The sequence below is a fragment of the Epilithonimonas xixisoli genome, from assembly GCF_004365655.1.
Classification (GTDB): Bacteria; Bacteroidota; Bacteroidia; order Flavobacteriales; family Weeksellaceae; genus Epilithonimonas; species Epilithonimonas xixisoli.
The window spans coordinates 57,672-115,342 of record NZ_SOEO01000001.1; the positions used below are offsets into that span (position 1 = coordinate 57,672).

The 57,671-nt window shown below is 36.5% G+C and carries 48 protein-coding genes and 2 tRNA genes (2 of these 50 cut by a window edge); 37 read left to right on the forward strand and 13 right to left on the reverse strand.

Annotation, left to right across the window (positions count from 1 at the left end; genetic code table 11):
* Together B0I22_RS00285 and B0I22_RS00290 are read right to left on the reverse strand one after the other, a co-directional pair.
* Nucleotides 1-494 carry the 5' portion of a hypothetical protein gene (locus B0I22_RS00285; protein WP_133942618.1) on the reverse strand. 265 nt of this gene lie to the left of the window's left edge, so the window shows 494 of its 759 coding nt (coding positions 1-494); it begins with the start codon at nt 492-494; its stop codon lies beyond the left edge, outside the window.
* A 9-nt stretch (nt 495-503) separates the two neighbouring features.
* Complete coding sequence (locus B0I22_RS00290) at nt 504-1,064, reverse strand: DUF6759 domain-containing protein (protein WP_133942619.1); 561 nt, start codon at nt 1,062-1,064, stop codon at nt 504-506.
* 243 nt (nt 1,065-1,307) lie between these two features.
* Between B0I22_RS00290 and tsf the strand changes: the two genes are divergently transcribed.
* From tsf to B0I22_RS00320, 6 genes are all read left to right on the forward strand, one after another.
* Complete coding sequence (gene tsf / locus B0I22_RS00295; RefSeq protein ID WP_133942620.1) at nt 1,308-2,135, forward strand: translation elongation factor Ts; 828 nt, start codon at nt 1,308-1,310, stop codon at nt 2,133-2,135.
* A gap of 96 nt (nt 2,136-2,231) precedes the next feature.
* Nucleotides 2,232-4,583: a choice-of-anchor L domain-containing protein gene (locus B0I22_RS00300; RefSeq protein ID WP_133942621.1), complete on the forward strand. Its 2,352-nt coding sequence runs from the start codon at nt 2,232-2,234 to the stop codon at nt 4,581-4,583.
* Between the two features lie 62 nt (nt 4,584-4,645).
* Entirely contained in the window at nt 4,646-8,935 is a 4,290-nt protein-coding gene (locus B0I22_RS00305; protein ID WP_133942622.1) for a T9SS type B sorting domain-containing protein, read from the forward strand.
* A gap of 150 nt (nt 8,936-9,085) precedes the next feature.
* Nucleotides 9,086-9,883: a hypothetical protein gene (locus tag B0I22_RS00310; RefSeq protein WP_185145329.1), complete on the forward strand. Its 798-nt coding sequence runs from the start codon at nt 9,086-9,088 to the stop codon at nt 9,881-9,883.
* A 109-nt stretch (nt 9,884-9,992) separates the two neighbouring features.
* On the forward strand, nt 9,993-10,673 hold the full coding sequence (gene trmB / locus B0I22_RS00315; RefSeq protein WP_133942623.1) for a tRNA (guanosine(46)-N7)-methyltransferase TrmB: 681 nt from the start codon (nt 9,993-9,995) through the stop codon (nt 10,671-10,673).
* Nucleotides 10,666-11,127 (forward strand): DUF6759 domain-containing protein, encoded by a 462-nt coding sequence (locus tag B0I22_RS00320; RefSeq protein WP_133942624.1) that lies wholly within the window; start codon nt 10,666-10,668, stop codon nt 11,125-11,127. Before trmB ends, B0I22_RS00320 begins: the two co-directional genes overlap by 8 nt.
* A 61-nt stretch (nt 11,128-11,188) precedes the next feature.
* Here the strand turns inward: B0I22_RS00320 and B0I22_RS00325 are convergent, their stop codons facing one another.
* Nucleotides 11,189-12,211, reverse strand: coding sequence for a glutaminyl-peptide cyclotransferase (locus B0I22_RS00325; RefSeq protein WP_133942625.1), 1,023 nt, complete (start codon nt 12,209-12,211; stop codon nt 11,189-11,191).
* Nucleotides 12,212-12,397: 186 nt separating this feature from the next.
* Here B0I22_RS00325 and B0I22_RS00330 point away from each other — a divergent pair, with 186 nt between their 5' ends.
* From B0I22_RS00330 to B0I22_RS00340, 3 genes are read left to right on the forward strand one after another with little or no spacing between them, the layout of a single operon-like run.
* Nucleotides 12,398-12,892, forward strand: coding sequence for a dihydrofolate reductase (locus tag B0I22_RS00330; RefSeq protein WP_133942626.1), 495 nt, complete (start codon nt 12,398-12,400; stop codon nt 12,890-12,892).
* A 40-nt stretch (nt 12,893-12,932) separates the two neighbouring features.
* On the forward strand, nt 12,933-13,544 hold the full coding sequence (recR, locus tag B0I22_RS00335) for a recombination mediator RecR (protein ID WP_133942627.1): 612 nt from the start codon (nt 12,933-12,935) through the stop codon (nt 13,542-13,544).
* The gene (locus tag B0I22_RS00340; RefSeq protein ID WP_133942628.1) at nt 13,544-14,377 is read left to right on the forward strand and encodes a glycosyltransferase family 2 protein; all 834 of its coding nucleotides are present in this window, start codon (nt 13,544-13,546) and stop codon (nt 14,375-14,377) included. Before recR ends, B0I22_RS00340 begins: the two co-directional genes overlap by 1 nt.
* Here the strand turns inward: B0I22_RS00340 and B0I22_RS00345 are convergent.
* Together B0I22_RS00345 and B0I22_RS00350 are read right to left on the reverse strand one after the other, a co-directional pair.
* The gene (locus tag B0I22_RS00345; RefSeq protein ID WP_133942629.1) at nt 14,374-14,889 is read right to left on the reverse strand and encodes a hypothetical protein; all 516 of its coding nucleotides are present in this window, start codon (nt 14,887-14,889) and stop codon (nt 14,374-14,376) included. The genes B0I22_RS00340 and B0I22_RS00345 overlap by 4 nt on opposite strands.
* Nucleotides 14,890-14,946: 57 nt before the next feature.
* Nucleotides 14,947-16,281, reverse strand: a complete 1,335-nt coding sequence (locus B0I22_RS00350; protein ID WP_133942630.1) for a PDZ domain-containing protein — start codon at nt 16,279-16,281, stop codon at nt 14,947-14,949.
* A gap of 178 nt (nt 16,282-16,459) precedes the next feature.
* Between B0I22_RS00350 and B0I22_RS00355 the strand changes: the two genes are divergently transcribed.
* The 20 genes from B0I22_RS00355 to B0I22_RS00450 all read left to right on the forward strand — a co-directional run bounded on the left by B0I22_RS00355 (nt 16,460) and on the right by B0I22_RS00450 (nt 32,771).
* On the forward strand, nt 16,460-17,287 hold the full coding sequence (locus tag B0I22_RS00355; RefSeq protein WP_133942631.1) for an energy transducer TonB: 828 nt from the start codon (nt 16,460-16,462) through the stop codon (nt 17,285-17,287).
* A 187-nt stretch (nt 17,288-17,474) separates the two neighbouring features.
* Complete coding sequence (locus B0I22_RS00360) at nt 17,475-18,248, forward strand: ParA family protein (RefSeq protein WP_133942632.1); 774 nt, start codon at nt 17,475-17,477, stop codon at nt 18,246-18,248.
* Nucleotides 18,249-18,308: 60 nt separating this feature from the next.
* On the forward strand, nt 18,309-19,199 hold the full coding sequence (locus B0I22_RS00365; RefSeq protein ID WP_133942633.1) for a ParB/RepB/Spo0J family partition protein: 891 nt from the start codon (nt 18,309-18,311) through the stop codon (nt 19,197-19,199).
* Nucleotides 19,200-19,829 (forward strand): DUF5683 domain-containing protein, encoded by a 630-nt coding sequence (locus tag B0I22_RS00370; RefSeq protein WP_133942634.1) that lies wholly within the window; start codon nt 19,200-19,202, stop codon nt 19,827-19,829.
* A gap of 14 nt (nt 19,830-19,843) precedes the next feature.
* Nucleotides 19,844-20,542, forward strand: coding sequence for a 4-hydroxy-tetrahydrodipicolinate reductase (dapB, locus tag B0I22_RS00375; RefSeq protein ID WP_133942635.1), 699 nt, complete (start codon nt 19,844-19,846; stop codon nt 20,540-20,542).
* 86 nt (nt 20,543-20,628) lie between these two features.
* The gene (gene lepB / locus B0I22_RS00380) at nt 20,629-22,293 is read left to right on the forward strand and encodes a signal peptidase I (RefSeq protein ID WP_133942636.1); all 1,665 of its coding nucleotides are present in this window, start codon (nt 20,629-20,631) and stop codon (nt 22,291-22,293) included.
* Between the two features lie 285 nt (nt 22,294-22,578).
* A complete protein-coding gene (locus B0I22_RS00385) occupies nt 22,579-23,196 on the forward strand; it encodes a WbqC family protein (RefSeq protein WP_133942637.1) in 618 nt (205 codons plus the stop codon).
* A gap of 58 nt (nt 23,197-23,254) precedes the next feature.
* Nucleotides 23,255-24,943 carry a S8 family serine peptidase gene (locus B0I22_RS00390; protein WP_133942638.1) on the forward strand — a complete coding sequence of 563 codons (1,689 nt, stop codon included), beginning with the start codon at nt 23,255-23,257 and terminating at the stop codon, nt 24,941-24,943.
* Between the two features lie 101 nt (nt 24,944-25,044).
* Nucleotides 25,045-25,542, forward strand: a complete 498-nt coding sequence (locus B0I22_RS00395; RefSeq protein ID WP_133942639.1) for a lipocalin family protein — start codon at nt 25,045-25,047, stop codon at nt 25,540-25,542.
* 13 nt (nt 25,543-25,555) lie between these two features.
* Nucleotides 25,556-26,248, forward strand: a complete 693-nt coding sequence (locus B0I22_RS00400) for a YiaD family glycine zipper/OmpA-like lipoprotein (RefSeq protein WP_133942640.1) — start codon at nt 25,556-25,558, stop codon at nt 26,246-26,248.
* Nucleotides 26,249-26,339: 91 nt separating this feature from the next.
* Nucleotides 26,340-27,230: a decaprenyl-phosphate phosphoribosyltransferase gene (locus B0I22_RS00405; RefSeq protein ID WP_133942641.1), complete on the forward strand. Its 891-nt coding sequence runs from the start codon at nt 26,340-26,342 to the stop codon at nt 27,228-27,230.
* 78 nt (nt 27,231-27,308) lie between these two features.
* Nucleotides 27,309-28,628 (forward strand): FAD-binding oxidoreductase, encoded by a 1,320-nt coding sequence (locus B0I22_RS00410; RefSeq protein WP_133942642.1) that lies wholly within the window; start codon nt 27,309-27,311, stop codon nt 28,626-28,628.
* Nucleotides 28,629-28,710: 82 nt separating this feature from the next.
* Entirely contained in the window at nt 28,711-29,091 is a 381-nt protein-coding gene (locus B0I22_RS00415) for a GxxExxY protein (RefSeq protein WP_133942643.1), read from the forward strand.
* Nucleotides 29,092-29,206: 115 nt separating this feature from the next.
* Nucleotides 29,207-29,932, forward strand: a complete 726-nt coding sequence (locus B0I22_RS00420) for an SDR family NAD(P)-dependent oxidoreductase (protein WP_133942644.1) — start codon at nt 29,207-29,209, stop codon at nt 29,930-29,932.
* Between the two features lie 2 nt (nt 29,933-29,934).
* Nucleotides 29,935-30,234 carry a hypothetical protein gene (locus B0I22_RS00425; RefSeq protein WP_133942645.1) on the forward strand — a complete coding sequence of 100 codons (300 nt, stop codon included), beginning with the start codon at nt 29,935-29,937 and terminating at the stop codon, nt 30,232-30,234.
* 21 nt (nt 30,235-30,255) lie between these two features.
* A complete protein-coding gene (locus tag B0I22_RS00430; protein WP_133942646.1) occupies nt 30,256-30,843 on the forward strand; it encodes an HAD family hydrolase in 588 nt (195 codons plus the stop codon).
* A gap of 52 nt (nt 30,844-30,895) precedes the next feature.
* Complete coding sequence (locus tag B0I22_RS00435) at nt 30,896-32,068, forward strand: cysteine desulfurase family protein (protein WP_133942647.1); 1,173 nt, start codon at nt 30,896-30,898, stop codon at nt 32,066-32,068.
* Between the two features lie 66 nt (nt 32,069-32,134).
* Nucleotides 32,135-32,452, forward strand: a complete 318-nt coding sequence (trxA, locus tag B0I22_RS00440) for a thioredoxin (RefSeq protein ID WP_133942648.1) — start codon at nt 32,135-32,137, stop codon at nt 32,450-32,452.
* Nucleotides 32,453-32,590: 138 nt separating this feature from the next.
* Nucleotides 32,591-32,664, forward strand: a tRNA-Asp gene (locus tag B0I22_RS00445).
* Nucleotides 32,665-32,697: 33 nt separating this feature from the next.
* Nucleotides 32,698-32,771: transfer RNA gene (locus tag B0I22_RS00450), tRNA-Asp, on the forward strand.
* A gap of 111 nt (nt 32,772-32,882) precedes the next feature.
* Here the strand turns inward: B0I22_RS00450 and B0I22_RS00455 are convergent.
* On the reverse strand, nt 32,883-34,490 hold the full coding sequence (locus B0I22_RS00455) for a Na+/H+ antiporter (protein ID WP_133942649.1): 1,608 nt from the start codon (nt 34,488-34,490) through the stop codon (nt 32,883-32,885).
* A 208-nt stretch (nt 34,491-34,698) separates the two neighbouring features.
* On the opposite strand from B0I22_RS00455, the gene B0I22_RS00460 reads away from it, so the two are divergent.
* Nucleotides 34,699-36,723: a M13 family metallopeptidase gene (locus B0I22_RS00460; RefSeq protein ID WP_133942650.1), complete on the forward strand. Its 2,025-nt coding sequence runs from the start codon at nt 34,699-34,701 to the stop codon at nt 36,721-36,723.
* Between the two features lie 420 nt (nt 36,724-37,143).
* On the opposite strand, the gene B0I22_RS00465 is transcribed toward B0I22_RS00460, so the two are convergent.
* Nucleotides 37,144-38,706: a T9SS type A sorting domain-containing protein gene (locus B0I22_RS00465; RefSeq protein ID WP_133942651.1), complete on the reverse strand. Its 1,563-nt coding sequence runs from the start codon at nt 38,704-38,706 to the stop codon at nt 37,144-37,146.
* Nucleotides 38,707-39,043: 337 nt separating this feature from the next.
* On the reverse strand, nt 39,044-43,693 hold the full coding sequence (gene dnaE / locus B0I22_RS00470) for a DNA polymerase III subunit alpha (protein WP_133942652.1): 4,650 nt from the start codon (nt 43,691-43,693) through the stop codon (nt 39,044-39,046).
* A 167-nt stretch (nt 43,694-43,860) separates the two neighbouring features.
* Here dnaE and B0I22_RS00475 point away from each other — a divergent pair, with 167 nt between their 5' ends.
* Complete coding sequence (locus B0I22_RS00475; RefSeq protein WP_166668146.1) at nt 43,861-45,933, forward strand: S8/S53 family peptidase; 2,073 nt, start codon at nt 43,861-43,863, stop codon at nt 45,931-45,933.
* A gap of 76 nt (nt 45,934-46,009) precedes the next feature.
* Here B0I22_RS00475 and pyk read toward each other — a convergent pair whose 3' ends face one another.
* The 5 genes from pyk to B0I22_RS00500 are packed head-to-tail and all read right to left on the reverse strand — an operon-like array spanning nt 46,010 to nt 50,187.
* Nucleotides 46,010-47,455: a pyruvate kinase gene (gene pyk, locus B0I22_RS00480; protein ID WP_133942654.1), complete on the reverse strand. Its 1,446-nt coding sequence runs from the start codon at nt 47,453-47,455 to the stop codon at nt 46,010-46,012.
* Nucleotides 47,448-47,921 carry an IPExxxVDY family protein gene (locus tag B0I22_RS00485; protein ID WP_133942655.1) on the reverse strand — a complete coding sequence of 158 codons (474 nt, stop codon included), beginning with the start codon at nt 47,919-47,921 and terminating at the stop codon, nt 47,448-47,450. The genes pyk and B0I22_RS00485 overlap by 8 nt, the downstream gene beginning before the upstream one ends.
* Nucleotides 47,896-48,666, reverse strand: a complete 771-nt coding sequence (rnc, locus tag B0I22_RS00490; RefSeq protein WP_133942656.1) for a ribonuclease III — start codon at nt 48,664-48,666, stop codon at nt 47,896-47,898. The genes B0I22_RS00485 and rnc overlap by 26 nt, the downstream gene beginning before the upstream one ends.
* Before the next feature lie 9 nt (nt 48,667-48,675).
* Nucleotides 48,676-49,923, reverse strand: a complete 1,248-nt coding sequence (gene fabF / locus B0I22_RS00495) for a beta-ketoacyl-ACP synthase II (RefSeq protein WP_133942657.1) — start codon at nt 49,921-49,923, stop codon at nt 48,676-48,678.
* A gap of 24 nt (nt 49,924-49,947) precedes the next feature.
* Nucleotides 49,948-50,187: an acyl carrier protein gene (locus B0I22_RS00500; RefSeq protein WP_002976354.1), complete on the reverse strand. Its 240-nt coding sequence runs from the start codon at nt 50,185-50,187 to the stop codon at nt 49,948-49,950.
* A gap of 181 nt (nt 50,188-50,368) precedes the next feature.
* On the opposite strand from B0I22_RS00500, the gene folE reads away from it, so the two are divergent.
* The 6 genes from folE to B0I22_RS00530 form a co-directional block, all read left to right on the forward strand.
* Complete coding sequence (gene folE, locus B0I22_RS00505) at nt 50,369-51,034, forward strand: GTP cyclohydrolase I FolE (protein WP_133942658.1); 666 nt, start codon at nt 50,369-50,371, stop codon at nt 51,032-51,034.
* A gap of 2 nt (nt 51,035-51,036) precedes the next feature.
* On the forward strand, nt 51,037-51,441 hold the full coding sequence (locus B0I22_RS00510) for a hypothetical protein (protein WP_133942659.1): 405 nt from the start codon (nt 51,037-51,039) through the stop codon (nt 51,439-51,441).
* A gap of 103 nt (nt 51,442-51,544) precedes the next feature.
* On the forward strand, nt 51,545-53,026 hold the full coding sequence (gene cysS, locus B0I22_RS00515) for a cysteine--tRNA ligase (protein WP_133942660.1): 1,482 nt from the start codon (nt 51,545-51,547) through the stop codon (nt 53,024-53,026).
* A 118-nt stretch (nt 53,027-53,144) separates the two neighbouring features.
* The gene (locus B0I22_RS00520; RefSeq protein ID WP_133942661.1) at nt 53,145-54,296 is read left to right on the forward strand and encodes a T9SS type A sorting domain-containing protein; all 1,152 of its coding nucleotides are present in this window, start codon (nt 53,145-53,147) and stop codon (nt 54,294-54,296) included.
* A 100-nt stretch (nt 54,297-54,396) separates the two neighbouring features.
* Nucleotides 54,397-55,128, forward strand: coding sequence for a carboxypeptidase regulatory-like domain-containing protein (locus B0I22_RS00525; protein WP_133942662.1), 732 nt, complete (start codon nt 54,397-54,399; stop codon nt 55,126-55,128).
* Nucleotides 55,129-55,199: 71 nt separating this feature from the next.
* Nucleotides 55,200-57,671, forward strand: the 5' portion of a protein-coding gene (locus B0I22_RS00530) for a 4-alpha-glucanotransferase (RefSeq protein WP_133942663.1). The gene runs 183 nt beyond the window's last position; only the first 2,472 of its 2,655 coding nucleotides appear in the window; it begins with the start codon at nt 55,200-55,202; its stop codon lies beyond the right edge, outside the window.

A 57,671-nucleotide genomic window follows, 5' to 3' on the forward strand; every position in this document is an offset into this window, starting at 1 on the left:
TTATATACAAGAAAATCTTTGAGCGAAGTCAGATTAATATTAAAAGGAAAAGAACTGATTTTAGAAGTGCTTCGGAAGTTGTATTGGATCAATGTTTTGTTGCTCTCATCTATCATCCACGCAAACTGAAGATCCTCAGCATAAACAGCTTTTATAAATCCAAAATGAGAACTGAGATTGATTTTTTGGATTTCATTCATATTTTGATCTATGAATTTGATTTCCTGAGCGTTTTCCGAAAACATGACTATATTCAACGGATTGTTCACGCTTTGGATTTTGTAGGGAAAAGTCAACATCAATTTCCCAAGCTGATTGCCGACAGAATCGTACTTTGTAAAACTGAGATCTTTGTTTTTATATAAATATAGATTTCCATAATCGTCTCCCAGCAATTCTTTGGCATCTTTCAACTGCAAAGAATCTACATCAATTTTCTTTTGAGAAAAAATATTTAAATAACCAAAAAGTAATATTAATGAGAGAAGTTTCAATCCGGATTTTTATTTTGCTCCCTTGAGAGTGATGATGACATCTTTTGTAAAAGCTTTGTTTTGATTGTAAACAGCATCGCAAATAGACGTTGTCACATTATAGCTTCCTTTATCTACCAAAATATAGTTTTGACCATTGGCTGGAACGGTGAGATTGTAGAATTTTTTCCCACTTATTTTAATTATAAGATTACATTTGGATTTGTTCACAAACTGTACAATTGCTTCTTTTTTATTTGGGTTGTTGCTGAAAAGGCTGGTTAATACAGCTGCTGTATTTTTCGCTTGCTCAGATGGTTCGCCTTTTGCGGCAGTAGTCCCCACGGTGGATGTTTTTTCAATTTTGTTCTCCGTCATTGTGGTGACAGTTGGTTTTGCGATTTGCGAACTTCCACCATATTTTAGGGAGAGCGCTTTTTTCTTCAATTCAGAAACTGCAGGATGTGTGGGATTGTTGCGGATGAATTTTTCGACCACAGCTCTGTCTGTAGTGGATTTTGCTTCGAAAACGCTTTGCGAAAATATGGAAATGGAAACTAGGATAAATGAAAGTAAAAATATCTTCTTCATTATAAATTAAATATCTGTTATCGAATAAGAACGTAAAAATAAATTAATTCTTGTAAAATCATGAGAAATTATGTGATAAATAATTAATAATTCTATACAACTCAAATTACAAAAGGCTTTGCGGAATTTTTGATAAATTAAGAATATGAAGTTGTTTTATTTTTTTATAAAAATCACTATATTTGCACGCTGAAAAACATGAAGGCGGAAAATCAATATTAAAATTAAAAAATAATCAATATTATGTCTTATACACCAGTAGCTGCAGATGTGGCAAAACTAAGAAACACCACAGGTGCAGGAATGATGGACTGCAAAAAAGCTTTAGTAGAAGCTGAAGGAGATTTCGAAAAAGCAATCGACATCCTTAGAAAAAAAGGACAAAAAGTGGCTGCAAACAGAGCAGACAGAGATTCTTCTGAAGGTGCAGTGATCGCAAGAGTAAACGAGGACAACACACTAGGTGTGGTAATCTCTTTGAACTGCGAGACTGATTTCGTTGCGAAAAACGAAGCGTTCATCGAGTTGGCTTACGAGATTGCTGAAATGGCAATTTTTGCCGCTACGAAAGAAGAATTGTTGGCTACAGATTTCCACGGATTGACTGTTGCTGAGAAATTGATCGAGCAAACTGGCGTTATCGGTGAGAAAATTGAAATCGGAGCTTTCGAAAGAATCGAAGGTCCTTTCTTGGGAGCTTACATCCACGCTGGAAACAAAATCGCTTCTATCACTTCCCTTTCTGCAAAAGTAGATGGTGCGGATGAAGCTGCAAAATCCGTTTCTATGCAAGTTGCTGCGATGAACCCAATCGCTCTAGATGAGACTGCTGTTTCTCAAGAGACTATCGATAAAGAATTGGAAATCGAAAGACACAAATTGACAGAAGAAGGAAAACCTGCAAACATCATCGATAATATCTTGAAAGGAAAAATGCAGAGATTCTACAAAGACAACACTTTGGTACACCAAGATTTCATCAAGGATTCTAGCGTATCTGTTGCTGACTATGTAAAGTCTGTAAACGGAGATCTAAAAGTTACAGGATTTGTAAGAGTTGCTCTTGCTTAATCTTAAGACTTAAAAATAAATTAAATCCTGCTATATTTTATAGCAGGATTTTTTGTTAACATAATATGGAGTAAATTTGCAGTCCATATTATTTAAATGAACTATTCCAAATTTTTCCAATTTCTTCTGTGCTGTCTTAGTTTGATTTTTATGAATCTGGCTAAAGCGCAATATATTTCCGTTGACAAAAGTTTGACGGCTCAGCAATTGGTAGAAAAATTCATTGGTGCTCAAAATTCCAGTTGTATCACAATCTCAAATGTTTCTGTTAAAGGTGCTGATTTCGGACGGACAGATTTAAGCTATGGTTATTTTTACAAAAACGGAAGTACATTTGATATAGATGAAGGGATTATACTTTCTACCGGAAAAGTTTCATTAGCTCCCGGACCCAATGACAATCTTCAAAGTGAGTTTGATTCGAATTGGGGTGGAGATCCGGATTTGATAAATGCCCTCGCACTTGCTGGTTTGCCAACAGATAATATACTAAATGCGACTTATCTTGAATTTGATTTTCAATCTTTGCAAAGTGACCAGATTAGTTTTGATTATATGTTCCTGTCCGAAGAGTACAGGCTGAGTAATTGCCGATATTCTGATGCGTTTGCATTCTTGATTAAAAAAGGGGATAATAGCGAACCGTATAGGAATATTGCACTTGTACCAGGAACCAATATTCCAGTAACTTCATTGTCGATAAATGGTGCAGACAACTGTGAAAAAAACTTGGATTATTTTGGTGGTTTTAATGGGACTCAATCGCCGACCAATTTCAATGGACAAACCAAAATTCTAAGAGCTATTACAACAGTAGAAATAGGTGTCAAATACCATATCAAATTAGTGATTGCGGATCACGGTGATGCAAGAGGATTGTACGATTCTGCGGTATTTCTAAAGGCAGGAAGTTTCACAGGAAATATAGATCTCGGTTCCGATTTAACCTTGGAGAATGCAGATCCACTTTGTGCAGGCAGTTTTCACGATATTACAACAGTTTCTGGAGCAAGTTCTTACAGGTGGTTTAGAAATGGAACGCCCATTCCCGGCACAGATGATATTGATACCTACAGAGCAACTCAGGAAGGCGATTATCGAGTAGATATTGTTCTCAGTAGCGGATGCAAATTGGAAGGCAACTTAAGAATAGAAGATGCGCCCGTGGCACAAATTGCTACAACTCCAATTATGATTTGTGACGATGATTTTGATGGAAAGTTTTCTGCTAAATTGTCTGATTTTGATAGTCAACTTATTAGAGATTACGATCCTGCGGTTTTTACCCGTTCTTATTCTCTCACGCCTAGTGGAGCATCCATCAACCCAGATTCGGACTTTGTTTTTACCGGCAGTCCTCAGACTTTGTATTTGAGAGTGGGTGCGTTTTCCTGTAATCCGGATCCTTATCCAATTCAGTTTTATTTTGGGACACAACTGTCTTTCAATACCGTTCAGGAGATTGATATTTGTGATAGTGATATTAGTGGGAATCAGACTTTTGATTTAGCAGATTATATTTCATTGATTACAAATGAAACCGGCGTTACGCCAACCTACTTTTCCACAGAAGCTCAAGCAAAAGTAGGTGGTAGTTCTACAGTTTCAAGTTCTCCAACCATTGGTGCGGACAGGTCGATTTTCATTCGAATAGAAAAAGATAAATTTTGTCCAAACTATAAAGAAGTCAAATTCAAATTCAAACAACCAAAAAAATCCACCTTATTGCCCGATGATCCAATCATTATTTGTAAAGGAAAAACAATTGAGTTGGATGCCGGAACGGGTTATGATCCAAGTACCAACATGTCTTTTTCTACTTATCAATGGTATAAAGTGACTGAACCATTAATAATCCTTAGTAGAAATCGTAAATCAGGAAATCTTTCTCCGGGTGATTATATTGTAGAATTGGGCTATAATGGATGTGTTTACAAACAATCTGTAAAAATTTCAGAAGCAGAGGAGCCAATGATTGATAATGTTTTGATAGAAGGAACTACCATTACTGTTTTGGTCTCTGGTGGAACTTTGCCTTATCAGTTTGCTTTGGATAATGGTGCTTATCAAAATTCAAATATTTTCACTAATGTTGAGTTGGGAACCCATACGATTTACGTTCAGGGAGCAGATGGATGTGCTGTGATTTCGAAAGATTTTACATTGATCAATTCTCAAAATGTCATTACGCCCAATAATGATGGCGTGAATGATGTCATCAATTATTCTTCCCTTTTGCAAAAATTGGAGCCCAAGTTTGAAATCTACGACCGTTTTGGTGTTCAGGTTTTCAAAGGTGACGTCAATAACCAATTCATCTGGAACGGAACTTCCAATGGCAGACCTTTGCCAACGTCATCCTATTGGTACATCTTGGAATGGAACGAAACGGGAAATTCGAAAAGAACGCAACTCTCTGGCTGGATATTGCTGAAAAACCGAAATTAAAACACCAAAAGGCAATAAAATCCTTTTTTCTACATTTGTAATATATTGAACAGGCTATTACAATGAAGAAAATTTTACTATTCCTTTTACTATCTATCTTTTCCAATAATATTTTTGCCCAGCTGGATACAGAGCATTGGTTTGCTCCGATGTTTGATGGACAGAGCAATTCTAGTCCATATCAGTATTTATACTTGTCGACTGACGAAACCACTCCTTTTACTGTAAATGTTTATAACAATAATACGGTTGTTTATAAAGCTACAATAAGCAAAGGTTCTCCACAAAGCATTAATGTAACCAACAGAAATTATATTATAACTAAGAATGAAGCAGATTTGCATCAAGTTGGGACAAAAGGGTTTTACTTAAAAGGTGATTATCCATTCTTTGCGAGTTTGCGCTTTGGAATGCAAAACCATGCTGAAATCATCACTTCCAAAGGAGATGATGGGCTTGGAATGGAATTTTATACAGCAACTGTTCCTAATTCATTAAAGAATGGGAGTGGTTTTTCTGATTTGCCTACTTTAGGATTTGGTGCTAGTTTTTTAGCAACTCAGGATAATACAAAAGTTACAGTCGGGAATTTTAAAAAGCCCTTAAGCTTTACGGGATTTGGAACTGCAACAAGTTTTACATTTACCTTAAACAAAGGACAATCCTATATCATAGATGGACGTTCTGATAGTGAAGACAATCAAGACGGATTTATTGGAGCTACGGTAACTGCAGACAAACCTATATCAATGTCAAACGGAAGTTTTAATGGTCAGTTTTCAACCATTGCTACCAGCGGGAGCGGATCAGATATTTATATGGATCAGTCGGTTCCTGTGAATAAATTAGGAGATGAGTTTGTCATTGTTAAAGGATACGGGTATTTGGGAACTCCACTTATGAATAATGGTAACAAAATGGAAGGCGCAATAATTATTGCGACTAAAAATAATACCCAAATTTATCTGAATGATTCAACTACTCCAATTGCTACTTTAGCCAGTGCAGGAGACTATTATTCTGTATCGGAAACCAATTATATCGATCGAGGGAATTCTCATTACAACTTGCATATTAAAACTACTGAAAATGTTTATGTGTATCAAATGATGGGAGGGGTAGAGTCGTCATCAGAAGGTAATCCTCTTGCAACTGGAGGAATGAATTATATACCTCCATTGAATTGTTACTTGCCTAGAAAAATAGAGGAGATTGGTAGTATAAATATGATAGGAAATCAATCTTTTACAACCAAATTAAATATTATTACAGAAAAAGGTGCTAACGTAACGGTAAATGGGGTTGTTCCCAATCCACAATATGGACCCTATGATACTTCTGGAATCTCGGCAAATCAAAAATGGGTAACTTATTCCATCCCCAATCAAACAGGTAACATAACTGTTGTGTCTGATAAAGCAGTAACTGCAGGATTGTCTGGGGGGAATATGTCAGCTGGTTACGGCGGTTACTTTGCTGGTTTTTCTGTTATTCCAGCAATTCCGCAAATGGAAGGATGTTTGCCAGGAGGTGTTGTTTTAAAATTATCAGAAGGTTTTAATAGTTACAAATGGATGTTCAGAGACAAAGATGGAAATGTCTCGGTTGTGAAAGATGTTGCAGGGAGTGTTCCAGGTGCTAATATCATTAATCCTACAGAAATTGGCTATTATTGGGCGGTTGTACAACAGGGTTCTTGTGATCCTGTCACAACTCCAGAAATGAAAGTGCTGGTCTGTTTTGGTCATACAGCTGTTACTTACAATATCTGTGATCAGTTGCCGCCAACTCCGGTCAAGTTCAGCCTGGGAAATCAAGGTATAAAATCTATTGAGCCTGTTACGGATCCAGCGAATTCTACAAATCCGTCAAAAGGACAGTTGGTAATTGACAACGCTGCAAAAACAATCAGTTATATTCCAAATCCGGGAGCAACAGGAACAGATTCTTTTTGGTACAAAATTACCGGGGATGATCCAACGACTCCAGATACAGAAGAAGTGCGTGTGACGATCAATCTGAAAAATATTATCGCCAATGACACCATTATAAAAGGTTGTAAAATTGATAATGTAAAAGGTGTGTTTGATCTCAGCAAAGTAAATATCGAAGCAACTTTGACCAAGGTGTTCTATAAAGATCCAACCAATGCAGATGCCGATACGGGGGTTAATACAATTCCTGTGGCTGATTTGCCAAATTATCAATCAGCAGAAGGATTTGTCTATCTCAGATTGGATAATGGAACTTGTAAGAAAACGGTGAAAATAGAACTAAAATTCTATCCAAAAGCTGAAACTTTAAAAACAATTTACGAAGGATGTAATCTGGATTTCAAAGGTGTTAAAATCAATGATTTCGATTTAGTGAAAGCAGATTTGCTAAGGGATCATGCATTCTTTACAAATGTTGATTTTTATCTTGGCAGTCTCAAGCTGAGTAATGGCTGGACTTATTCCACGGACACAGTCGTTCGTATGGAGGTCATTTCACCAGATGGCTGTGCAACCGAAAATTTTAATATCACATTCAAAGTTGGAGCAAAATTACCATTGATTACAAACAATGCAAGCGACAAATTCTGTGATCCAGAGTTGAATGACTCCCACACGATTGATCTTAATAATTTTAAACATCTTTTCTTAAATCCTGCTGATATATCAATTCAGCCTAAATTTTATAATTCGTTATTAGAAGCTCAGGAAGATCGAAATGCTTTGGGGAGTGGAAATGTAGATTTAGTGGGATTAGGATCTAAGACTTTTTATTATCGTTTCGAAGATGGCGTGAGTTGCCCAAATGTGAGTACATTAACTTTAAATTACGACAAAGGTTTTGCTTCTACTGAGTTGCCAGCATCGCCAAAGATTATTTGCGAAGGTTCTACAATTTCTATTGATGCCGGAGACAAGCATACTGCGTTTGAATGGTTTGATGAAAGTGACTTGACCAAGGTTTTTCCTAAAACAAGAAAGCAAATATTAGGCGCCGGAAAATACCATGTAATTCTTACCTCGCCAAACGGTTGCGAATACAAACAAAATTTTGAAATCTTAGAGTCACCAAAAGCTCAATTAGACGTTGCAAAATTCAATGCAACCATTTGTGATGATAATCTGGATGGAAAAGTTGAGGTGAAATTCTCCACAGATGTTACACCTTTGATTTTGCTCAATCCACACGCAGATTTAAAAGTTGAATATTACTTAGGGTCTACATTATTGAGCGACAATTTCTTCTACAGTAATACTACACGAGTGAATGTAAAAGTCGTTTCCAAATATTGTGCTGATGTGACAGGTTTCATCGATTTCAAAATTGGTAACCAAGTGACGCTCTTGGCAGATAAAGCTTCTGATGAAGTTTGTGATGACGATCTGGATGGGAAATTTACCGTCAAAAATCTGGATCAGTACAAATCATTATTTACAAATGATGCTTCTGCAACGGTTAAATTTTTTGTTGCTAAAGCCGACGCCCAGAATCCATTAGCAACCAATAATGTCAATGAGTTTGAAGTTACGAATCAGAAATTATTCTACGTTCGGATTTCAAATGCTACAGATTGTCCAACTCTCGCAGAGTTGACCATCAAAATAAAACTTCCTAAAAAATCCGATTCGTTGACAGATAAAACCATCTGCCCAGATGCGACTACAGATTTGGATGCAGATCCAAGCGGTGCTCTAGGTTCTGATTTTACTTACGAATGGTTTAACGAAGAAAATCCAACATCAAGCATTGGTCAAGGTCATTACATTGATGATTTGAAAGTTGGAAAATATTTTGTCATTATCACCGCTCCAAACGCTTGTCCATACAAGCAAAATGTAGAAATAAAAGCCGCCGAATTACCAACCATAGAAGGCATTGAGATCAATGGAAGCACCGTGAAAATTACTGCAAAAGGCGGGAAATCGCCTTACCAATATGCAATTTCTACCAATGGAATTATTTCAAATTATCAGGAATCCAGCACATTTACCAACGTGTTACCGGGACTTCATAAGGTTTATGTGATTTCTGCGGACAATTGTAAACCGGTAGAAAAAGAGTTCTCTGTAATAGAAATTTATAATTTATTGACGCCAAATGGTGATGGACAGAATGATGTGCTTGATATGTCGCTCTTGAAATATAAAGTGAATGTCAAATTCCAAATCGTGGACAGAATGGGCAAAAAGCTGTTCGAAGGAAACACCAACAACAATTATATTTGGGATGGAAAAGAAGGCGGAAAAACGCTTCCAACCTCCAGCTATTGGTACATTATGGAATGGCAGGATTTTGAAAACTCACCGCCGGTAAAATACTCAGGTTGGATTCTCCTCAAAAATAGAAATTCCAATTAATCATATCAATTTTAACATTAATTTTCTAAAAGAGATTATAATTAAAATTGCTTAACAGAAAGCCGATAAAGTTTAATATAATTTTAACCTTATCGGCTTTTTTTTCTGATGATATTATATTTAATTCTGTATAAATTTGCCGGAATTATTATGGGGAAGATTTTTACTATTGTGCTTTTGTTTTGTTTTGCATCCGTTTTTGGACAGGAGTTGCAGGGCGAAATATTCATCAGAGATAAGTCCAGTCTTTATCTCAACCAGGTTTACGTTACCAATATCAATGCACACAAAAGTGTTCTTGCAAACTACAATGGCGAGTTCAAAATTGCGGTGAAGGAAGGGGACGTTATCCGATTTACATCCATCGCCACAGAGCGAAAAGATGTGACCATTACAAAGCAAATGCTGGAAATGCGAAAAAACTTCATCGAGTTGCAGATTGCATATTACGAGATTCAGGAAGTTATCATCAGTTCCTTCAAACCAACTGGCAATCTAAGGAGAGATGTGGCGATGCTGAAAGGTTCGGAAAAAGCATTTGAACTCAGAAAAATGATTGGACTTCCCGAACCAAAAGGTGACGGAACTTCTCCAGAACTTCCTGTGATGTCTTTCAACCAAGGGCTTAGCTTCAGTATCGACAGTATTTTTGATTTGATTTCCGGCGAGAAGAAAAAGAAAGAACGCTATTATCATTACGAAAGAATGTCGAAAAACATTAAAAATCTTCAGGATTATTACGGGGACGATTATTTCATAAAACTTAAAATACCAAAGGAATTAATTCCTAATTTCCTTCAATTCATCTACAGTTCGGATAATATTACAGATTATTTGGAGAATAATAATTACGAAGCGGCAAAAATTTATATAGAAAAATATCTTCCCATTTATTTGCGACGTTTGCAAAACTCTCATTTGATGCAAGTTACGGCGGACAATTCTTAGATAGTATTTTATTTTTGTTAATTTTCAAATAATTATTAATTATTTTTTGTGATTTGAATATTAATATTTACTTTTATTGCGGTTTTAGAATAAAAACAAAACCACTTCAATGGGCAAGAACAAAGCAGCAAGATTCCGAGAGAATACAATTTTACCAAACGTAGTACAACCTACACGAGAAGAAGCCATCCAAAATTTTCCCCACAAAGGAAAGTGGAATGCGTTTTTCGGAAACGATAATCCCATAGTTTTGGAATTAGGATGCGGAAAAGGAGAGTATTCTGTAGGACTTGCAAAAGCATTTCCGGATAAGAATTTCATTGGCGTGGATATCAAAGGCGCAAGATTCTGGTTCGGAGCCAAAGAAGCCATTCAGGACGATTTGAAAAACGTAGCTTTCCTCAGAACTCAGATTGAATTGATAGACAACCTGTTTGCAGAGCAAGAAGTTTCCGAAATCTGGATTACTTTTCCAGATCCGCAAATCAAATACCGAAGAACCAAGCACAGACTCACCAATCCGGAATTTCTGGAAAAGTACAGACACATTTTGAAACCAGACGGAATCATCCATTTGAAAACAGATTCAGAATATCTGCACGGCTATACTTTGGGACTGTTGCAAGGTTTGGGACACGAGATTTTGACTGCCCATCACGACATCTACGGCGCAGCGGAATATCAGCCAGATACACCATTGTTGAAAGATATTAGAACTTATTACGAGGAGCTGTTCTCTTCCAAAGGAAAAACGATTACTTACATCAAATTCAGATTAAAAAATGAATAGAATTTTCTCATTTCTGATATTTTCTTTTTCTGTTTGCAGTCTTTCTGCACAGACTTTTTTGCCAAGATCTACTGCAGGTCTTGCGGGTTCGTCTTCGGATGTGAGCCAGCCTCAAGCAGATCTGCCAAAAGAACCAAAAGATAATCTCGCAATCCGAACGCTCAATCAATTGTTCAATTCGGATGAGTCTAATAAGAATAAAATTCTGATTATTAATAACGATTCTGATTGTGATTTTACAATGAATATATCTGGACACGAGAATTATATTATCCCTGTCGCAGCCGGAAAAACAGAAAGCATCATCCTCAAAGAAGGGGAATATGTTTTAAGATCCGAGATTTGCCAAAGTGCCTATCTTTCAAAAAAAATAATTTCGGAGAATATGCAAGTCAATATCAGACACAAAATTGTGACAACACCCGAAACGCCTGCGTTATCAGCGATAAAATAAAATAAAAAAAGCTTCAGAAATGAAGCTTTTTTTATTTTTACATTAAGAAGTGTGAAGAGATTTATTTAATAGAAAGTTCATAAATTCTGCTCCAGTTTTTCCCGGTGATTATCATATTTTCACCTTTGAATGCAATTCCGTTTAGAACATCTTCACCACCAGAAGAATTTTGTTTTACGATGTTTGTTAAATCTAAAATTCCTATCACTTCACCATTTGCAGGATCGATTTGCAGGATGATTGGTTTGTGCCAAACGTTGGCATAGATAGATCCATTATGATATTCCAGCTCATTTAATTGGTCGTAACCTTCTTTGTTGCTGGCAACGGCAATTGTTCTTAAAATCTTTGATGGATTTTCTGGATTGATGAAATAAAGATTTTTAGTTCCATCAGACAAGATCAATTCTTTTCCATCATAAGTCAGTCCCCAGCCTTCACCAATCATATTGTCGTATGGAAATTCGCTTAGCAATTTTAGAGAGTTTTTATCATAAATAAAACCTTTTTTGTTCTGCCAAGTCAGTTGATAAACTTTGTCGCCAACAATTGTGCTTCCTTCGGAAAAATATTCCTCAGCTTGCGGAACACTAATAATAGGTTGTGTTGAACCAAGATTATATTTTATGATTCTTGACTGGCCCTTTTGTCCATCAGATTCATAAACAGTATTTCCTTCCAATTGGAAACCTTGAACAAAATTTTTCGGGTCGTGCGGGTATTGATTCACAACTTCATAAGCTATCGATCGGGCTTTTCTTTTCGCAAAAACATTAATGGTTGCATCTTGTTGCAGAACTTCGCCACCTTTTGTTTTGATGTTGAAAGTGACATCGTTTTCTCCTAGTGTGAAAAAGTTTGGATCAATCGTGAGATTGCTGCTTTCTTTATCTCCAAAGCTGATGGTAATGGCCTCTGCGTAATCCAAAACATCTTGCGGAAGTTGAAGTTTGTCGCCGAAGTTGTAGCCTTTGTTTTGTGCACTCAGGTTATAATCATTCAAAGAGTTAAGAACATCCTTGTCTTTGTTACAACTTGCTAAGACCAATAATGCAAAAGCAGATGCTAAAAAAATCTTTTTCATAGATAGATTTTATTCAGATTTTATTTAAAATTAATTTTTTATGTTTCAATTTGTCACAATCAAAAGCTAAACTTCAAAGCCATTTGTTGTACAAACTCAAAAAACTTTGCCAAAAGTACAAAATATGAAAACTAACATATCATAATTTTTTCTTAATTAAACATAAAAATGTAGTTTTGTAAATATATGATTACGATAATTGCAGCCATCGGAAAAAACAACGCATTGGGAAAAGACAACCAACTGCTTTGGAAACTTCCCAAAGATCTGAAACATTTCAAATCGCTTACAGAAAATCATCCCATCGTGATGGGAAGGAAAACTTACGAGAGCATTGGGAAACCCTTGCCAAACCGTACCAACATTGTGGTAAGCAGAAAAGAAAACTGGTTTGCAGAAGATATTCTAATTGTCTCAAAACTGAAAGAAGCCATCAAATTTGCTAAAAAAATTGATGAAGACGTTTTCATCATCGGTGGTGGCGAGATCTATAAACAAACTATGGAATTGGCAGATAAGTTGGAAATCACTTTGGTGGATGAGGATTTTGAAGCGGACACTTTTTTTCCTAAAATCGATTTGAAGATTTGGCAAAAAACAAATGAAGAATTCCACGAAAAAGACGAAAGAAACAATCATAATTTCTATTTCCAAACCTACGAGAAAATCAACAAAGACTAATTTTTCTGAATCTTTTGCCTTGATTCTTGTATCTTAAATTATGGATTACCCAAGTAAAGTTTTATCGAAAGCTGTAGAAGAAATATCTGGTTTGCCCGGCATTGGAAAAAAATCGGCGCTTCGTTTGGCGCTGCACTTGTTGCGTCAGCCGGCTTCACAAGGGATTTCTTTGGGAAACTCAATCCAAAATCTTGTGACGGAAATCAAATATTGTAAAGAATGCCACAACTTTTCAGACTCGGAGGTTTGTGATATTTGTAATGACCACAAGCGGAATGACGAGTTGCTTTGCATTGTAGAAGATGTACGAGATGTGATGGCGATTGAAAATACGGGAAAATTCCGTGGGAAATATCTGGTTCTTGGCGGGAAAATTTCACCAATGGAAGGCATCGGACCAAGCCAACTGAGAATTGGAAGTATAGAAAAAAAGTTAAACGACGGCGTGGTGAAGGAACTCATTTTTGCACTCAGCGCAACGATGGAGGGCGACACGACGGCATATTATATTTATAAAAAATTCAAAACTTTTCAGGTGGTGTTTTCCAGTATTGCCAGAGGAATTTCGGTTGGCGATGAGCTGGAATATGCAGACGAAATATCACTCGGAAGATCCATAACCAACAGAACTGTTTATAACGAAGCTGGCTGATGAAAGTAAGTGTGATTATTGTCCATTATCAAGTGAAGGATCTGTTGCGTAACTGCATTCTTTCCATTCAAAAATATTTTCAAGGATTTGATTATGAGATTATTGTCGTGGATAATCATTCGCCGAATCCCGATTGGAAAGTTTTGATTGATGAATTTGATAAGGTCAATTTTATCGAATTAAAAGAAAATCTTGGTTTCTCAAAAGCGAACAACATCGGTGTCAAATCTGCAAAAGGCGAATATGTTTACATCTTAAATCCGGATACAGAAATCGAAGGAAATTACTTCCAAGAAATCCTTGATTTTGCGGATAATCAAGATAAATTTGGAGCTTTGGGATTGAGAATGCATGATGCAGATGGCAAGTTTTTACCCGAAAGTAAAAGGTCTGTCCCTGCGCTTGTAAATTCTTTCGAAAAATTGTTTACAAAACTAAACAACGATTCCAAAACCTACTACAGAAACGACGTTTCAGAAACCGAAATTGCGGAGGTAGAAGTGATGACTGGCGCAAATCTTCTGATGAAAAAAGCGGTCTATGAAGAAGTTGGTGGCTTTGACGAACGTTATTTTATGTACGGCGAAGACATTGATCTTTGCTACACGATTCTGAGAAAAGGTTACAAAAATTTCTACTACGGGAAATATTCTATTCTGCATTACAAAGGCGAAAGTACGGTGAGAGATAAGATTTACCTGGAAAGATTCTTTGGTGCGATGGATATTTTTATTGACAAATACTACAAAAAACAAAAACCGTTTCAATACATTTTAATGAAAATCGGTTTGAAATTAAAACACTTTTCCGAAGAGTTAAAACTGAAAAATTAATCTTCCTTTTCCACATGAAGTGTAGATTCTTCCGCAAATTTCCTTAATAATAACATTTCGTCTTTGGCTTTCAACTGTCCAAATCTCGCAGCAGCATAAGTGAGCGCAATCAAAACTAAAACGCCAAAAGAACAAGGCAAACTCCAAGGGTAATTGTCTGTATTGATTTGTTTTTCAACATAGTACAATGTAAAAAAAGTCATCCACGAAACGGTAAGCAAGAAATACATAAACATAAAAAATGTCCAGACAGAAGTGCTGGGTCCAAAAATACCCCGGATGACAGTTGTTTCTTCCTCCTTTTCAATTCTCAGCGCCAGATTCGGTTTCCAGTAGCTTTCCTCAGTTGTTCGCACAAAGATTGTGGCAACTTCTCTGTTGATATTTCCATAAAATTGATCGTGGTTTTTATCAAGATAATTTCTGAGATTGGTTTCATATTCCTCCGGCGAAAGATCTGTATAAAGTTTGAATCTCGGACGGTTTCGGATGCTGTTCAAAGTTTCTTTCATATTAAAAATCAAATATCATTTATCAATTATCAACTCTCATTTATTTTGAATCAATTCTCATTCCTCAATATAAGGAATCGGATCTTCCAAGGTGAAATCAAACTTCATCGGAATTCCGTTTCTTTGGATTTCAAGATTTATTTGTCGGCTGACATCGGTTTTCAGAATTTGATGGATTTTGTTCAACGTCAAATCTTTGGCTACTTTTTTATCGATGCTGATGAGTTTATCATTTTTAAGAATGCCAACGTTCTGCGCTGGGGAATCTTTCCGTGTTCCTGAGACAATGAAGATCGGCTTCAAAGTGAATTTGTATTGAAATTTATCCGGGCTATTATTAATCACATTTGTTTCGTTGGAAGAAGAGTTCATTTTTGCGGTTTTTACTTGTACTTCTTCTTTTTCCCAAAGCAATCCATCTTGTCGGATTTCCAGTCCACTGCCGTCAATTAGGAAAGGATCGTTTATGTTTTTGTTGGATTGCAGGTAAAGTTTATTTTCTGGATAATCAAGAATGAATGTAAATCGGCGCAAAACCTCAGAGCCGATCGAGCCTTTTCTGTCTTTCACCAGATTCAAATGTTGGATGGAAAACTCATCAGGCATCGATGCAATTGGTTTATTAAGCTTAAATTTTCCAATCGATAAAGAATTAATTCTGCTTCGTTTTCCAAAAATATCACCACTGAAACCGCGACCCAGAAAATCATCAATGTTTGGTCTGTTGTAGATGAAATCTTTGATTAATGAAGGAAAAAGCCACACAGAATCTGTATTGCCAAGATCCAAAAGTAATTTTGAATTTTGTTTCTCGTGCTTCATTTCTACATCGGCGTTTAGATAAGGTTTGTTCATTTCCACGCTGATTGGGAACTCGGAAAAACGTTTTATTTTTTTCGGAAACTTGGTTTTGTTTTGGTAAACTATGATTGTTTTTTTGATGTAATTAATTTCAATCGGGTGATTTTTGAAGAAATAATAACCAATAATCCCATTGATCGGAATCCCAACATCCTGCGAAATATTGAAATCCTGATCCAAAACCAGATAAATCGTGTGAGAATGATCCGCAAAATGTTTCCCGATTGCAATATTGTTTTTGATGGATTTCAAAGCTTCAATACTTACAGATTCTCCCAAACCTTTGAATCTTATTTTTTCGATATTCTTAAAATCAACATTCTTGTTTTCCAAACTGAAGAGCAAAGTTTCCGCAACACCAGAATCCAGCAGGAAGTTGAGTTCCACGCCGTTTACCGTCATCGGAATGAAGATGAGGTTGTTGATTAGTTTAAATTTAATTACCGTTTTCTCCGCATTTTCCAAAACGAATCCGTTCTGAGCTTTGGCGCAAAAACTGAAAATCAAACTGATGATGACGAGGAATTTCATAAGATTAAATTACATCAATTTTCGATATCCGCAATTTAAAAATTAAAATAATTTATAAAATATGTATGTTATTCATAATTTCTTTGAATAATAGTTTAAAAAATGGAATGTTGTTTGATGTGTTTTTAAATATTATTAAAAAACCTTGTTAATTGTTTAATTCAATATTTTATTTATCATGAAAAATTTATCATCTCTTTTTGGAAAAGATAACTTAGACGAGATTGTATTCTCAAACCGAAATAAAGCTTATGGCGCTTATGTTCTTAGAAACGAATATTCTAATCAGCTTACGAAAGCGGTCTTCATTGGTGTCACTTTTTTTGCTTCACTGTCCATTATTCCATTAGTTATTTCAGCATTTTCAACAGAAACCATTATTAATGATACTGTTATTAATGATCCAAGGATTTTGGTTACGGTTGATGTTCCCGATCCACCAAAACCACAACCTGCAGCTACTATTCCACCAGATATCAAAACAGTGGCAAGCCCAATTTTCAAACCAGTAAGAGAGGTGAAAAAGGATACGCCAATTCCAACCAAAAAAGATTTTGAAGGCGCTGCTATTGGTTCTGAAACTAAAGATGGGAAAGAAACAGATATTCCTAGTGTTCCGCCAGTTATCAAAGCAGGTCCACCAGCATTTGTTCCAACTGCGCCTCCAGCAAAACCAGTTGATGATCCAAACAAATTAATAAATCAGAATGAGGCAGATGTTGCAGCAGATTTCAAAGGTGGAATCAATGCGTTCCGTCAAAAAGTCGCTAACGGTTTTGATACAGAATCAGTAAGTCAGGAAGGAATGGTTTCCGGAGTTATTACTTTTGTGGTAGAGATTGATGGTAGCATTTCTGATATCAAAATCACGGGTCCAAGTGCCGAATTTAATAAAGAAGCACAACGCACGGTGAAGTCTATCAAAACAAAATGGACGCCTGCACAACTCAAAGGCAAAGCGGTAAGATCATCTTTCAGAATGCCGATTTCTATGAAAATTGAATAGTCTGAAAATCAAGACTTTGTAAATATTAAACTTGTTACTTTTTATAATTATCCACATTTTGTAATGAAATGTGGATAATTTTTTTTTAGTTCAATCGTTTAATATTCAGGATTTTAACAAGTTTGGTTTTTTTAGAAATCTTTCGACGTACTAAAAAATCGTATTTTTGAAGATTAAATTTATGTTTATGGCAAAAATTATAGGTGTTGCAAATCAGAAAGGTGGTGTTGGGAAAACTACCACTGCCGTTAATCTCGCATCCGCTTTGGGCGTTTTGGAAAAGAGAGTTCTCTTGATAGATGCAGATCCACAGGCAAATGCAAGTTCTGGTTTGGGTGTGGAAGAAGTCAATTTTTCTACCTATCATTTGTTGGAGCACAGCGCAGAAGCGGCCAAGTGTATTTTGCCGACAACTTCGCCAAACGTGAACATCATTCCGTCTCACATCGATTTGGTGGCGGCAGAAATAGAATTGGTAGATCGTGAAAACCGAGAATATATGATGCGCGAAGCTTTGAAATCTGTCAGAGACGATTACGATTACATCATCATCGATTGTGCGCCGAGTTTGGGTTTGATTACCATTAATGCCTTAACTGCTGCAGATTCTGTGATTATCCCGATCCAGTGCGAATATTTTGCTTTGGAAGGTTTGGGAAAATTGTTGAACACCATCAAGAATGTTCAGAAAATCCACAACCCAGATTTGGATATCGAAGGTTTGCTTTTGACAATGTACGACAGCCGATTGAGATTGTCCAACCAAGTTGTAGAAGAAGTTAATTCTCACTTCCCGGAAATGGTTTTCGAAACCATCATCAGCAGAAATGTAAGATTGAGTGAAGCACCAAGTTTCGGAGAAAGTATCTTGAGCTATGATGCAGAAAGCAAAGGTGCCATCCAATACATCCAATTGGCTGAAGAAGTTTTGCTGAGAAACGAGAAATTAGTTAAAAATTAAAATGGTTCTTTAGAATAATAATTAATCAATTATCATTTATCAACCATCATTTATATTAAAATGAAAGACAAAACAAGAGCAATGGGTCGCGGTCTCGGCGCAATTTTGAATGCCGAAAGCAAGTCCAATATCAACTCCGCTTCGGATGAAGGTGCAAAATCTTTGGTCGGGAATATCGTAGAAATTTCCATCGATGATATCTATCCCAATCCAAATCAGCCAAGAACTTACTTCGACGAAAAAGCATTGAATGACCTTGCTGAATCAATCAAAAGTTTAGGCATTATTCAGCCAATTACACTACGAAAAGACGGTCCGAAATTCGAAATTATTTCCGGAGAAAGACGTTACAGAGCTTCTAAGATTGCAGGTTTGGAAACCATTCCAGCTTACATTCGTTTGGTTAATGACCAAGAATTGCTGGAAATGGCTTTGGTAGAAAATATCCAAAGAGAAGATCTTGATCCGATTGAAGTTGCTTTGACTTATCAAAGATTATTAGACGAGGTTGGGATGACTCAGGAAAATCTTAGCCAACGTGTTGGAAAAGAAAGAAGTACAATCACAAATAGTGTTCGTCTTTTGAAGTTGTCACCGGATATTCAGAAAGGTGTGAGAAGTGGTCAGATTTCTGCTGGTCACGGTCGTGCAATTATGGGATTAGATTCTGAAGATAAGCGTCAGATTTTATTTGATAGAATCATCAAGGAACAATTGAATGTAAGACAATCCGAACAATTGGCAAGTCTGATGAAGAATGCTCAAGACACAGAAAAAGTTGCCAAGCAATCCATTATCCCAAACCATTTCAAAAAAGCTCAGAAAAGTTTGTCTGATATTCTGAATGTGAATGTTGAAATCAAAACTTCGGCAAACGGGAAAAAAGGGAAGATTGTTCTCGATTTTAAAAATGAAGAAGAGCTGGAAAATATTCTGGCACACATTAGATAAATGCAAAAATTACTCACACTTTTTTTGTTCTTTTCTTTCAGTTTTGCTTTTTCTCAGGTGAATCCCAACGATACAATCCGTGTGGAAAATCATCCGAAAGACAGCATTCCTGCAGCAAAACCATTATCGGAAGCTCAGGTTTTGAAAGATATTGATCAAAAAAATGCCCCCTTAAAAATCACCAAACTGAGTCCGGCAAAAGCAGGTTTGTATTCTGCTGTTCTGCCTGGATTGGGACAGTTTTACAATAAAAAATACTGGAAAATCCCGATTGTTTGGGGCGCTGTAGGAACCGGAATTGGAGTAGCGATTTGGAATGATAACCAATACAAACGTTACAGAAATGCATTTGTTTCGGAGCTCAACGGGCTTCCACACGAGTTTTCCGGAATCAAAGGGATTGATAAGACCGTTCTTGGAAACGCACAAGACAGATCCAAAAGACAACGTGATTATGCCATCGGAATTTCTGCGTTGATCTATGTTCTCAATATTGTAGATGCCGTTGTAGATGCGCATTTGTACGAGGGTCGCAACGATCCGGATTTTGCCATTACGCCAACAGTTATCAACGATCAATCTGGTAATTCTTACGCAAAAGCGGGATTTAGCCTCAATTTTAGATTTTAAAAGAAGAAAGAAAAATGAAAATAGCATTAGTAGGTTATGGGAAAATGGGGAGAATCATTGACGAAATTTCTCAAAATCGTGGTCACGAGATTGTTGCAAGACTCAGAGAAACACCAACAGCAGAAAACCTCAATAATGCAGATGTTGCAATAGAATTTTCTAATCCCGAAGTTGCTTTTGAAAACATCAAGACTTGTTTGGAAAATAAAATTCCTGTGATCTGCGGAACAACAGGTTGGCTGGACAAAAAACCGGAGATTGAAAAAATTGCGTTGGAAAATAATACACCATTTTTATATGGCTCCAATTTCAGTTTAGGCGTGAATCTTTTTTTTGCACTCAATGAAAATTTGGCTAAGATGATGAACAAATTCTCTGAATATAATTGTCAGTTGGAGGAGATTCACCACATTCACAAGTTGGATGCGCCGAGTGGAACAGCTATTTCTTTGGCAGAAGGAATCATTCAAAATTCAAACTTCGAAGCTTGGAAATTAGAAGAAACCAAAGAAAAAGAATTAGGGATTTTTGCCATCCGCGAAAATGAAGTTCCTGGAACACACAGCGTTTTTTACAGATCGGAAGTAGATGAAATAGAAATCAAACACACCGCTTACAACAGAAACGGATTTGCATTGGGCGCTGTGATTGCCTCAGAATGGATTGTCGATAAGAAAGGTGTTTTCACAATGAAAGATGTTTTGGGATTGTAAAAATTCTGTAACAAAAACGACACATCAAAAACTAATATTAAAAAAAACAGCTAAAAAGCTAACTCCTAATTGCCAAAAGCAAACCTATGAATTATATCATTACTTATACCATTTATGTCCTTATCATCAGCGTTTTGATGGGACTTACAACTTGGAAGTTGTTCAAAAAAATGGGTTACAATCCATTGCTTTCTTTCGTTCCATTTTACAATTACATTATTGTACTAAAGGAAACCAATCACTCAAAATGGTGGGCTATCTTATCTTACTTACCGATTGTCGGACCGATTATGATGTCGGTTTTTCATATTTTCTTAATGAAGAAATTCGGGAAAAGAGGCTTTGTAAATGGTTTGTTGACGGTCGTTTTACCATTTATTTTTATGGCAACTGTCAATTATGGGAAAGATCCACAGATAGAAACGGAAGAAGAAGAGGAGGAAGCGGCGAAAAAAGAAACGTTCTTAGGATCAGTCACTTTTGCGGTAGTTTTTGCGACGATTATTCACGCATTTATCACACAACCTTTCGGAATTCCTACAGGCTCAATGGAAAGAACTTTGCTAGTTGGAGATTTTCTTTTTGTTAACAAATGGGCTTATGGTTACAGAATGCCAATGAGACCGGTGGCGTTACCGTTTTTACAAGGAACAATTTTCGATACAGGACAAAAGGGAAATCCAAAAGACGATATGAAATCTTATGTGGATGCGGTAAAATTACCTTACCTAAGATTGCCGGGTTACGATGAGGTTAAAAGATACGACATTGTAGTTTTCAACTATCCGCAAGATTCCGTCCACACAGCGATCGACAGAAAAGATCCTTATGTGAAAAGATGTGTCGGGATTCCTGGAGATGTGATCGAGTTCAGAGATGGGAGACTGTTCGTCAACAATGCGCCAGAAAAAATTCTTGGCGATGAGTACCAGCAGCATAAATATATTGTAAAAGCATCTAGCCAGCTCAACATTTCACAACTTTACAAAGCATATGGCTTTATGCCAGTTCAGGAATATCAAACCAATGCTGGATTTATCTATGAATTTCAAGGACTAACCGATCAGGTGCAAAAAGACTTCAAAAATCTTCCTGAAGTTATAGAAGTCAAAGAAGACATTATGGAAAAGGGTTTTAGCAATATTGCCTATTATCCAGTGAAAGAAGGTGGGCAAGTTTTAAGAGACCAATTAGGAAATGCTATTTTTTCTAAAAAAATTGACACTTCAAATTGTATTTATCCAATCAATAAAAAATGGAACCAAGATCAATATGGTCCGCTAAGAATTCCGAAAAAAGGAGATGTTGTGAAGTTGGATCAAGAAACACTTCCTCAATACCAATGGATTATTTCCGAGTACGAGCACAACAAACTCGAAAACAAAAACGGAAAAATCTATGTCAATGGTCAAGAAACCAACCAATACACGATCAAACAAAATTACTATATGATGATTGGGGACAACCGCGATGCTTCTTTGGATGCGAGATTTTTCGGAGTCGTGCCAGAAGAAAATATCGTAGGACGTCCAATGTTTACTTGGATGAGTGTAGAAGGACTTTTCTCAGATGCAGGTTCCACCTATCAAGCGCCAGGCAAAAAAATCCGTTGGGACAGAATGTTCAAAGCAACCAACACGGGCGAGGCCAACAAAACCTCCTATTGGTGGGTAGCTGTGATTATTTTGGTGTTGTTTTTCGGATGGGATTATTTCGTAAAACTCTTCAGTAAGAAAAAAGAAGAAGAATAATTTTCACTTCGTCAAAGTTTCAAATCTTTGACGAAGTTTTATAATAAGGAGCTAATCCCGCTATCCGCTATATCTTTTTTGCTTTCATAACATTTGTTTATCCAAAGCAAGATTTGTAAAGAAAGCAAAAAAGGATGCCGCTACTATCGGGGCTAGGGGTTTGGTCATCCAAATTAATATAACAATAATTGATTTGACGTTTCTTAAACATCAATCAAAATTTAAAATCACCACTTTGTCAAAGTATCAAATCTTTGACAAAGTTTTTTAGTTTTAATATAAGATATGAACAACAAGATTCTTTTACCAATATTTTATTTGCCACCAGTTTCGTGGTTCTCTGTCTTCCTGAATCCGGAAAATCAAATCACCTTCGAGCAATTCGAAAACTTTCCCAAACAGACATACAGGAATCGTGCGGCCATCTATGGAGCCAACGGAAAACTTCCGCTCATAATTCCTATAAAACACACCGGGAAAAGAGAAATCAAAGACATCGAGATTTCTTTTGCAGAAGATTGGCAAAAACTCCACTGGAAATCCATCAAAACCGCGTATCAAAGCACACCATATTTCGAATTTTATGAAGATAAGTTGAAAAGTATCTTCAGTGAGAAGATTATATCATTAAAAGATTTTAATATCAAAGCTTTAGGTATCATTCTTGCTATTCTGAAAACCGAAAAAAACTACGACTTCACATCCGAGTATTTCAAAAACCCAGAATCAGAAGATTACAGAGAGAGATTCTCTGCAAAATCTGAATCAGAATTTGATACTCCGGAATATTATCAAAGCTTTTCCGACAAGTATGGATTCCTAAAAGATCTATCGATTTTGGATCTCATTTGTAACATCGGCCCGGAAAGTTTGACATATTGTAAGAATATTAAAATCAAATAATTTTGGGAAACTTCTGTTATCAAGAGATTTTCCATTGTTTGAAATAAATAATTTATCTATGAAAAAAATATTGATAGCAGCTGCATTTTACGGCGGATTTGCATTGTTAGCAGCACAAACAGTTGCTCCAGAAAACGACAAAGACCTGAAAACTTGGTATCACAAAGATCATTCGAGCACCAAAGTGTATGGTGTAAATACTGAAAATGCTTACAAATTTTTCGAATCCAAAGGCTTGAAACCAAAGTCTGTGGTCGTAGCCGTTTTGGATAGTGGCGTAGAAGTAGATCATCCAGGATTGGTGAAAAATATGTGGAAAAATCCCAACGAAATTCCAAACAACGGAAAAGATGATGACGGAAATGGATACATAGACGATGTTTACGGATGGAACTTCATAGGAGGCAAAAATGGCGACATCGATGTTGATAATATGGAAGTGACGAGAGTCGTAAAAAAGTATAAACCAATTTTCGAAGGTGATGATTCTGCAAAAAACAAAGAGAATCAAGCTAAAATGCCCGAAGATTTTGAAATGTACATGAAGTCTAAACAGCTTTTTACAACAAAAAGTGAAGAAGCTAAGCAGAATTTTCAGCTCTACACAATGATTGAAAAAGCTATCCCGGATATGGTAAGATTGTTGAACGGAAAAAATCTTACCAAGGAAAATCTGGCAGCTATAAAACCTACCACACAGCAGGAAGCTATGGCGATGAATGTTCTTGGGCAAGTTTCCAAAGATCCAGAAATTGCAGGAAAGTCAGCTTCCGAAGTAGAACAATATCTTAAAAATCAAATGAAAGAAGGTTTGGATCACTTCAGACCTCAAGCAGAAAAGAGTTACAATTTAGATTTCGATCCTAGAAAAGAAATTGTGGGAGATAATTATGACGATTACTCCGAGAAAAAATACGGAAACAACCATTACGAAGGTCCAGATGCAAAACACGGAACACACGTTGCGGGAATCATTGCAGGATTGGTAAATGGTTCGGAAAACCAATACGGTGTAGCGTCCAGAGTTGCAAAAATTATGACCGTAAGAGCCGTTCCAGATGGCGATGAAAGAGACAAAGATGTTGCAAATGCCGTAAGATATGCGGTTGATAACGGAGCGAAAATCCTTAATATGAGTTTCGGAAAGCCTGTTTCTCCAGGTAAAAATGTAGTTTGGGATGCGTTCAAATATGCAGAAAGCAAAGGTGTTCTTTTGGTGAAAGCTGCTGGTAACGAGAACGAAAACATTGCAGAACACCAATACTTTCCAACAAACTTTAAATCGCAAGCAGATGAAAAGCCTTTCATCAACAATATGATTGTTGTGGGAGCTAATACCAATGATGCAGACGCATTGAAAGCAAGTTTTTCCAACTTCGATCAAAAGATGGTAGATGTTTTTGCGCCGGGAGATAAAATATATTCTACAGTTCCAGACGGAAAATATGAATATCTACAAGGAACTTCTATGGCTTCTCCAGTAGTAGCGGGTGCGGCGGCTATTATGCTGGCTTACATGCCAAATCTAAAACCAGAACAAATTATTGAATCTTTGGTAAAATCATCCAACACGACCGCAACCAATGGTTTTGATAAATTATCCAGATCGAATGGAGTAATAGATGTAGCCAAAGCGTCTGAATATGCCTACAAGAATTTTTATAAAGCTGATGCTCCTTCAAAATCTACCAAGAAACCAATGAAAAAGCAAAAGACAAATAAAGCAATTGACAGAAGCAAATTATAAGCTTAACTTCACACTTAAAATAAAAATCTGAGAGTTCTCAGATTTTTATTTTTTATCTTTGGCACAGTTTTTTATAATAAACATTCTATAAATATAAAACTATGAGAAAATTAATTTTTTTAGGACTTGTAGGTAGTGCCTTGGTTGCGACTTCTTGCTCCTCAAACAAAAGTGGCGTAAGTGCTGGTGAAGCTCAAACATTACGTTCAGATGTTATGAAACTAAAAGGTCAATGGGATATTTCCAACATTGATTATGATAAAAATTATTCTGTAAAACCTTTTGACGAAGGTGCAAGTATCAGTTGTTTTGTAGGTAGTTCTTGGACTTTGATTCCAAATAACTATTCGGGAACATATACTTTGCATGGTGCGAATGGTTGTCCGGCAAAAATTCAGAACATTACTTTCAGCGTTGATAAAAACAGCGTTGTCTCTTTGAAAAAAGTAGGCGAAGGAGAGAAAGCGAAAAAAGTGCTTTCTGGTTACAAATTGATGCTGGAGAATCCTATGGATAACAGTTTCACACTTGTACAATCAGTGAATGCTGATGGGAAACCAATGGACATCCGTTATAATTTTGTAAGAAAAGGTAAATAATAAAACACTTAAAATGAGAATTAACAAATTAAATATCGCCGCATTTTTTATTTCAACATCATTATTGTTGACAAGTTGTGAAACTGTTCAAAATGCGAATAACACACAGAAAGGTGCCGCTATTGGTACTGCAGCAGGAGCTGTATTGGGAGGGATCCTAGGAAACAACCTTGGCAAAGGTGGTAATGCGCCTCTAGGTGCGGTTTTAGGAGGTGTAGTTGGTGGAGTTGCTGGTGGAGTTATCGGTAATAAAATGGATAAGCAAGCCAAAGAGATTAAAGATACATTGCCAGGTGCAGAAGTAGAAAGAGTAGGGGAAGGAATTAAAGTTACACTTAATGAAAATACAGTAAATTTTGATTTCAATTCTTCCAACTTGACGTCTTTAGCTAAAACAAATTTGGATAAATTGGTAACAGTTCTTAGAAACAATCCGGATACAAATATCAACATCTATGGTCACACAGACAGCGTTGGTAGTGATGCGGTGAACTTAAGAATATCAGCTCAAAGAGCCGCCGCTGTTAAGAGTTATTTCTCCGCGCAAGGGATTTCCTCTTCCAGATTATTCACAGAAGGTTTGGGTAAATCTAGCCCTGTAGCTTCTAATGATACAGATGCTGGTAGAGCTAAAAACAGAAGAGTTGAGTTCGCAATTACTGCTAACGAAAAGATGATTCAAGAGGCTGCGCAATCTGGAAATTAATAATATTTCTTAGATTTAATTAATAATAATAAACCGCAATTTGCGGTTTTTTTATTTTAATAGTACTTTTGTAGGATTATTAAAACTATTGATGAAAAACTATTTAAAATTAATACGGGTAGAACAGTGGGTTAAGAATTTATTTGTTTTTGCACCATTATTTTTCTCTGGCTATATTGCTGTCCCCACTTTATTTTATAAGAGTGTTTTTGCATTTATCATATTTTCCATCACGGCCAGTTCGATTTACATCATCAATGATTATTTTGATATAGAATCCGACAAAAAACATCCAGAGAAAAAGAACCGACCTCTGGCAAGTGGCGCCATTTCCAAAACCAGTGCTAAAGTTTTATTTGGATTTTTGGTTGCGCTTTCAATCGGGTTGATTTTTTTAGGCAGTTATATTTTCGAGACTAATTATTGGAAATTCGGGATCATCATCGCGGCATATTTTGTTATGAACATTTTCTACACATTCAAACTGAAGCACGTTGCGATTGTAGATATTTGTATCATCGCGTCGGGGTTTGTTTTGAGGATTTTAGCAGGTGGTTATGCCGCAGATATCCAAACCACACAATGGGCGATTTTGTTGACTTTTGTTCTAGCATTGGTATTAGCAATCGGGAAAAGAAGAGGCGAATTGATCAACGCACAAATCTCAGGAAAAACCAGAAAATCTTTGGATGGTTACAATGTTCAGTTTGCGGATATTGCTTTGTCAATTTCTGTGACTTTGGCAATTATTTGTTATTTGATGTTTACACTATCACCAGCGATTCAGAAGAAATTTCACCCGAGGGTCTTTTACACCGTGATTTTTGTAGTTTTCGCATTCCTAAGATATTTGCAGCAAACCTTAGTTTACAACAAAACTGAATCTCCAACCAAGATTGTTTACAAAGACCGATACATCCAGATTACAGTTGTGCTTTGGGTCATCGCTTTTCTATTGCAGATCTATTTTAAAAAGGAATAATCACTGAAAGATTAAAAACATAAAAACAATGATGAAGATATTATGGGGATTAACTTTGACCTTAAAAAATACTAACAGATGAAACCGAATTTTGTTCAGAAAGTAACCAATTGGGGAAATTTTCCGATTGTAGAAAAAGAAATGAAATCGGACGATTCTATTTCGAAAATCAAACAATTTGTACGGGAAAATAACGAAGTCATTGCAAGAGGAAACGGACGTTGCTACGGCGATGCTTCTCTAGGCGAGCATATTTTCTCAACCAAAAGACTCAATAAATTCATTTCTTTTGATAGACTGAATGGTGTTATCGAATGCGAATCTGGTGTTCTGTTGTCCGAAGTTTTGGAAGTTTCTGTTCCGCAAGGTTATTTTCTTTATGTGACGCCTGGAACCAAATATATTTCCGTTGGAGGTGCCATTGCATCCGATGTTCACGGGAAAAATCACCACGCAGAAGGTTGCTTTTCCGAATATGTGATTGAATTTAAATTAATAAACGAAAACGCCGAAGTCATCAATTGCTCCCGCGAAGAAAACGCGGATAAATTCTGGGCGACGATTGGTGGAATGGGATTGACGGGAATCATTCTCTCGGCGAAATTCAAACTGAAAAATATAGAATCGGCTTACATAAAGCAAGAAAGCATCAAAGCAGAAAATCTCGATGAGGTTTTCCGTTTGTTTGATGAAAGCGAGGATTGGACCTACAATGTCGCTTGGATTGACTGTTTTCAAAAAGGGAAGAACTTAGGAAGGTCAATTTTAATGAGAGGTGAACACGCTTTGAAAGCCGAATTGCCATCCAATCTTCAAAAGAAAACTTTGAAACTGAAAGAGAAACCAAAACCGACGATTCCATTTTATTTTCCCGGATTTGTTCTTAATTCTTTGAGTATTAAGATTTTCAATTTTCTTTATTATAACAAGCAGACGAAGAAACAACTCAACAATTTAATCGATTACGAGACATTTTTCTATCCACTGGATGTCATCAATGAATGGAATAAAATCTACGGGAAAAGTGGATTTATCCAATATCAAATGGTCATCCCAAAAGAAAACGGAAAAGAAGGAATGCGACAAATCCTCGAAGCGATTGCAAAAAGCGGAAACGGTTCTTTCTTGGCGGTTCTGAAATTGTTCGGAAAACACAATCCGCAAGCTTACAATTCTTTCCCAGTCGAAGGTTACACTTTGGCTTTGGACTTTAAAGTGAACAAAGGTTTGAAAAAACTGGTTGACCAACTCGATACAATTGTTGAAAATTTCGGAGGAAGAATTTACTTAACTAAAGACAGTATGAGCAAATCTTCTTTGACCAATTATCTTCAAAACGTGGATTCTTCGAAGTTTGTTTCGCTGCAGCATAAGAGAATTATCAGTGGTGGAAATTAAACGCAAAGAGCGTAAGGATTTTACTGTTGAAAATAGTCGATACGCAAGGACGCTTCGCTCATCAAAGAAAAAACACAATATAATGACTGAGAATGAAATTTCTAAAATTATTTTTGATGCTGGTCTCAAGATTCACAGAAAAATTGGAACTGGACTTTACGAAAGAGTTTACGAGGAATGTCTCTATTATGAATTGAAGAAGTCAGGGCTAAAAGTTGAAAGACAAAAAAGTTTATCAATACAATATGAAGAGCTGATGATTTCCGATGCTTTTCGAGTTGATTTGCTAATTGAAGGAAAGGTAGTTGTTGAATTAAAATCAGCCTTAGAATCAGGACAATCTATTTTTGAAGCTCAATTATTAAATTATTTGAGATTAGGAAAATATAAACTTGGGATGGTTCTAAACTTCAATCTTCCTTTTTTCAAAGACGGCGTAAGAAGAATTGTAAATGGACTATAAAATGATAATAACAATAACCTTTGATGAGCAAAGCGTCCTGGCGAATCTTAAATATTAAGTAATTCAAAAAAAACTTGCGAACTTTGCGTTAAAGTCAGCAAAATAAATAACCACAATGATAGTATTAGGCAGTAATTCCGAAGTTGCACAAGCATTTGTAGAAGAATGTCTTGCCAAAGGCGAAAAATTCCAGACCATTTATCTTCTAAGTTCCAATCCGGAAACGACGGAGAAATTTGCAGGTCATCTTCAAGTTAAATTTCTTCAGAATTCCGAAATCATTCCTTTGGATTTGCTGAACGAGATTGATTATAAAACTTTGGAAAATATCAATTTTGATGTTTTGTTTTGCGCGACAGGCTATCTTGGTTTGGGAACAGAAGAAGGATTATATGATGATGAAAATACAAAACAAATCATTGATGTCAACTACGCAAAATTAGTTCCTGTTCTTAATTTCTTCGCCAAAAAAATGGAATCCAACAGAACTGGAACAATGATAGTTTTGTCATCTGTTGCAGGCGAAAGAGGAAGACAAAGCAACTTTATTTACGGAAGCGCAAAAGCGGCATTAACGGCTTATCTTAGTGGACTGAGAAATTATCTATTCGATAAAAAAGTTCACGTTCTTACTGTGAAACCAGGCTTTATGGATACCAAAATGACAGAAGGTTTACCACTGAATCCAGCGCTTACAGCTTCTCCAAAAAAGGCTGCGGAGGGAATTTATAAAGCTTTCAAAAATAAAAAAGACGTTGCCTACGTTTTACCAATTTGGGCGATTGTAATGCTAATTATCAGAAATATTCCTGAGTTTATTTTTAAGAAATTGAAGCTTTAAAAATGAAAATTCTTAGATATTTAAAAATTTTGGTTTTTCCATTAGTTTTATTTCTTTTTATTGGAGTTATTTACAGTTTTTGGCAATCAAGACATTTGAGCAAAAAGTTCGAGAAAACTAAGCTCAATATTTCTTATAATCAATTAGTTGATGATTGGGGGAAGCCAGATGAAGAATTTAATATAAATTTAAGCTACGATAAAAGACATATTATTGTTTATAATGACTTATTAGGATTTCGATATATTTTTGCTTCACAAGAAGGAAAAACAATTATTTCTGAGAAGTATATAGATGATTAACTTAATTTTGTTTAACAATTGATGAAAAAACTATATCTATTCGACTTCGACGGAACACTCACTTACAAAGACACAATGTTTTTGTTTTTGAAGTTTTATAATCCTGCAAAATATTCTTTCCAGTTTTTGAAACACGTTCCACTTTTCGTGTTATTAAAATTAAAATTGGCGAACGCAGAAGCTGTGAAGAAAAGTTTCATTTCATCAATTTTAGAAGGCGAATCCAAATATCAAATCGAGAAAAAAGCAAAATTATTTTTTGATGAGAATTATCCAACATTGTTCAGAGAAAACGCTTTGGATTTCATCAATAATATCAACAGAGAAAATACAGAATCCTACATCGTTTCAGCATCTTTGGATATTTGGGTAAAACCGTTTGCAGAGAAATTCAATATGAAATTACTTTCAACGGAGGCAGAATTCAAAGATGATATTTTTACAGGAAAGTTTGTTGGAAAAAATTGTAATAAAGAAGAAAAAGTCAATAGAATCAAACTAGAAATTGGTGATAAGAAATTTGACAAAATCATAGCTTTCGGAGATACTTCTGGCGACAAAGCAATGTTCAAATTTGCAAATGAATCTCACTATCGATTTTTTCACTAATTTAGTAGCTTTAAAATCCGAACAATTTTCGGCTTCAAATATCTTATTAAAAATGGAAAGAATTTATCTGGACAATGCTGCAACTACGCCTCTCGACGATGAGGTGATAGACTGTATGGTAAATGTAATGAAATTCAATTATGGTAATCCCTCGTCCACGCACAGCCTTGGGCAGGAAGCCAAAACCGTTTTGGAGGAAGTAAGGCGAAAGATTGCAGATTCTTTGAAAGTGACACCAGGAGAGATTGTTTTCACGTCTTGTGGAACAGAGTCTAATAATATGATTATTAAATCTGCGGTCAATTATCTTGGCGTAGAGAGAATCATCACTTCAGCGCTTGAACATAAATGTGTTGCTGAAACTTGCCTGGAAATGAAAAAATTGAAAGGCGTGGAATTGGTTTATCTAAGACCAGACTCCAATGGTGATTTCGATTTGAATAAATTGGAAGAAGCTTTAAAATCATCAGACAAAAAAACATTGGTAACATTGATGCACGCCAACAACGAAATCGGGAATCTTCTCGACATCGAAAGGGTAGCGCAACTTTGTAAAGAAAGTAATGCACTTTTCCATTCCGACACTGTTCAAACGATGGCTCATCTCGATTTGGATTTTTCTAAAACCTTGGTTGATTTCGCCTCTTGTAGCGCCCACAAATTCCACGGGCCAAAAGGTGCTGGCTTTGCATTCGTAAGAAAATCTTCAGGATTGAAAGGAATTATCACAGGCGGACCTCAAGAAAGAAGTTTGAGAGCGGGAACAGAAAACGTAACAGGAATCGCTGGTTTGGGCAAAGCTTGGGAAATTTCCCAAGAAAAAATGGAAGATTATAAAAATCATATTCTCGACATTAAGAATTATACAATTCAACAATTAAAAGAAAGAATTACAGGCGTGAAATTCAACGGAAGAAGTGCAGAAGATAGTAGTCTTTACACAGTTCTGAATCTTTTGCTCCCTTACAAAAATCCTTTGATAGGATTACAATTGGATATGAAAGGCATTGCCATTTCTCAGGGAAGTGCGTGTAGTTCCGGAGCTTCGAAACCTTCTATGGTGTTGATGTCAGTTTTGTCCGAGGACGATTTGGATAATTGCACACCAGTTCGTGTATCGTTTAGTCATTTTACGAAAAAGTCTGATATTGATGCGTTTATAAATGCGTTGGAGGAAATAGGAACACAATTTGTTATAGAAAAAACTGATAGTTTACATAGATAATCAACAGAAGAAACAAAAATTAAATTTTGTAATTTTGTTTAATAAAACAATTAAGAAAAAGAAATCATGGCAGTAGAAATTACAGATCAATCCTTTCAGGAAACAGTATTAAATTCAGATAAACCAGTTTTAGTTGACTTTTGGGCAGCTTGGTGCGGACCGTGCAGAATGCTTGGACCAATTATCGAAGAAGTGGCAATTGATTTTGAAGGAAAAGCTTTGGTAGGTAAAGTAGATGTTGACAACAATCAGCAGATTTCTGTAGATTACGGAATCAGAAATATTCCTACCGTTTTAATTTTCAAAAACGGAGAAGTTGTAGATAAAATCGTTGGTGTAGCACCAAAAGAAGTCATTGCTGAAAAGCTGAATGCGTTCTTATAAGAAATTAATATAATTGAAAATGAACACCTTTCCTTATGGAAGGTGTTTTTTTTTGAAATTAATTTGCAGGATTAGATTATTGTTGTATTTTTGCAACCACAATAAACGACGATAGTTTTCTTAGTTTGTTGGGCAAGAGATCCGGTAGTTCAGCTGGTTAGAATGCCGCCCTGTCACGGCGGAGGTCGCGGGTTCGAGTCCCGTCCGGATCGCAAAAAGTTTCATCAATTACTTTTCAAAAAATTGATCCGGTAGTTCAGCTGGTTAGAATGCCGCCCTGTCACGGCGGAGGTCGCGGGTTCGAGTCCCGTCCGGATCGCTAAGAGTCTCACATTTGTGAGACTCTTTTTTTTTTGATTTAATATCACTGAATATTCCACAAAAAAAACTCTCCTAGCGATAGAAGAGTTTTTCGATTTTAATATTTATTTTAATGAAAATTGGGATTTAATTTCAGATCATTGAGGTCCAGTTGCATCTCTGCTTTTCGGATTTCTTCGTCTTCATAATATTTTTCTTTTCTCATCTGGAAAATATCGACACGCTGTTTGTCGTAGATTTCCTTTAAAATCGTTTCAAACATATCAATTTCCTGAGTCGTACAATTGTTACATTCCAGCAAGTCGAGTTGGTTTTCTGTGTTTTCTGTTTCTAAGGATATTTGAGTTTGATAGTTTCTCAAAAGATTGCTTTTTTGTAAAACCTCCTTGTGATTATTATTAATATGACTCATTGCAAGTCTGTTCAATCTGATTTGAATCTGAGCTTCCTGCTGTTCTTGTGGCAAAACAACATCCATAGCAGGCATATTCAGTTTCTTTACAATGAATGGCAAAGACAATCCCTGAACTACCAATGTGATAAAGATGACAACGAAAGTAATTAATAATATTAAATTCCTGTGTGGAAACGGACTACCATCCGACATAACGTAAGGAATTGAAAGTGCTGTCGCCAGCGAGACTACGCCGCGCATTCCTGCCCAGCCAATCACGAGCGGACCTTTCCAGCCCGGAGACTGCTCTTTTCTGACTGATTTGAAAAGCCATCTTGGAACAAAAGCAGCCGGATAGATCCAAAGAAAACGAATCAAAATCACTACGACACTGATGATAACACCGTATTTAATTCCATCAATCAATGAAGCTTCTTCCAAACCGTGAATGATAGCCGGAAGTGACAATCCTATTAAGATAAAAACCAAAGCATTCATTACAAAAATAACCGTTGTCCAAACCCCTAACATATTAAGTCTAGTGTTTCCGTTTCGGAAAATCTCATGAGATCTATAGGAGATGAAAAGTCCACCGGTTACCACCGCCATTACACCTGAAAAATGAAACTGCTCCGCGCCTAGATACAATATATAAGGTGTCATTATCGTAAGAGCGGCGTCTATCGCAGATGTTGTGGGGAGAAAACGATGAATCAAATACATAATGCCACCGCCTATGAGTCCACAGACGATTCCCATTCCTGCAACCAAGAAAAATTGTCCCACAGCAACGTTCATAGAAAAACTCCCTGTTAAAATTGCCGCCAATGCAAATCGGAAAACAATTAATGATGATGCATCATTTACCAAACTCTCACCTTCCAGAATGCTGACAATTCTTTTTGGGATGGGTAATCCTTTTAAAACCGAAGTGGCAGCAACCGCGTCAGGTGGCGAAATAATTCCGCCCAAAAGAAATCCCAATGCGAGTGTAAAACCTGGAATCATAGCTTGGGAAAGATATGCAACGATAAGCGATGTTGCGAAAACCAATCCAAATGCTAAAAGTGCAATTGGCCTTTTCCATTTCCAGAAGTCATTCCAGGAGGTGTACCAAGCGGCTTCATACAAAAGTGGTGGGAGAAAGATCAAGAAGACCAGTTCCGGATCTAATTCTACCTCTGGAATTCCAGGCAAGAGACTAATAACTAAGCCTGCAATAACCAAGAAAATAGGATAGGCTACCTTTAATTTTTTTGCTACCATCACCATCATAAAGACAGAGAAGAGCAAGGCTAATATCAATAATAAATTATGATGCATTTGTGCTAATTGAATTTTCCGTAAAAGTATCATTCTAGATGATAAAATCCAATTGATAGAATCAATTATATGAAAATATGGTTTCTGATGGGTGTAATCTATTAGTTATGAATGTCAGAGATTGTTTTAATTGAAATTAACTGCGAAAATGTGATTGTAACAATTTCGATTTTCTTAATACTTATCCTTAAAATATTATTATCAAGAAATGAAAAAGATTTCACTTAGTGTATTGATGCTGACATCAATCTTTGCTACTGTTTCGGCTCAGCAAAAGCAACAGGCTTTGGAGTTAACTTACATGGATACGTCCGTACGCCCGCAAGATGATTTTTATAATTATGTGAACGGAACTTGGATGAAAACGGCCAAGATTCCTTCGGATAAGCCAAGTTGGGGTTCTTTTACTCAACTTAGAGAGACAACTGACAACAACTCATTGGGATTGTTGGACAATATCCTGAAAGAAAAATTTGCTAACGGATCTGAAGGACAAAAGATACAAGCGCTGTACGAAACATATATGGATATGAACAAGCGTAATGCAGATGGTCTTAATCCTATCAAAGCGGATCTTGCAAAAGTGGATGCGATCAAAAATCTGGCAGATTTGCAAAAATATCTGGACGATGCAACCAAAAGAAGCGATAATCCTTTCTACGGATGGGGCGTGTACGGCGATTTGAAAAACTCAAAGATGAATGCTGTTTATTTAGGCGATGCTTCACTGGGCTTAGGCAGAGATTACTACCAAAAAGATTCGCCGAAGAACACAGAAACGATTGAGGAGTACAAAAAATACGTGGCGCAAGTTCTTACCGAGTTAGGTTACAAAGATGCCGCTTCTGTGGCAGCTCAAATTGTCGATTTCGAAAAGAAAATGGCAAAAACACTATTGACGAATGAGCAAATCCGTGATTCAAATTTACAATACAATCCAAAAACACTTCCCGAACTAAGAGCTTTGGTGAAGAATGTAGATTTACCAAAATATCTTGCAAATGTGGGCGTGAAAACCGACAAAGTAATCATTGGAGAATTGGGATATTATAAGAATCTGGACACTTTCCTAACAGAGAAGAATATTCCTTTGATCAAGGATTATATCAAGTTTAATTTAGTTTCCGGCAGTGCAGGTTATCTAAGTCAGAAGCTGGATGATATGAAATTTGATTTCTACAGCAAGTATCTACAAGGTCAAAAAGAACAGAGAGCTTTGAACAAGAGAGCTTTAGGTTTGATTAATGGCGTCGTGGGAGAAGCTTTTGGAAAAGTTTACGTTGAGAAATACTTTACGCCTCAGGCAAAAGCGCAGATGTTGACTTATGTAGATTATCTAAAGAAAAGTTTTGCTGTTCACATCAACGGATTGACTTGGATGTCATCTGTGACGAAAGTAAAAGCTTTGGATAAATTGAACAAATTCACTGTAAAAATCGCTTATCCAGACACTTGGAAAGATTATTCTAAAATGACTTTGAAATCCGAAAAAGATGGCGGAACACTTTATTCCAATTTGGTGAGCGTTTCTAACTGGAGATATAATAAAGAGCTGGAGAAGATAGGAAAACCGGTGGATAAAGCAGAGTGGGGAATGTCTCCTCAAACGGTAAATGCTTATTACAATCCTGTGAACAACGAAATCGTTTTCCCGGCAGCCATTCTACAACCTCCGTTTTTCAATGCGGATGCAGATGCAGCCGTTAATTTTGGAGGAATCGGAGCGGTAATTGGGCACGAGATGACGCACGGTTTTGATGACAGTGGAGCGCAGTTTGATGGCGATGGAAACCTTACCGACTGGTGGACAGCAGAAGATAAAGCCAACTTCGAAAAGGCAACCAAAAGTCTAGCGGCACAATATGACAAATATGAACCTGTGAAAGATGTGAAGGTCAACGGAACATTCACCAATGGTGAGAATATTGCCGATCTTGGCGGGGTTAATATCGCTTATGATGCTTTGCAAATGTATCTTAAAGATAAAGGAAATCCAGGAAAAATTGATGGTTACTCCCCAGAACAAAGATTCTTCCTAAGCTGGGCAACAGTTTGGAGAACATTATCTACAGAAAAGTATTTGACCAACCAAGTGAAAACAGATCCGCACTCGCCAGGCTTCTTCAGAAGTTTTGGACCTTTGGTAAATACCGAGGCTTTCTATAAAGCATTTGATGTGAAAGAAGGCGACAAGCTTTACAAAAAACCAGAAGAAAGAGTAAAAATCTGGTAATAGAAAATCAATATAAAACAACAAAGTCCTGTGAATTTCGCAGGACTTTTTTTGTGTTTAAATTTTGGCTGTATGTTATTTCTGGATTCAGATTCTAGCCAAAGCTTTTTGATTTTTATAAAGATTCGAATTCTATCTGCTAATACAATTTTAATATTGGTAGTATATTGATTTAAAAACAACACGCGTGTTTTGTTCACACGGCACACGTGAGGTTGAGGCATGGCACGTGTGTCATTGATAGACATCAAGTGAGTTTTTTTAAATAAATTGCTATTGAGAAGATTACAACAAACCGAATCTAAAAAAAATACATCGATTCGTAGTCACACAAATGAATTGATTTAAAAGCACGGCAAATAAAAAACCCGCCTCGTTGAACAACGAAGCGGGCTTGGTATTAATTATAATTCTAAAGAATTACTTTTTGATAGCTTTGAAAGTTTTTACGCTTCCGTCTTCCATTTTAAGGTTGACGATGTAAAGACCAGCTTTCAGGCTAGAAAGGTTAAGTTCTGCAGATGGCGCAAGAGATTTAACTTCTCTACCAGAAATATCATTTACAGAAACAGATTTCACACCTTTCACATCAGAGATATTAAGAACATCTGTGAATGGATTTGGATAAACAGAGATATTTACTTTGTTGATGTCTGAAACTGCCATAGTTGCATCATTGTATATTGAAATATCATCTAAATTTATACCTCTTGCCCAATTTGAAGTACCTTCAAATGCAATGTAATATGTTGCTGATTTGTTAGGTAAAGCTAATGTGATTTCTTTCCATGTGGTATTTTCAGTAGTGTAATTAGTTCCTAACTGAGTCCACGCACCAGCTGCTGAAGTTTTATAATAAACTCTCAATTCATCTATATCACCAGCCCAATTTACATTGGCATAATTAAATTTAAGTGCAGGATAAGGAATTGCAGTAATATCCAAAGGAGCAGTGATTAATCTTGCTTTGTTACCAGCTGATGTAGTTCTAAATTCAGCCATGTATGGAGTTGATTTTGGAGTTATAGTCGCGTTTCCGTTTGAAGCAACGAACGTCCATACAGCAGCCCCAGAGGTTGCTTGATTTGACCAGCAAGAAGGTAATGAAGAAAGATTAAATTTTTCTTCAAATGTGGTAGTAACAACAGTTGATGATCCATCACAAGTTTTGAAACTTATTTCAGTACAACCTAAAGCGTCTCCACTAGCATTTGTAGGAATTACTTTTGCATAATAAGTTGTCCCTACGCCAGGTAAAGCAACGGCCTGAGAGGTTGTTGTAACTGTACTATTGTAAACGTCGGATCCACCAGAAGTTGTTCCTACTGTTAGCTTATAGCCAGTTGCCCCAGCAGCAGTATTCCATGTAATTGTTTGGCTTCCTGTATTCACAACTGCATTTTGTAAAGGAGATGATATTGTTGTACATCCAGGAGCTACAGTAGTTTCTTGTGTTACAACTAAGTCGTCAAACATAAAATCCACTTCAGTTGTAGCGCCTGTTCTTTGGAAATATCCCCCAATTGCATAAATTTTGGCAGGATCTAAAGTTCCTGCAGGTATAGTTCCTGTAAGTGTTTGACAAGTAGTAATTGCAGCGTTTGCAACAGCAACTTGAGCAAAAGGTGTAATGCTCCAATTGTCTGTGAGTGGTTGATATTCGGCATAAACAAGGTTCATTGTTCCTACGAATCCAGCTGCTTTTCTAAACTTAATAGAAGCATCTATTTTATTCCCATTGTTAGTTTGTCCTCCTGCCCATTCAGAAAAATCTAAAACTGGACCACCAGTCTGGCCATAAGTGGTATTAAAGCGATTAAAAAATGATTGTGGAGCACTGCACGCTAATGTGCTCGGTCCCCCAGCGCCAAACCACGTAACGCCTGGTGCGGCCAAATCGCTAAAATTATAATTAGCTGTAAATTGTGCATTTGCGCCAATCCCAACAAGTGCTAAAGCGCACGATAGTAAAAATTTCTTCATAATTATTTAATTTATATTAATTCACCAAATGTAATAAATATTATTTTAATTAAAAAGGAAAATAATATATTTTATATAAAATTATTTCATTGTGTATTATTTACTATATTTAAGAATAAATTTATTATTAAAATATATTAAATTGATTTTGGTGTTTTTTTTGTTTCTAATCTTAGTACTTAAGTATAAATATTGTAAATTAATTTGATTTCTATTGTTTGTGAATTTAATGGTTATATGTTCGGTATTCAAACTGATTAAAATATTCAAAATTGGTTAAAAAAAAGAAGCTATTTTACAATAACTTCTTTTTATTCTTAAAATGTGATATTATGATCTAATTCAAGAAAACCTCATAATTATTAATAGAGTGAATCACTTCCAACAGATCCTCATTAATATTAATATGATGTTTCATACTTACAACTTCCAAAACAGATTCGTCTTCCGGATTTTTGATAAAGAAATTCAACTTCTGTTCACCGTGATTTTCAATAATCTTTTCTTTAAAGAATTCGATATCGGTTTTGCGTAAAGAATCAAGAGGAACAACGATTGATAAGCTTCGGGCAAACTTGTCAAAGGCTTCTTTCAACTCCAAAACATCATTCACGTTGACGAAAACACGTCCATCTTTTCCTTGCGAAAATTTCAGTTTCATAATGACAAAACGCTGAACTTCCAATTTGTCCTTCAATCGCATATAATCTCTGTCACCCAATCGGAAAGAGTAGGAGCCTGTGTAGTCCTCCAATAAAACGAAAGCAACCTTTTCTCCACTTCTGAAACCATCTGCCACACGATATTCTGTGATCAAACCAGCAACGGTGTATTCTTTGGTATTATCTTTTTCATTCATTTTGTCTTTCCAGCTTTTCTTTTCTTCAAAAAGTTCCGGTGCTTTTGGAGGAAATGCTAAATCTTTGAATGCTTCAACTTCATCAAGGTTAAGGAAATTGAAATTACCTTTTGGTTCTGCTTTCTTTCCAGATTCTTCAATAATCTCATCTTCCAAACCAACTTCGTCAGAGACCAAAATGTCAGGAACTTCTTCGTCGGGCGTATTGTCAGTTTCCAAAATCGGGATCACTTCATCCAAAACTGGAATATCATCTTTCTTTTCATCAAGAATTGCTTTCTTGGAGAGAACACCTTGCATAAATTTGAACTGATATTTGAACTCGTCCAAAGGATGCGCCGACAAATAGAATCCGATAATTTCCTTCTCTTTATTAAGTTTATGCATATTCGGCCATTCAGCACAAGGCAAAAGTTTAGGTTGCTCGATCTGAACTTCATCGGCGAAATCTGCGAACAGAGAATTATCCATTTCATTTTTGCTGTCCTGGAAACTCTGTCCGTAACGCGAAAGTCTTTCAATATTCGTTTTCCCGGAAGCATCGATGTCAAAGTATTGTCCCCGATGATAAGTATCCAATTCGTCAAACGCTCCAGCGGTCACCAAACTTTCCGCAACCCTTTTGTTCACTTGCGAAGGCGGAATTCTCTCAAAGAAATCATAGACGTTTTTATATCTTCCGTTTTGTCTAATGGTGGCAATCGCCTCACTCGGGCCTTCTCCAATTCCTTTGATAGCGCCTAATCCAAAACGGATTTGCCCTTTTTCATTAACGGAGAACTTGTACTGAGATTCATTCACATCCGGCCCTAAAACATCCACGCCAATTCCTTTACAATCCTCCATAAACATTGTGATAGAAGCGGTATTGTTAATGTTATTACTCATCACGCTCGCCATATATTCTGCAGGATAATTGGCTTTTAAGTAAGCGGTTTGATAAGCGATCCAAGCATAACAAGTCGAGTGGGATTTGTTGAAAGCGTACTCTGCAAAGGCTTTCCAGTCATTCCATATCTTCTCTAATCGCTCTTCATCAAGGTTGTTTTTTCTGCCACCTTCTATGAATTTTGGATACATTTTATTAAGGACCTCGATCTGTTTTTTACCCATCGCTTTTCTCAAAGTATCGGCTTCACCTTTGGTAAAGTTGGCTAGTTTCTGAGACAAAAGCATTACCTGCTCCTGATAAACTGTAATTCCGTAAGTTTCTTCGAGATATTCTTTTGTCTCTTCGAGGTCATAAATAATTTCCTCAGTTCCGTGTTTTCTATTAATGAAATTCGGAATATATTTGATAGGACCTGGACGATAAAGCGCGTTCATCGCGATCAGGTCGGCGAAAACCGTTGGTTTCAGTTCACGCATATATTTCTGCATTCCCGGACTCTCGTATTGGAAAATCCCGATTGTTCTCCCTTCCTTAAATAATTGATAAGTTTTTGCGTCATCCAACGGAATTTCATCCGGATCAATATCGATGCCATGACGTTCTTTTACGAGTTTTACCGCATCTTTGATAATGGTCAAAGTCCTTAATCCAAGGAAATCCATCTTCAACAGACCCGCATTTTCCGCCACCGAGTTATCGAATTGGGAAACCAAAATATCCGCATCTTTCGCCGCAATCGTGATCGGAACCAAATTGCTCACAGGTTCCGGTGTAATAATCACACCACAAGCGTGAATTCCGGTATTACGGATGCAACCTTCCATTTTCTTGGCGCTTTCCAAAACCGAGAATCTGGAATCATCTGAGTTTGAAAGGATGAATTTCATTTCATCAACCAATTGCTGATCTTCCGGCTTAAGTTTGTCATATTTTGAAAGCGCTTTCGCAATGTTCATTCCCGGACTTGGTGGAATGAGTTTCGCAATCATATTCGTTTCTGGAATTGATAGATCGAGAACTCGACCAGCATCTTTAATCGCCGATTTTCCTCCTAAAACAGAATAAGTGATAATTTGCGCCACTTGTTCCTGACCATATTTCTCAACCACCCATTTGATGACTTTATCACGTCCTTCATCATCAAAATCGATATCAATATCGGGCATTGAGACCCTTTCCGGATTTAGGAATCTCTCAAAAAGGAGATCGTATTTTATGGGGTCAACATTCGTAATTTTAATACAATAAGCAACTGCCGATCCAGCAGCCGAACCACGACCAGGTCCAACCGAAACGCCCATATTACGAGCCTCGTTACAAAAATCCTGAACAATCAGGAAATATCCTGGATAACCCGTGTTGGCAATAACTTCCAGCTCAAAGTCCAATCGCTCCTGAATTTCAGGCGTAATGACTGCATATCGTTTTTTCGCACCTTCATAGGTGAGATGTCGCAGATAAGCCATCTCACCACGTTTCCCGCCGTCAGCTTCATCTTCCGGGTCGATAAACTCTTCTGGGATATCAAATTTCGGAAGCAAAACATCACGCTTCAAAGTGTATGGTTTGAACTTAGCCAAAAATTCCTCGTAAGCTTCGAAAGCGTCTGGATAATTAAGGAAAGCTTGTTTTAATTCATCTTGATTTTTGATGTAATATTCATTTGTAGTCAGACCTTTTCTCTTGCCGAAACCTTTCCCAATCGGCGTTGATTGCTTTTCTCCATCTTTGATGCAACCCAAAATGTCTTGGATATTTGCATCGTCTTTATTGGTGTAATACGTTTCGTTTTGAGCTAAAATTTTAACATTATATTTATCAGCAAATTGAAGCAGAACTTCATTCAAATGTTCTTCCTCGGGCAAATTGTGATTCTGGATCTGAACATAAAAATCATCTCCAAATTCCTCTTTCCACCACTGGAACAGTTCTTCACCTTTTTGTTCTCCGATATTTAGGATTGTATTTGGAATATCGCCGTTGATTCCGGAAGTTAAAGCAATCAATCCTTCTTTATATTGAGCGATCAATTCTCTGCTGATCCTCGGAACGCCAAAATAGAAACCTTTCTGAAAACCAATACTTGAAAGTTTGATCAAATTTTTATAACCATTGAAATCCTTTGCCAGCAAAACCATCTGCGTCCGTCTGTCCGGATCATCTTTGGTAAATTGTTTTTGTTCGTATCGATTCGAAATGAAAAACTCACAGCCAACAATTGGAATCAGTTGGTCTGTAGTCGGTTCTTCTTCATTGAACGGTTCTCCATTTTCCTCGGCTTCCTGTTTTTTAGCCAGATATTCTTTATGCTTCTTAATTCTTCCGGAATTGGTGTCTTCAACCGCAGAAACAAATTTGAACGCGCCCATCATATTGCCAATGTCCACAATCCCGACAGCGGCATAATTCTCGTCCGTCGCTTTTTTGATGAGGTCATTGATATTGGTCGTCGCCGTCAAAGTAGAGAAAACACTGTGATTGTCGAAGTTGAAATATTTTCCAAGGTCGATGTCATCAATGCTGCCGACATCGGATTGTTTTTTCTTGTTGTTAAAACTCGCAACCTGCCTTCTGATGACGATTCCAAAAGGTTTTATCGGATTGGGATTGTGAGTTTGAAATTCTTTTAACTGAGCTTCATTGATCTTCAAAACATCCGTTGGAATCACGCCGATTCTCATCATTTCGAAGAAAACTTGAGCGGTTGCGTTCACATCGGCTGCCGCGTTGTGCGCTTCATCAAACTTGTGTCCGTACAGCTTTTCGTAGAGTTCCTCCAGTTTTGGTGATTTGAATTTTCCACCTCGTCCGCCAGCCAACTGACAATAATCTGTTCCCAGAATCATCGTGTCGGCTCTTGGTTTTTCCTGAAGATTATCTTTAATGTTTTTCCTGAAAAATTCTGCTCCAACGATGTTGTAATCGAACTCCACATTGTGTCCGGAAACGACCCTCACGTTTTCCAAAGCTTTGGAAAATTCTATTAAGATTTCTTCCAGATCTCTTCCTTCTTCATTAGCTATTTTCGTAGTAATTCCGTGGATTCTCGCAGCGTTGAACGGGATGTCATAACCTTCTGGTTTGATGATGTAATCTTGGTTTTCTATCAGGTTTCCGTTGTCATCGTGGATCTGCCAGGCGATCTGAACCATTCTTGGCCAGTTGTCTGAATCTGAGAGCGGTGCGTTGAAATTTTTTGGTAAACCAGTGGTTTCTGTATCGAAAACTAAGTACATCTACATTGTAATTTTGCGTAAAGTTAAGGTTTTAATAAGACAAATAAAATGCTTCGGAAATCAGATTTTGTTAAATATTCAGACTTATAAATAATTAAATCAATTGAAGAATTATTAAAATAGAAATTCGTTTTATTGCAATGCTTATCTTTGCAAAAAGTTTTCAGATGAAAAAAGTTGTACTAAGTGTTGGGATGTTATTTTCTTTTTATTTTTCTAATGCACAGAATCTTAAACTAAAAGAAAAATTTGAGAAACAGAGCTTAGAAAATAGAAAGAAGTTTGATTCTCTCTTAGCAAAATCGGGTAAATATACTGCTCAAGAAAATGACAGTCTGAAAAGTAATTTGGCTGGTTTCGTTGGAGAAATGCCTTATTTTTATACTACAGAAGAGACAGGCGCTAATGCAACGTCCAATATAGATGAGTTACAAAGTGGTTCTGTTTCAGGTTTTCCTGTCAATGGAAATGGAATCAAAATTACTGTTTTTGACGGTGGTAGACCTCACGAAACTCACGAACAGTTTGGAGGCAGAGTAACTTATAGTGATGTTGCAACTACAACCAGAAATACGCACGCCACAAGCGTAAACAGTGTTTTGCTGGGAAATGGATCTGCAACGGGAAATTTTGTAATCGGCGGAATAAGCTACCCTAAAGCAAATGCTAAAGGAGTTTTGACGAATGCAACTACTGAAACTTATCGTTTTGCATCAACGACACTAGGAGACAATTTTACGAAACTTGTTTCTATTCCAAACATTAATATTTCCAACCATTCCTATGGGACAAATGTTGGATGGATGTATATAAATACAACTAATTCTACCTATCCTGCGGTCGGGTGGTATTGGTATGGTAATTATGATCTTAATACGAAAGATACATATTCTGGAGTTTACTACACAAATGATCAGAAATTTGATGAGATAGTCTATGCTCAACCTAATCAGATTATTGTAAAATCTACGGGAAATTATTACGGAGGAGGTCCAACAGGATCAGAACTAAAATTTAAGTATAAAGATAATGCTTATGTGCCTTTTGAAAACGGAGATGTTATTCCAGAACTCAACTGTAGCCTTGGTTACAATTGTATTGGTTTCGGATCTTTGGCAAAAAATATTATCACCGTCGGAGCAGTCAATCAGTTGACAACTGCGGGACAAAAATATACAAATTCTTTAGATGTTGAAAAAGGGAGTTTCAGTAGTGCTGGCCCTAGAAAAGATGGCGCCGTAAAACCAGATCTTACAGCTGTTGGAGTGGGTATGGTGATGGCAAGTTATTTATCAGTGGCTAATACAACGTCATACACATCAACATTTGGGACGTCATTCGCAACGCCAATTGTCTCTGGAATTGCTGGAGCATTGACGCAGATTGAAAGAAATCTTTCCGGAAATGCTGGCTATATTTTTAGGGCAGATGAGATGAAAGCTTTATTGACACACACTGCTAACGAAGCGGGAAGACCCGGCCCAGATGTTTGGTACGGTTGGGGATTGGTAGATGGAAAAAAAGCAGCTCAGGTTTTGATTAATAAATCTGAAGAAAATTCTTACCTCGAAAGAAAAACGCTCATCTCTGGAACTTCGTTTGAGAAAGAAATCAAAGCAACAGGAGGAAATGAACCCTTGAAAGTAAGTATATCATGGATAGATCCTGCAATTGCTCCTTTCTTAGATGATGTAAATATGCAAAGTAATCACGCTTCTAGAATTGTAAATGATTTGGATTTGAGAGTGGTGGAAGTAAGTTCTGGAACAGTTTATTATCCTTGGAAATTGGATATTAGCAATCCAAACGCAAATGCTACAAAAGGAGATAATTTGGTTGATAATGTAGAGCAGGTCGTGATTGATAACCCTGTAGCAGATGGAATCTATAAATTGATTGTTACGAATAAAGGAACTTTAGTCAATCAAGAAGGGAACTCGGCAGATCAAGATTTTGCTTGGGTGGCGACTGGAACTAAAAAAGTGACTTTGGCAAGTTCAGCTTTTGATAAAAATGAAATCAAAATCTATCCTACAAAAACCAAAGATATCATCAATATTACTTCACCAAATGACATAGAAAGAATTGCTCTGTTTGATATGAATGGAAAAATGATCCTTGAAAATTACAAGACTTCAAAATCTCAATCCATTAATTTGAATAAATTTCCAAGTGCTGTTTATATGTTATTAGTAAAAACAAAAACTGGAACGGTTTCTAAGAAAATTATCAAAGAATAATTTCTTTGAACTTCAGCAAAAACAATAAAGCCATCGAAATATCTCGATGGCTTTATTATATTAATTAATTACGAACTTAAATCGTAGATAATCTCAATGTATTGGTTTTTCCACCATTGTGAACTGGCATAGCATTCAGGTTGATCACAAAATCACCTTGCTCTACAAATCCATAATTATGCGTCAACATATTCACTTGGATTACAGTTTCGTCAGTCGATTTTTCCATATCATAATAATATGCTCTCACGCCCCAAAGAAGATTCAGCATCGTAATCACACGTTTGTTGTTACTGAAAACAATAATGTGAGAAGACGGTCTGTGAGCCGAGATTTGGAACGCTGTGTATCCAGAAGAAGTCAAAGTGACGATAGCTTCTGCACCAGTTGATTTCGCAACATCCACGGCAGAACGACAAATTTTATCTGTGATGAAACGCTCATCCACACAATTGATTTTTTCTTCGATTACGTGGTTTAGTTTTTCGTAAAGCGCAGTTTTCTCGATATTCTTTACAATTTTTGCCATATTTCTGATTACATCTACCGGATATTTTCCAACAGAAGTTTCTCCAGAAAGCATCACAGCGTCAGCACCATCCAAAACGGAGTTCGCAACGTCATTCACTTCCGCTCTTGTAGGCGTCAAGCTCGTAATCATTGTCTCCATCATTTGAGTAGCAATGATAACAGGTTTTGCGTAAAGTCTCGCTTTATTCACCAAATTTTTCTGGATTACAGGCACTTGCTCCATTGGAACTTCCACACCTAGATCTCCTCTGGCAACCATCAGACAGTCACATTCCATCAAAATTTGATCGATGTTTTTTACACCTTCTGGTTTTTCAATCTTAGCGATGATTGGTGTTTTTTGTTTATTATTAGGATGTTTTGCCATCAAATCTTTTAGATCGATGATATCTTGAGCGTGACGTACGAAAGACAAAGCAATCCAGTCAAACTCATTATCCAACATAAAGTTGGCATCCTCAATATCTTTCTCTGTCAAAGCCGGAAGAGAAACCTCTGTGTTAGGAAGATTCACCCCTTTTTTAGAACTCAATGGTCCGCCTTGGATGGTTTTAGCTCTTACAGTGTCAACATTGTTCGTTTCAATAACTTCGAAAACAAGTTTTCCATCATCAATCAAAATTCTCTCACCAACTTTTACATCTTGAGGGAATTTTTCATAAGTCATATAAACTTTTGTTGCATCGCCTTCCATTTTTTCATTGGTAAAAGTAAGAATGTCTCCAGGATTAAGGAAAGATCCTTCTTTTACAACACCAACTCTCAGTTTTGGACCTTGAAGATCTCCCAAAATTGATACAGAGTAGCCATATTCTTTGTTGATCTCACGGATGATGTTTACATTTTTCAGTACCAATTCATAGTCCGCGTGTGAGAAGTTTATTCTAAATACATCTACGCCAGCCTGGATCATTTGGATCATCGTTTCCTTGCTGGAAGAAGCTGGACCAAGCGTTGCAATTATTTTTGTTTTCTTAAGATTTTTATTCATAATATTGAATTAATTGATAAAGTTCCGTTTCAGAACTTAAAGAATATTCCTGAATTTGGAATACGAAATTTTCCGGAAGCAAAATTAATGAAAATTCCGCAAACATATCGGAATTACTTAGGATGTAATCCACATCTTGATGCAGATTTAGTAAAAATTTAATATTTGATTCATCTGAAAAAAGCATGTGTTGCTCTTTTTTTTGCACAGACCGAATCGATTTGTTGGAAATAAAATTAAAACAGTTTTTTGAAGAACTGTCGTATGCCTGATATCGGGAGAAATAATGGTCAAAATATTCCCCTTTGATTTGAACGTCCTGTACTCTGGTAAATTTGAAAATATTGATTTCATTGATGTTAAAAAACAATTCGTGCTCTGGGATTGGTTTCGCAAGCCTAATCAATCCTACATCGATCTCCGACAGATCTTCCTCTAGCTTAAGATATTGTTTTTTGATTTTCAATAATATTTTCCTTTTTACTTAGAACATAAAAAGCTCTTTGTGCAGCTTTTTCTTCGGCTTTCTTTTTGGATGTTTCTACCGCGTTGGCAATTTTATCTTGATGCAACCAAACATGACAACGGAAAACGGTAGCCTTGTTGGGCTGGATTTCTTCGCAAGTTTCATATTTGATAGGAATCTTTTTTTTCTGACTCCATTCCAAAAGAAGCCCTTTGTAACTGATGATTTTGTTTTCCAGCTTATTAATGGTGGATGGTGTAAGAATCCTGTCCAAAACAATTTTCTTGCAAAATTCATAATCAATATCCAGATAGATGGCGCCAATCAAAGCTTCTAAAAGATTTCCGGAGATGTTTTCGCTAAGAATAGTTTGGCTCGTATCTTCCTGCAAAAGACTACTCAATTTGAGGTCTTCACCCAGTTTGTTGAGGTTTTTCCTGTTCACAATTTTGGATTTCATCTGCGTAAGAAAACCCTCGTTTTCATTCGGGTAGGTTTGAAAAAGATGACAAGAAATAATGGTTCCTAAAACAGAATCCCCTAAAAACTCAAGACGTTCGTAATTTTTTTTATTCGTACTTTTTGAAGAAGACTTTAATGAAAATGCTTCTTTAAAGATTTCCAAATTGTGGATGTTATATCCTACGATATTTGAAATGTTTTTGCGAAAAAGAATATCTTTTTCCGAAAGTTTTGGTGCTCTGTTTTTAGGAAGTAGTTTTGAAAAATAACTTTTCAACTCCATAAAAACAAATTATATTTTTTTGAAAAGAACGCAAGCGTTGTGACCTCCAAAACCAAAAGTATTACTCATAGCGATGTTAACTTCTTTTTCAACCGCAGTATTGAATGTAAAATTCAATCTTGGATCAATGTTTTCATCATCAGTAAAGTGGTTGATTGTTGGTGGAACAATACCGTGGATAATGGCGTGCAATGCAGCAATGGCCTCAATAACGCCGGCCGCTCCTAAAAGGTGACCTGTCATTGATTTTGTAGAATTGATCTGAATGTTGAAAGCGTGTTCTCCAAATAATTTTGCAATCGCGTTAGATTCTGCGATGTCTCCCAGTGGAGTAGATGTACCATGCATGTTGATATGGTCTACTTCATCGGCAGTTACACCGGCATCTTCCAAGCAATTTTTCATTACCAGATAAGCACCAAGTCCTTCAGGGTGTGGAGCTGTCATGTGATGTGCATCAGCACTCATTCCGCCACCAGCTAATTCTGCATAGATTGTTGCACCTCGTTTTTTTGCGTGTTCGTATTCTTCAAGGATGATGCATCCTGCGCCTTCGCCCAATACAAATCCATCTCTGTCTTTGTCAAAAGGTCTTGAAGCCGTTTTTGGATCATCGTTTCTTGTAGAAAGTGCGTGCATTGCGTTGAAACCTCCCATTCCGCTCGCTGTAACAGCAGCTTCAGATCCTCCACAAACAATAACGTCCGCTTTGCCTAAGTTAATAAGCATTTTAGCATCAATCAAAGCATTGGCAGAAGAAGCACAAGCAGAAACGGTTGTGTAATTAGGCCCGTGGAAACCATATTCAATTGAAATATTTCCTGGCGTAATGTCCGCAATCATTTTTGGAATAAAGAAAGGGTTGAATCTCGGAATACCTTTGGATTCTGCAAAACCTAAAACTTCTGTTTCAAAAGTTTCCAGTCCGCCGATTCCTGATCCCCAGATCACACCAACGCGATTTTTATCGACATTGTCTTCAATAAGTCGTCCGTGAGCGATAGCTTCTCTTGCGGCAATTTGACCGAACTGAGAATTTCTATCCATCTTTTTCGCCTCTTTTTTATCGAAATAATTAAGAGGGTCAAAGTTTTTCACCTCACTGGCGAACTTGGTTTTAAAATTAGTGGAATCAAAAAGAGTAATCGGGGCAGCGCCACTTGCTCCTATTTTAAGGCTTTCCCAGTATTCCTTTGCGTTATTTCCAATCGGTGTAATAGCGCCGAAGCCGGTTACAACTACTCTCTTTAATTCCATAAATTTTTTTGTCTTGAATAAATATTATTTATTTACAACTTCTTCGATGTAAGCGATAGCGTGACCAACAGTTGTAATTTTCTCTGCTTGATCATCTGGAATCTGAATGTTGAATTCTTTTTCGAATTCCATGATAAGTTCAACAGTATCCAAAGAATCAGCTCCCAAATCGTTTGTGAAGCTAGCTTCTGGAGTCACTTCTGTTTCTTCAACGTCAAGCTTATCAGCGATGATAGCTTTTACTCTTGATGCAATGTCTGACATAGTATTTTATTTTTAATTATGTTAATTTGGTGCAAATATATAAAAAATCAAATCATTTCAATTTTTTTTTAGTTTTTTAGACACTTTCTAAATCTATCCTTTTTATAATCAAATCTTTAGATTTTGTCTCGGCAGACTATCTATTTTTTGTTTATTTTTGCTTCTTATTACCAATGATATTATGGAACACATTCCTGACAATGATGATGATCTGTTTACAGGAAAAGATCACACGCCTCTCAGACCAGACGCTTTTGATCTGAATACTGACGAAAAAATTAAGAAGATAGAAGGGCTTTTTGGCGAGATTATGCAGACTTTAGGTCTTGATATGACTGATGATTCCCTTAAAGATTCTCCGAAGCGTGTCGCGAAAATGTATGTAAAAGAAATTTTTGGAGGATTGCTTCCGGAAAATAAACCTGGGATTTCGACATTCAAAAATCAATATAAATATCGCCAGATGCTGGTGGAGAAGGATATTACGGTCTATTCGTTCTGCGAGCATCATTTTCTGCCAATCATCGGAAAAGCGCACGTGGCCTACATTTCCAGTGGGGAAGTGATTGGTTTGTCAAAGATCAATAGGATCGTAGATTATTACGCAAAACGTCCGCAAGTTCAGGAACGATTGACGATGCAGATTGTTGACGCTTTGAAAGAAGCTTTAGGAACAAATAATGTCGCGTGCATCATAGATGCAAAACACCTTTGCGTCAATTGTCGTGGGATAAAAGACACTACAAGTTCAACGATTACTGCAGAATTGAGTGGGATTTTCCGAACCAATCCAATTACGAGGCAAGAGTTTCTGCATTATGTAGGAAGTCACGCTAAATTTGATTAATAATGGATAGGAAAAGATTTTTGATTGAAAGCTGGGATAGATTTCTAAAACCATTTCTCATAGCGGTTTTATTTATTTTCGTTATTTTAAATTTTGATCAAATATCTCAAATAGGCAAAGGTTTGTCTTTGCTGATTTTAATATTTATGATACTTACAATTATTGGTTTGATTTTCCAATTAATTGTATCAAGTGTTAGAAATAGCTTACCTGAGAGATTTGTTAAATCCGTAGATGTTTTATGTCAGAAATTAGTTTGGTTTTACCCTGTGTTGCTAACAATTTGTCTGGTTTTAGAATGGAATAATAAATCTTCAGTCGAAAAAGTTATCTTAACATTGCTTTTAATATTATTAATCTACGATACTTATTTTAAGAAAAAACATTTGAGAAATGATAAAATATAAAAAACTGACGCATCAAATTTTCATCACAACAATTATCTGTTGCTGATTTTGCACGTCAAAAATCTAATCATTTATCAATTATAATTTATCATTAATAAAAACAATGCAACTAAAAATATACAACTCGCTTTCAGGCGAAAAAGAAGTTTTCAAACCAATCTTAGAAGGTAATATCGGGATGTACGTTTGTGGACCAACGGTTTACAGCAATGTGCATTTGGGGAATGTGAGAACTTTTTTGTCCTTCGATTTCATTTACAGAAGTCTAAAGTTTCTGGGTTATAAGGTTCGTTATGTCAGAAATATCACCGATGCAGGACATTTGACGGACGATGGCGATATCAATAACGACAGATTCATCAAGCAATCCAGATTAGAAAAACTGGAGCCGATGGAAATCGTACAAAAGTACACCGTCGATTTTCACGAGGTTTTGAAGAAGTTCAACTTGCTTCCGCCTACGATTGAGCCGACTGCAACGGGGCACATCATCGAACAATTGGAACTTGCGAAAGATTTAATTGAAAAAGGTTTTGCTTATGAAAGCAACGGTTCTGTCTATTTTGATGTTTTGGAATACAATGCTAGAGGACTTAATTACGGAGAACTTTCCAGAAGAAATATTGAGGAATTATTCGCTAACACCAGAGATTTGGATGGACAATTTGAGAAGAAAAATCCACAAGATTTTGCCCTTTGGAAAAAAGCATCGCCGGAACATATTATGAAGTGGCCATCGCCTTGGGGAGAAGGTTTCCCTGGTTGGCACCTAGAATGTACAGCGATGAGTACGAAATATTTGGGCGACCAATTCGATATTCACGGTGGCGGAATGGACTTGAAATTCCCGCACCACGAATGTGAAATCGCTCAAGGAAAAGCTTGCAACGGCGTAGAACCTGTAAAATATTGGATGCACGCCAATATGCTGACAATGAACGGACAAAGAATGAGCAAATCAACTGGAAATTACATTCTTCCAATGGAATTAATCACTGGAAATAATGATTTCTTTGAAAAAGCTTTTCATCCGAGTGTGTTGAGATTCTGCTTTTTGCAGGCGCATTACAGAAGTGTTTTGGATATTTCCAATGATGCAATGCTGGCGAGTGAAAAAGGCTTTAACAGATTGATGGAAGCTGTGAAAATAATTAATAATGAAGAATTAATAATTAATAATAATTTCGAATCTCAAACTTCAAATTTCAAATATTCTGATTGGAAAGAAAAAGTTTTAGAAGCTTTGACTGATGATTTCAATAGTCCGATTTTGATTTCTCATTTGTTCGAAGCTGTGAAGTTTATTTCGGCTTCAAAATTGGGTAAAGAAAGTATTTCTACAGAAGATTATGAAGATTTAAAACTATTCTTAAACGCAATTGTTTTCGAAGTTTTAGGATTGGAAACGATTGAAGAATCCAATAATGATAAACTTGACCAGACTTTACAGGTTTTAATTGATTTGAGAAATCAAGCTAGAAAATCTAAAAATTGGGACTTGTCTGACCAAATCCGTGACCAACTTCTTGAAAAAGGAATTGAGTTGAAAGACGGACGAGACGGAACAACTTACGTTTTGAATTAATTTATTAAAATAATAAATATTTAAACCTTTCGTAAAAATCGAAAGGTTTTTTTGTGGATATGATTGTTGTGTTTCAAAAATACTTAACTTAGTGTCAATAATTAAAAATACTTAGACTATGAAAAAATCTCTATCCACTTTAATTTTATTGTTTGTCGGAGCAAGTTCTTTTGCGCAACAAGATATTTTTGCACTCACAGGAAAAGAATCTGCGAACATTATTTTCCAAGATTTCCGCGTATTAGATTCCAAAAAAGGCATCACCGAAAATATTCTTTTGTCTGGCAACGACCAACCCAAAGTTTATTCCAGCAAATTAAATAAGGAAATCTCTGAAGATAAAAAGTCCTTCGCCAACGCACAAGCAAGTCAAATCGCAACTTTGGCTGTAGATGGAAACGGAAAGTTGTTTTATATGCCGATGTATTCTCCCAATATTTACGTTTTGGATTCGAAGACCAAGGAAATTACTTTATTGGAAAATAAACTTTCCAATCCAACTGCTTGCGATGCAGGTTCTCAGTTTTCCAGAATGACAATAGGGAATGACGGCAATATTTATACGCTTTCAAATTCCGGTTCACAACTTTTGAAAATTTCTAGTAAAAACGGAAAATATACAGTTGAAGATTTGGGAATTGTGACAGATGATTCCGGAAACGGAGACAATCAGCTGAGCAAAATGCAAACTGGGTTCGGAGGCGATATGATTGCGGATGATAACAACAATTTCTACATTTTTTCAGCGAAGGGAAATGTCTTCAAATTTAATATTAATGAGATGAAGGCGAAATTCCTTGGCAAAATGAAAGGTCTTCCGGAAAGTTTTTCCACCAACGGTGTTGCAGTTAATGGCGAAGGAAAAATAATTTTGGCAAGCGCAAAAGGTGGCGTTTTACATACCTTGAAATTAGAAACTCTGCAAGCGGAACCAATGACTGCGAACATCAATATGCCAATCTATGATTTGGGAAGTCCTTACGTTTTAAGAAGCAACAAGCAATTGATTAATATTGATAAAAACGACATCTATCCTACAAAAGTTTCCGAAGGTTTTGTGAATGTAAAACTTGCAAAGTCTCAGAAAGGAAATGCTAATATCAAAGTTTATAATGCTTCCGGGAATTTGGTTTCCAATCAAACTATTACTAATATTTCCAATTCTGAAAACAGAATCGAATTAGGAAAATTAGTTTCCGGCGTTTATCTTGTAAATGTAGAATCTGAAAATGGAAAAACGATTATTTCTAAGAAGATTATTGTGAAGTAGTTCAATTTTAATCTTAATTATTTACAAATACGGTTAACGAAAGTTAAACCGTATTTTTTTGTTTCAATAAAAAACTATTTTTGAGGAAAATTAAGACCATTTGAAGAAATTTCTATTCCTTTATTTTCTTTTGATTTCCATATCAATCTATTCTCAGACGCTTTCCGGAATTGTGGTGACGGATGATTCTGCGCGTCTTCCAAAGACTTTGGTTGTCAATATGAGTTCCGACCAAAAGGTTTGGAGCAATGAGCTCGGTGAGTTTTCCATCAATGCAAAACCTGGCGACGAAATCAGATTTGTGAAAGAAAACTACGAACGTGAGAAAGTTATTGTCAGCAACAATCTAAATATAACAGTTCGATTGTCCAAAATCCCGATGGAAATTGAAGAAGTCAAGATTGAAAATAAAAGAGTCGCAGAAGCAAAAAAAGAAGAACTCAGAAAATCTATCGGGTTGCCAAAAGGACCGGAAAAACCGCGCGAAAAACCGGCAGAAGCAGTTAATGATATTTTGATGCCGTTAATTGGAATACCACCAACAATTAAAATTCAAGCAATTTATGATGTCCTTAGTGGAAAATCCAGAAGATTGAAAAGACTTTATAAATATGAAGATTTGCAGGAAGGACTGGCTTGGATTAGGAACAACGTAGATTTGGAATATTTTTCTGATGCTGGAATCGCGCCCGAAAGATTTAATGATTTTCTAATATTTTCTTTGCGAGACGAGAAAGTTTTGATGTATATGAAAGCCAAAAACCTAGGCGGAATTACCATTTCTCTCGATAATAATATTAAGGACTACTTGGAAAGAATTGCACAAAAATGATTTTTTCACAAGAATATTATTTATAATTCAATAAATCATTAAATTGCATCAATATTAATAGACCTTAATAAATGAAACTATACTTTAATGTTAACTTTGGAACAAAAGTTGGCCAACGGCTCGTTTTACGCCTCTACGACGAGAAAAACGACCACCGCGACTACAACTTGACCTATTCCGAAAATAACAACTGGACTGCAGAAATTGATTATTTCTCAAAATCAATTCAGTACAAATATCTTTTATTGAACGAAGAAAATGTGGTTTTGGATGAGGAAATCCCAACCCACAAACTCGATCTTCCAAACAGCTTCAAAGAATTTGTGATTTTCGATCAGTGGAATCTCAAGAATTTCCCGGAAAATTATTTGACCAACAAAATCCTACACAACCGTTTGCAAGGTTTCAAGCCTGCAAAATTGGCTGTTGTGAAAAAACATTCGCACCTTTTCCGCATAGAAGCGCCACTTTACAATCCAAATTGGCAATTGGTTGTCATTGGAAATGTAGATGCTTTGGGAAATTGGAGTCCGGAAAATGCAGTAGAACTCAAAGAAACAGATTACGGCGTTTGGGAAGCTGGGGTGGAAATCAAATCTCACCAAACGGTGCTTTACAAATATGCCATCAAGGATAAAACCTCAGGACAAATTGTTTCTCTGGAACCTGGCGACAACCGTTGGGTTTTCGGAAACCCAAATAAGGATATTTTGTATGTAAAAGCTGATCATTATTTCAAATTTAATAATGAAACACTTTGGCATTCTGCGGGCGTTGCCGTTCCTGTTTTCTCTTTGAGAACGGAAGATGGTTTCGGTGTTGGCGAGTTTTCTGATATTAAAAAATTAGGCGATTGGGCAAATGATGCAAAGCTTTCCGTAATTCAGATTTTACCAATTAATGATACAACTGCGAATTATACTTGGACCGATTCTTATCCATACGCAGCGATTTCGGTTTATGCGCTTCATCCTCAATATCTTTCGATTGAAAAATTGGAATATGCTTTACCGAAAAAATTAGTAAAAGAATATCAAGATAAAAAAGCGGAATTAAATGCTTTAAATTTAATCGATTACGAGCAAATGATTTCCGGAAAATGGAAATTTGCAACAGCTGTTTTTGAGGAAAATCAAGAAGCGATTTTGAAGGATAAAAACTTCAAGAAATTCATTAAGGATAACGAAGAATGGCTGATGCCTTATTCCGCATTTTGTGTTTTACGAGACAAATATAAAACGCCAAATTTCAACGATTGGAAAACCCATAAGAAATTTGTTGCTGGAAAAGTGGCGACACTTTATGCGCCTAAACATAAGGAGTATGCTACGATAATGCTTCACGCTTGGGTTCAGTATCAGTTGCATTTGCAATTGCAGGACGCTGTGGAATATTTGCATCAACTAGGACTTTCGGTGAAGGGCGATTTGCCAATTGGAATCTACAGATATTCCGTAGAAGCTTGGACGGAGCCCGAACTTTTCGGAATGGATTTCCAAGCAGGCGCACCGCCAGATCAATTCTCAGACCTAGGTCAAAATTGGGAATTCCCGACCTACAATTGGGAAGTGATGAAAGCCGACGATTACCAATGGTGGAAAAAGCGTTTCAAAGTTTTGGAACAATATTTTGATGCAATGAGAATCGACCACATTCTTGGATTCTTTAGAATTTGGAGAATGCCGATTTCTGCCACGCAAGGTCTGTTGGGTTATTTTTATCCGGCTGTTCCTGTGACGGAGAGAGAGTTTTCTGACAGACAGATTCCTTTTAGCTTTGACCGCTATGTGAAACCATTTGTGAATGAACCGATTCTTTGGGAGAATTTTGGAGAATCGAAAGAGAAAGTTCAGAATCATTTCTTTGATAACCATTTTAATGGAACTTACACTTTCAAACCGGAATTTGATACGCAGAGAAAATTAACCGATTATTTCAAAAAGGAAAAATGGGATTGGGCAGAAGAAAAACTGATTTCTTTAGCTGGAAACGTCTTATTCTTAACTGAGGAAACGGAGAATGGAATTGTTTATCATCCAAGATTTAATATTGCTAAAACGACATCTTACAAGTATTTGCCAGATTGGGAAAAAGCGAAGTTGAGCGATGTGTACAACGATTACTTCTTCAAACGTCAGGACGGACTTTGGTACCAGAAAGCGATGGAAAAATTACCAGCTTTGTTGAATTCCACTACGATGTTGATTTGTGGTGAAGACCTTGGTTTGGTTCCAGATTCTGTGCCTGTGGTGATGGATAAATTGGCAATCACTGCTTTGAAGGTTCAAAGAATGCCTTCCGATAATATTCCGTTTTACGACCCGAAAAATGCCAGTTATTTAAATGTAGTTACGGCTTCTTCCCACGACAGTTCTACCTTGAGACAATGGTGGCACGAGGACAGAAACCTGACTCAGAAATATTTCAACCAACAATTGGGACAATATGGAACTGCGCCTTGGGATTTGACGCCAGATTTGTCGGAAATGATTATGAAACAGCATCTTTTCACAGAAGCGATGTTGGCGATTTTCCCAATTCAA

Bases quoted from the DNA above. Each gene is read 5' to 3' on its own strand.
- B0I22_RS00290 (WP_133942619.1), bottom strand. From the start codon at position 1,064: ATGAAGAAGATATTTTTACTTTCATTTATCCTAGTTTCCATTTCCATA.
- tsf (WP_133942620.1), top strand. From the start codon at position 1,308: ATGTCTTATACACCAGTAGCTGCAGATGTGGCAAAACTAAGAAACACC.
- B0I22_RS00300 (WP_133942621.1), top strand. From the start codon at position 2,232: ATGAACTATTCCAAATTTTTCCAATTTCTTCTGTGCTGTCTTAGTTTG.
- B0I22_RS00305 (WP_133942622.1), top strand. From the start codon at position 4,646: ATGAAGAAAATTTTACTATTCCTTTTACTATCTATCTTTTCCAATAAT.
- B0I22_RS00310 (WP_185145329.1), top strand. From the start codon at position 9,086: ATGGGGAAGATTTTTACTATTGTGCTTTTGTTTTGTTTTGCATCCGTT.
- trmB (WP_133942623.1), top strand. From the start codon at position 9,993: ATGGGCAAGAACAAAGCAGCAAGATTCCGAGAGAATACAATTTTACCA.
- B0I22_RS00320 (WP_133942624.1), top strand. From the start codon at position 10,666: ATGAATAGAATTTTCTCATTTCTGATATTTTCTTTTTCTGTTTGCAGT.
- B0I22_RS00325 (WP_133942625.1), bottom strand. From the start codon at position 12,211: ATGAAAAAGATTTTTTTAGCATCTGCTTTTGCATTATTGGTCTTAGCA.
- B0I22_RS00330 (WP_133942626.1), top strand. From the start codon at position 12,398: ATGATTACGATAATTGCAGCCATCGGAAAAAACAACGCATTGGGAAAA.
- recR (WP_133942627.1), top strand. From the start codon at position 12,933: ATGGATTACCCAAGTAAAGTTTTATCGAAAGCTGTAGAAGAAATATCT.
- B0I22_RS00340 (WP_133942628.1), top strand. From the start codon at position 13,544: ATGAAAGTAAGTGTGATTATTGTCCATTATCAAGTGAAGGATCTGTTG.
- B0I22_RS00345 (WP_133942629.1), bottom strand. From the start codon at position 14,889: ATGAAAGAAACTTTGAACAGCATCCGAAACCGTCCGAGATTCAAACTT.
- B0I22_RS00350 (WP_133942630.1), bottom strand. From the start codon at position 16,281: ATGAAATTCCTCGTCATCATCAGTTTGATTTTCAGTTTTTGCGCCAAA.
- B0I22_RS00355 (WP_133942631.1), top strand. From the start codon at position 16,460: ATGAAAAATTTATCATCTCTTTTTGGAAAAGATAACTTAGACGAGATT.
- B0I22_RS00360 (WP_133942632.1), top strand. From the start codon at position 17,475: ATGGCAAAAATTATAGGTGTTGCAAATCAGAAAGGTGGTGTTGGGAAA.
- B0I22_RS00365 (WP_133942633.1), top strand. From the start codon at position 18,309: ATGAAAGACAAAACAAGAGCAATGGGTCGCGGTCTCGGCGCAATTTTG.
- B0I22_RS00370 (WP_133942634.1), top strand. From the start codon at position 19,200: ATGCAAAAATTACTCACACTTTTTTTGTTCTTTTCTTTCAGTTTTGCT.
- dapB (WP_133942635.1), top strand. From the start codon at position 19,844: ATGAAAATAGCATTAGTAGGTTATGGGAAAATGGGGAGAATCATTGAC.
- lepB (WP_133942636.1), top strand. From the start codon at position 20,629: ATGAATTATATCATTACTTATACCATTTATGTCCTTATCATCAGCGTT.
- B0I22_RS00385 (WP_133942637.1), top strand. From the start codon at position 22,579: ATGAACAACAAGATTCTTTTACCAATATTTTATTTGCCACCAGTTTCG.
- B0I22_RS00390 (WP_133942638.1), top strand. From the start codon at position 23,255: ATGAAAAAAATATTGATAGCAGCTGCATTTTACGGCGGATTTGCATTG.
- B0I22_RS00395 (WP_133942639.1), top strand. From the start codon at position 25,045: ATGAGAAAATTAATTTTTTTAGGACTTGTAGGTAGTGCCTTGGTTGCG.
- B0I22_RS00400 (WP_133942640.1), top strand. From the start codon at position 25,556: ATGAGAATTAACAAATTAAATATCGCCGCATTTTTTATTTCAACATCA.
- B0I22_RS00405 (WP_133942641.1), top strand. From the start codon at position 26,340: ATGAAAAACTATTTAAAATTAATACGGGTAGAACAGTGGGTTAAGAAT.
- B0I22_RS00410 (WP_133942642.1), top strand. From the start codon at position 27,309: ATGAAACCGAATTTTGTTCAGAAAGTAACCAATTGGGGAAATTTTCCG.
- B0I22_RS00415 (WP_133942643.1), top strand. From the start codon at position 28,711: ATGACTGAGAATGAAATTTCTAAAATTATTTTTGATGCTGGTCTCAAG.
- B0I22_RS00420 (WP_133942644.1), top strand. From the start codon at position 29,207: ATGATAGTATTAGGCAGTAATTCCGAAGTTGCACAAGCATTTGTAGAA.
- B0I22_RS00425 (WP_133942645.1), top strand. From the start codon at position 29,935: ATGAAAATTCTTAGATATTTAAAAATTTTGGTTTTTCCATTAGTTTTA.
- B0I22_RS00430 (WP_133942646.1), top strand. From the start codon at position 30,256: ATGAAAAAACTATATCTATTCGACTTCGACGGAACACTCACTTACAAA.
- B0I22_RS00435 (WP_133942647.1), top strand. From the start codon at position 30,896: ATGGAAAGAATTTATCTGGACAATGCTGCAACTACGCCTCTCGACGAT.
- trxA (WP_133942648.1), top strand. From the start codon at position 32,135: ATGGCAGTAGAAATTACAGATCAATCCTTTCAGGAAACAGTATTAAAT.
- B0I22_RS00455 (WP_133942649.1), bottom strand. From the start codon at position 34,490: ATGCATCATAATTTATTATTGATATTAGCCTTGCTCTTCTCTGTCTTT.
- B0I22_RS00460 (WP_133942650.1), top strand. From the start codon at position 34,699: ATGAAAAAGATTTCACTTAGTGTATTGATGCTGACATCAATCTTTGCT.
- B0I22_RS00465 (WP_133942651.1), bottom strand. From the start codon at position 38,706: ATGAAGAAATTTTTACTATCGTGCGCTTTAGCACTTGTTGGGATTGGC.
- dnaE (WP_133942652.1), bottom strand. From the start codon at position 43,693: ATGTACTTAGTTTTCGATACAGAAACCACTGGTTTACCAAAAAATTTC.
- B0I22_RS00475 (WP_166668146.1), top strand. From the start codon at position 43,861: ATGAAAAAAGTTGTACTAAGTGTTGGGATGTTATTTTCTTTTTATTTT.
- pyk (WP_133942654.1), bottom strand. From the start codon at position 47,455: ATGAATAAAAATCTTAAGAAAACAAAAATAATTGCAACGCTTGGTCCA.
- rnc (WP_133942656.1), bottom strand. From the start codon at position 48,666: ATGGAGTTGAAAAGTTATTTTTCAAAACTACTTCCTAAAAACAGAGCA.
- fabF (WP_133942657.1), bottom strand. From the start codon at position 49,923: ATGGAATTAAAGAGAGTAGTTGTAACCGGCTTCGGCGCTATTACACCG.
- B0I22_RS00500 (WP_002976354.1), bottom strand. From the start codon at position 50,187: ATGTCAGACATTGCATCAAGAGTAAAAGCTATCATCGCTGATAAGCTT.
- folE (WP_133942658.1), top strand. From the start codon at position 50,369: ATGGAACACATTCCTGACAATGATGATGATCTGTTTACAGGAAAAGAT.
- B0I22_RS00510 (WP_133942659.1), top strand. From the start codon at position 51,037: ATGGATAGGAAAAGATTTTTGATTGAAAGCTGGGATAGATTTCTAAAA.
- cysS (WP_133942660.1), top strand. From the start codon at position 51,545: ATGCAACTAAAAATATACAACTCGCTTTCAGGCGAAAAAGAAGTTTTC.
- B0I22_RS00520 (WP_133942661.1), top strand. From the start codon at position 53,145: ATGAAAAAATCTCTATCCACTTTAATTTTATTGTTTGTCGGAGCAAGT.